Annotated in this window: 60 protein-coding genes, 1 tRNA gene, 2 rRNA genes and 2 pseudogenes (2 of these 65 only partly in view); 29 read left to right on the top strand and 36 right to left on the bottom strand. The window is 37.2% G+C overall.

Annotated features, from left to right (window positions below; genetic code table 11):
• The 5 genes from AsFPU1_RS15230 to crtE form a co-directional block, all read right to left on the bottom strand.
• A 23S ribosomal RNA gene (locus AsFPU1_RS15230) occupies nt 1–465 on the bottom strand; it reaches 2,493 nt to the left of the window's first position.
• 151 nt (nt 466–616) lie between these two features.
• Nucleotides 617–690 (bottom strand) — tRNA-Ile (locus tag AsFPU1_RS15235).
• Nucleotides 691–894: 204 nt separating this feature from the next.
• A 16S ribosomal RNA gene (locus AsFPU1_RS15240) occupies nt 895–2,385 on the bottom strand.
• Together the 16S and 23S rRNA genes with 1 tRNA gene alongside form the textbook arrangement of a ribosomal RNA operon.
• A 304-nt stretch (nt 2,386–2,689) precedes the next feature.
• On the bottom strand, nt 2,690–3,145 hold the full coding sequence (locus AsFPU1_RS15245) for a divergent PAP2 family protein (RefSeq protein WP_124972660.1): 456 nt from the start codon (nt 3,143–3,145) through the stop codon (nt 2,690–2,692).
• A 20-nt stretch (nt 3,146–3,165) separates the two neighbouring features.
• Nucleotides 3,166–4,095, bottom strand: coding sequence for a geranylgeranyl diphosphate synthase CrtE (crtE, locus tag AsFPU1_RS15250; protein ID WP_124972658.1), 930 nt, complete (start codon nt 4,093–4,095; stop codon nt 3,166–3,168).
• 280 nt (nt 4,096–4,375) lie between these two features.
• Between crtE and AsFPU1_RS15255 the strand changes: the two genes are divergently transcribed.
• The 5 genes from AsFPU1_RS15255 (at nt 4,376) to AsFPU1_RS15275 (ending at nt 8,648) form a co-directional block, all read left to right on the top strand.
• Nucleotides 4,376–5,767, top strand: a complete 1,392-nt coding sequence (locus AsFPU1_RS15255; RefSeq protein ID WP_124972656.1) for a malic enzyme-like NAD(P)-binding protein — start codon at nt 4,376–4,378, stop codon at nt 5,765–5,767.
• 41 nt (nt 5,768–5,808) lie between these two features.
• Complete coding sequence (locus tag AsFPU1_RS15260; RefSeq protein ID WP_124972654.1) at nt 5,809–6,594, top strand: M15 family metallopeptidase; 786 nt, start codon at nt 5,809–5,811, stop codon at nt 6,592–6,594.
• A 36-nt stretch (nt 6,595–6,630) separates the two neighbouring features.
• The gene (locus tag AsFPU1_RS15265; protein ID WP_124972652.1) at nt 6,631–7,494 is read left to right on the top strand and encodes an SWIM zinc finger family protein; all 864 of its coding nucleotides are present in this window, start codon (nt 6,631–6,633) and stop codon (nt 7,492–7,494) included.
• Between the two features lie 117 nt (nt 7,495–7,611).
• Complete coding sequence (locus tag AsFPU1_RS15270; protein WP_124972650.1) at nt 7,612–8,109, top strand: DUF29 domain-containing protein; 498 nt, start codon at nt 7,612–7,614, stop codon at nt 8,107–8,109.
• Nucleotides 8,109–8,648 carry a hypothetical protein gene (locus AsFPU1_RS15275; protein ID WP_124972648.1) on the top strand — a complete coding sequence of 180 codons (540 nt, stop codon included), beginning with the start codon at nt 8,109–8,111 and terminating at the stop codon, nt 8,646–8,648. Before AsFPU1_RS15270 ends, AsFPU1_RS15275 begins: the two co-directional genes overlap by 1 nt.
• A gap of 200 nt (nt 8,649–8,848) precedes the next feature.
• On the opposite strand, the gene AsFPU1_RS15280 is transcribed toward AsFPU1_RS15275, so the two are convergent.
• Complete coding sequence (locus tag AsFPU1_RS15280) at nt 8,849–9,331, bottom strand: MEKHLA domain-containing protein (RefSeq protein ID WP_124972646.1); 483 nt, start codon at nt 9,329–9,331, stop codon at nt 8,849–8,851.
• 17 nt (nt 9,332–9,348) lie between these two features.
• Nucleotides 9,349–11,220, bottom strand: coding sequence for a phosphodiester glycosidase family protein (locus tag AsFPU1_RS15285; protein ID WP_124972644.1), 1,872 nt, complete (start codon nt 11,218–11,220; stop codon nt 9,349–9,351).
• A 214-nt stretch (nt 11,221–11,434) separates the two neighbouring features.
• On the opposite strand from AsFPU1_RS15285, the gene AsFPU1_RS15290 reads away from it, so the two are divergent.
• The 4 genes from AsFPU1_RS15290 (at nt 11,435) to AsFPU1_RS15305 (ending at nt 15,437) form a co-directional block, all read left to right on the top strand.
• Nucleotides 11,435–12,652 carry a glycosyltransferase family 4 protein gene (locus tag AsFPU1_RS15290; protein WP_124972642.1) on the top strand — a complete coding sequence of 406 codons (1,218 nt, stop codon included), beginning with the start codon at nt 11,435–11,437 and terminating at the stop codon, nt 12,650–12,652.
• 193 nt (nt 12,653–12,845) lie between these two features.
• Complete coding sequence (locus AsFPU1_RS15295) at nt 12,846–13,778, top strand: metal ABC transporter solute-binding protein, Zn/Mn family (protein ID WP_124972640.1); 933 nt, start codon at nt 12,846–12,848, stop codon at nt 13,776–13,778.
• A gap of 18 nt (nt 13,779–13,796) precedes the next feature.
• Nucleotides 13,797–14,603 (top strand): metal ABC transporter ATP-binding protein, encoded by an 807-nt coding sequence (locus tag AsFPU1_RS15300; protein ID WP_124972638.1) that lies wholly within the window; start codon nt 13,797–13,799, stop codon nt 14,601–14,603.
• Nucleotides 14,604–14,621: 18 nt separating this feature from the next.
• Nucleotides 14,622–15,437: a metal ABC transporter permease gene (locus AsFPU1_RS15305; RefSeq protein WP_124972636.1), complete on the top strand. Its 816-nt coding sequence runs from the start codon at nt 14,622–14,624 to the stop codon at nt 15,435–15,437.
• A 164-nt stretch (nt 15,438–15,601) separates the two neighbouring features.
• On the opposite strand, the gene AsFPU1_RS15310 is transcribed toward AsFPU1_RS15305, so the two are convergent.
• Both AsFPU1_RS15310 and AsFPU1_RS15315 read right to left on the bottom strand, forming a co-directional pair.
• The gene (locus AsFPU1_RS15310) at nt 15,602–15,820 is read right to left on the bottom strand and encodes a hypothetical protein (RefSeq protein ID WP_227873407.1); all 219 of its coding nucleotides are present in this window, start codon (nt 15,818–15,820) and stop codon (nt 15,602–15,604) included.
• Between the two features lie 48 nt (nt 15,821–15,868).
• A complete protein-coding gene (locus AsFPU1_RS15315; RefSeq protein ID WP_124972634.1) occupies nt 15,869–16,273 on the bottom strand; it encodes a transposase family protein in 405 nt (134 codons plus the stop codon).
• 366 nt (nt 16,274–16,639) lie between these two features.
• Here AsFPU1_RS15315 and AsFPU1_RS15320 point away from each other — a divergent pair, with 366 nt between their 5' ends.
• Complete coding sequence (locus tag AsFPU1_RS15320) at nt 16,640–18,838, top strand: phosphoketolase family protein (protein WP_124972632.1); 2,199 nt, start codon at nt 16,640–16,642, stop codon at nt 18,836–18,838.
• A gap of 120 nt (nt 18,839–18,958) precedes the next feature.
• Here the strand turns inward: AsFPU1_RS15320 and AsFPU1_RS15325 are convergent, their stop codons facing one another.
• Entirely contained in the window at nt 18,959–20,104 is a 1,146-nt protein-coding gene (locus tag AsFPU1_RS15325) for an IS4 family transposase (RefSeq protein WP_124969650.1), read from the bottom strand.
• Between the two features lie 677 nt (nt 20,105–20,781).
• On the opposite strand from AsFPU1_RS15325, the gene AsFPU1_RS15330 reads away from it, so the two are divergent.
• A complete protein-coding gene (locus AsFPU1_RS15330) occupies nt 20,782–21,183 on the top strand; it encodes a Fur family transcriptional regulator (RefSeq protein ID WP_124972630.1) in 402 nt (133 codons plus the stop codon).
• A 195-nt stretch (nt 21,184–21,378) separates the two neighbouring features.
• On the opposite strand, the gene AsFPU1_RS15335 is transcribed toward AsFPU1_RS15330, so the two are convergent.
• Nucleotides 21,379–22,584 carry an aspartate aminotransferase gene (locus AsFPU1_RS15335; RefSeq protein ID WP_124972628.1) on the bottom strand — a complete coding sequence of 402 codons (1,206 nt, stop codon included), beginning with the start codon at nt 22,582–22,584 and terminating at the stop codon, nt 21,379–21,381.
• Between the two features lie 216 nt (nt 22,585–22,800).
• Here AsFPU1_RS15335 and AsFPU1_RS15340 point away from each other — a divergent pair, with 216 nt between their 5' ends.
• From AsFPU1_RS15340 to AsFPU1_RS15350, 3 genes are read left to right on the top strand one after another with little or no spacing between them, the layout of a single operon-like run.
• On the top strand, nt 22,801–23,385 hold the full coding sequence (locus AsFPU1_RS15340) for a DUF3611 family protein (RefSeq protein WP_124972626.1): 585 nt from the start codon (nt 22,801–22,803) through the stop codon (nt 23,383–23,385).
• A gap of 20 nt (nt 23,386–23,405) precedes the next feature.
• On the top strand, nt 23,406–23,738 hold the full coding sequence (locus AsFPU1_RS15345) for a DUF565 domain-containing protein (RefSeq protein WP_124972624.1): 333 nt from the start codon (nt 23,406–23,408) through the stop codon (nt 23,736–23,738).
• Nucleotides 23,739–23,764: 26 nt separating this feature from the next.
• Nucleotides 23,765–24,454: a hypothetical protein gene (locus AsFPU1_RS15350; protein ID WP_124972622.1), complete on the top strand. Its 690-nt coding sequence runs from the start codon at nt 23,765–23,767 to the stop codon at nt 24,452–24,454.
• A 4-nt stretch (nt 24,455–24,458) separates the two neighbouring features.
• Here the strand turns inward: AsFPU1_RS15350 and AsFPU1_RS15355 are convergent, their stop codons facing one another.
• Nucleotides 24,459–25,604: an IS4 family transposase gene (locus AsFPU1_RS15355; protein ID WP_124969650.1), complete on the bottom strand. Its 1,146-nt coding sequence runs from the start codon at nt 25,602–25,604 to the stop codon at nt 24,459–24,461.
• Nucleotides 25,605–25,712: 108 nt separating this feature from the next.
• Here AsFPU1_RS15355 and AsFPU1_RS15360 point away from each other — a divergent pair.
• Nucleotides 25,713–26,132: pseudogene (locus AsFPU1_RS15360) on the top strand (glycerate kinase); the annotation flags it as partial.
• A gap of 47 nt (nt 26,133–26,179) precedes the next feature.
• Here AsFPU1_RS15360 and AsFPU1_RS23650 read toward each other — a convergent pair.
• The 6 genes and pseudogenes from AsFPU1_RS23650 to AsFPU1_RS15385 form a co-directional block, all read right to left on the bottom strand.
• The gene (locus tag AsFPU1_RS23650) at nt 26,180–26,368 is read right to left on the bottom strand and encodes a TLTLP motif-containing protein (RefSeq protein ID WP_124972620.1); all 189 of its coding nucleotides are present in this window, start codon (nt 26,366–26,368) and stop codon (nt 26,180–26,182) included.
• Between the two features lie 409 nt (nt 26,369–26,777).
• On the bottom strand, nt 26,778–27,074 hold the full coding sequence (locus AsFPU1_RS15370; protein WP_172957454.1) for a hypothetical protein: 297 nt from the start codon (nt 27,072–27,074) through the stop codon (nt 26,778–26,780).
• A 26-nt stretch (nt 27,075–27,100) separates the two neighbouring features.
• Nucleotides 27,101–27,304 carry a DUF6887 family protein gene (locus AsFPU1_RS15375; protein ID WP_124972618.1) on the bottom strand — a complete coding sequence of 68 codons (204 nt, stop codon included), beginning with the start codon at nt 27,302–27,304 and terminating at the stop codon, nt 27,101–27,103.
• Nucleotides 27,301–27,468, bottom strand: a pseudogene (locus AsFPU1_RS23580) (DUF6888 family protein); the annotation flags it as partial. The pseudogene AsFPU1_RS23580 and the gene AsFPU1_RS15375, both read right to left, overlap by 4 nt.
• Before the next feature lie 313 nt (nt 27,469–27,781).
• Nucleotides 27,782–28,159, bottom strand: a complete 378-nt coding sequence (crcB, locus tag AsFPU1_RS15380) for a fluoride efflux transporter CrcB (RefSeq protein WP_124972616.1) — start codon at nt 28,157–28,159, stop codon at nt 27,782–27,784.
• Between the two features lie 128 nt (nt 28,160–28,287).
• The gene (locus AsFPU1_RS15385) at nt 28,288–30,534 is read right to left on the bottom strand and encodes a RelA/SpoT family protein (RefSeq protein ID WP_124972613.1); all 2,247 of its coding nucleotides are present in this window, start codon (nt 30,532–30,534) and stop codon (nt 28,288–28,290) included.
• 246 nt (nt 30,535–30,780) lie between these two features.
• Between AsFPU1_RS15385 and patD the strand changes: the two genes are divergently transcribed.
• Entirely contained in the window at nt 30,781–31,140 is a 360-nt protein-coding gene (gene patD / locus AsFPU1_RS15390) for a heterocyst frequency control protein PatD (protein ID WP_124972611.1), read from the top strand.
• Nucleotides 31,141–31,156: 16 nt separating this feature from the next.
• Here patD and AsFPU1_RS15395 read toward each other — a convergent pair whose 3' ends face one another.
• From AsFPU1_RS15395 to petP, 9 genes are all read right to left on the bottom strand, one after another.
• A complete protein-coding gene (locus tag AsFPU1_RS15395; RefSeq protein ID WP_227873406.1) occupies nt 31,157–31,735 on the bottom strand; it encodes a thioesterase domain-containing protein in 579 nt (192 codons plus the stop codon).
• Nucleotides 31,736–31,765: 30 nt separating this feature from the next.
• On the bottom strand, nt 31,766–32,911 hold the full coding sequence (locus tag AsFPU1_RS15400; protein ID WP_124969650.1) for an IS4 family transposase: 1,146 nt from the start codon (nt 32,909–32,911) through the stop codon (nt 31,766–31,768).
• A gap of 144 nt (nt 32,912–33,055) precedes the next feature.
• A complete protein-coding gene (locus AsFPU1_RS15405; protein ID WP_227873405.1) occupies nt 33,056–33,364 on the bottom strand; it encodes a DUF6014 family protein in 309 nt (102 codons plus the stop codon).
• A gap of 48 nt (nt 33,365–33,412) precedes the next feature.
• Nucleotides 33,413–35,530, bottom strand: coding sequence for an ABC transporter ATP-binding protein/permease (locus AsFPU1_RS15410; protein ID WP_124972609.1), 2,118 nt, complete (start codon nt 35,528–35,530; stop codon nt 33,413–33,415).
• A 218-nt stretch (nt 35,531–35,748) separates the two neighbouring features.
• The gene (locus AsFPU1_RS15415; RefSeq protein WP_124972607.1) at nt 35,749–35,928 is read right to left on the bottom strand and encodes a hypothetical protein; all 180 of its coding nucleotides are present in this window, start codon (nt 35,926–35,928) and stop codon (nt 35,749–35,751) included.
• Nucleotides 35,912–36,187: a BrnT family toxin gene (locus AsFPU1_RS15420; protein WP_124972605.1), complete on the bottom strand. Its 276-nt coding sequence runs from the start codon at nt 36,185–36,187 to the stop codon at nt 35,912–35,914. The genes AsFPU1_RS15415 and AsFPU1_RS15420 overlap by 17 nt, the downstream gene beginning before the upstream one ends.
• A 276-nt stretch (nt 36,188–36,463) precedes the next feature.
• Nucleotides 36,464–37,444, bottom strand: coding sequence for a chlorophyll synthase ChlG (chlG, locus tag AsFPU1_RS15425; RefSeq protein ID WP_124972603.1), 981 nt, complete (start codon nt 37,442–37,444; stop codon nt 36,464–36,466).
• A 13-nt stretch (nt 37,445–37,457) separates the two neighbouring features.
• Entirely contained in the window at nt 37,458–38,546 is a 1,089-nt protein-coding gene (locus AsFPU1_RS15430; RefSeq protein ID WP_124972601.1) for a Get3/ArsA fold putative tail anchor-mediating ATPase NosAFP, read from the bottom strand.
• A 31-nt stretch (nt 38,547–38,577) separates the two neighbouring features.
• Nucleotides 38,578–38,769, bottom strand: coding sequence for a cytochrome b6f subunit PetP (gene petP / locus AsFPU1_RS15435; protein ID WP_124972599.1), 192 nt, complete (start codon nt 38,767–38,769; stop codon nt 38,578–38,580).
• 404 nt (nt 38,770–39,173) lie between these two features.
• On the opposite strand from petP, the gene AsFPU1_RS15440 reads away from it, so the two are divergent.
• From AsFPU1_RS15440 to AsFPU1_RS15455, 4 genes are all read left to right on the top strand, one after another.
• Complete coding sequence (locus AsFPU1_RS15440; protein WP_124972597.1) at nt 39,174–39,980, top strand: ABC transporter permease; 807 nt, start codon at nt 39,174–39,176, stop codon at nt 39,978–39,980.
• Between the two features lie 7 nt (nt 39,981–39,987).
• Entirely contained in the window at nt 39,988–40,755 is a 768-nt protein-coding gene (locus AsFPU1_RS15445; RefSeq protein WP_124972595.1) for an ABC transporter ATP-binding protein, read from the top strand.
• Between the two features lies 1 nt (nt 40,756).
• Complete coding sequence (locus AsFPU1_RS15450) at nt 40,757–41,689, top strand: NAD-dependent epimerase/dehydratase family protein (RefSeq protein ID WP_124972593.1); 933 nt, start codon at nt 40,757–40,759, stop codon at nt 41,687–41,689.
• 249 nt (nt 41,690–41,938) lie between these two features.
• Nucleotides 41,939–42,775, top strand: a complete 837-nt coding sequence (locus AsFPU1_RS15455; RefSeq protein ID WP_124972666.1) for a DUF4114 domain-containing protein — start codon at nt 41,939–41,941, stop codon at nt 42,773–42,775.
• Between the two features lie 244 nt (nt 42,776–43,019).
• On the opposite strand, the gene AsFPU1_RS15460 is transcribed toward AsFPU1_RS15455, so the two are convergent.
• The 3 genes from AsFPU1_RS15460 to AsFPU1_RS15470 form a co-directional block, all read right to left on the bottom strand.
• On the bottom strand, nt 43,020–43,931 hold the full coding sequence (locus AsFPU1_RS15460) for a DNA adenine methylase (protein WP_124972591.1): 912 nt from the start codon (nt 43,929–43,931) through the stop codon (nt 43,020–43,022).
• 104 nt (nt 43,932–44,035) lie between these two features.
• A complete protein-coding gene (gene psaC / locus AsFPU1_RS15465; protein WP_124972588.1) occupies nt 44,036–44,281 on the bottom strand; it encodes a photosystem I iron-sulfur center protein PsaC in 246 nt (81 codons plus the stop codon).
• A gap of 335 nt (nt 44,282–44,616) precedes the next feature.
• A complete protein-coding gene (locus AsFPU1_RS15470; RefSeq protein ID WP_124972586.1) occupies nt 44,617–44,997 on the bottom strand; it encodes a hypothetical protein in 381 nt (126 codons plus the stop codon).
• Between the two features lie 186 nt (nt 44,998–45,183).
• Between AsFPU1_RS15470 and AsFPU1_RS15475 the strand changes: the two genes are divergently transcribed.
• The 4 genes from AsFPU1_RS15475 (at nt 45,184) to AsFPU1_RS15490 (ending at nt 47,272) form a co-directional block, all read left to right on the top strand.
• A complete protein-coding gene (locus AsFPU1_RS15475) occupies nt 45,184–45,858 on the top strand; it encodes a ParA family protein (protein ID WP_124972584.1) in 675 nt (224 codons plus the stop codon).
• Nucleotides 45,855–46,448, top strand: coding sequence for a hypothetical protein (locus AsFPU1_RS15480; protein WP_124972582.1), 594 nt, complete (start codon nt 45,855–45,857; stop codon nt 46,446–46,448). The genes AsFPU1_RS15475 and AsFPU1_RS15480 overlap by 4 nt, the downstream gene beginning before the upstream one ends.
• Before the next feature lie 277 nt (nt 46,449–46,725).
• Entirely contained in the window at nt 46,726–47,010 is a 285-nt protein-coding gene (locus AsFPU1_RS15485; protein WP_124972580.1) for a type II toxin-antitoxin system prevent-host-death family antitoxin, read from the top strand.
• The gene (locus tag AsFPU1_RS15490) at nt 47,003–47,272 is read left to right on the top strand and encodes a type II toxin-antitoxin system RelE family toxin (RefSeq protein WP_124972578.1); all 270 of its coding nucleotides are present in this window, start codon (nt 47,003–47,005) and stop codon (nt 47,270–47,272) included. Before AsFPU1_RS15485 ends, AsFPU1_RS15490 begins: the two co-directional genes overlap by 8 nt.
• 27 nt (nt 47,273–47,299) lie before the next feature.
• On the opposite strand, the gene AsFPU1_RS15495 is transcribed toward AsFPU1_RS15490, so the two are convergent.
• From AsFPU1_RS15495 to rpsN, 3 genes are all read right to left on the bottom strand, one after another.
• Entirely contained in the window at nt 47,300–47,605 is a 306-nt protein-coding gene (locus tag AsFPU1_RS15495) for a YciI family protein (protein ID WP_124972576.1), read from the bottom strand.
• 27 nt (nt 47,606–47,632) lie between these two features.
• On the bottom strand, nt 47,633–48,700 hold the full coding sequence (locus AsFPU1_RS15500; protein ID WP_172957453.1) for a glycosyltransferase family 4 protein: 1,068 nt from the start codon (nt 48,698–48,700) through the stop codon (nt 47,633–47,635).
• A 129-nt stretch (nt 48,701–48,829) separates the two neighbouring features.
• Nucleotides 48,830–49,132, bottom strand: a complete 303-nt coding sequence (gene rpsN, locus AsFPU1_RS15505; protein WP_124972572.1) for a 30S ribosomal protein S14 — start codon at nt 49,130–49,132, stop codon at nt 48,830–48,832.
• A 280-nt stretch (nt 49,133–49,412) separates the two neighbouring features.
• Here rpsN and AsFPU1_RS15510 point away from each other — a divergent pair, with 280 nt between their 5' ends.
• Complete coding sequence (locus AsFPU1_RS15510) at nt 49,413–50,750, top strand: sensor histidine kinase (RefSeq protein ID WP_125061135.1); 1,338 nt, start codon at nt 49,413–49,415, stop codon at nt 50,748–50,750.
• Nucleotides 50,751–50,763: 13 nt separating this feature from the next.
• Entirely contained in the window at nt 50,764–52,047 is a 1,284-nt protein-coding gene (locus AsFPU1_RS15515; RefSeq protein ID WP_124972570.1) for a glutamate ligase domain-containing protein, read from the top strand.
• A gap of 185 nt (nt 52,048–52,232) precedes the next feature.
• On the opposite strand, the gene AsFPU1_RS15520 is transcribed toward AsFPU1_RS15515, so the two are convergent.
• On the bottom strand, nt 52,233–52,466 hold the full coding sequence (locus AsFPU1_RS15520; RefSeq protein ID WP_124972568.1) for a hypothetical protein: 234 nt from the start codon (nt 52,464–52,466) through the stop codon (nt 52,233–52,235).
• Nucleotides 52,463–52,657, bottom strand: a complete 195-nt coding sequence (locus AsFPU1_RS15525; protein WP_124972566.1) for a hypothetical protein — start codon at nt 52,655–52,657, stop codon at nt 52,463–52,465. Before AsFPU1_RS15525 ends, AsFPU1_RS15520 begins: the two co-directional genes overlap by 4 nt.
• 151 nt (nt 52,658–52,808) lie before the next feature.
• Between AsFPU1_RS15525 and AsFPU1_RS15530 the strand changes: the two genes are divergently transcribed.
• The 3 genes from AsFPU1_RS15530 (at nt 52,809) to AsFPU1_RS15540 (ending at nt 56,280) form a co-directional block, all read left to right on the top strand.
• The gene (locus AsFPU1_RS15530) at nt 52,809–55,457 is read left to right on the top strand and encodes a chloride channel protein (protein WP_124972564.1); all 2,649 of its coding nucleotides are present in this window, start codon (nt 52,809–52,811) and stop codon (nt 55,455–55,457) included.
• A 131-nt stretch (nt 55,458–55,588) separates the two neighbouring features.
• On the top strand, nt 55,589–55,831 hold the full coding sequence (locus AsFPU1_RS15535; protein ID WP_124972562.1) for a DUF2281 domain-containing protein: 243 nt from the start codon (nt 55,589–55,591) through the stop codon (nt 55,829–55,831).
• Nucleotides 55,831–56,280 carry a type II toxin-antitoxin system VapC family toxin gene (locus AsFPU1_RS15540; protein WP_124972560.1) on the top strand — a complete coding sequence of 150 codons (450 nt, stop codon included), beginning with the start codon at nt 55,831–55,833 and terminating at the stop codon, nt 56,278–56,280. Before AsFPU1_RS15535 ends, AsFPU1_RS15540 begins: the two co-directional genes overlap by 1 nt.
• A 226-nt stretch (nt 56,281–56,506) precedes the next feature.
• On the opposite strand, the gene pyrG is transcribed toward AsFPU1_RS15540, so the two are convergent.
• Nucleotides 56,507–56,869, bottom strand: the final stretch of a protein-coding gene (pyrG, locus tag AsFPU1_RS15545; RefSeq protein WP_124972558.1) for a CTP synthase. The gene runs 1,248 nt beyond the window's last position; the window shows 363 of its 1,611 coding nt (coding positions 1,249–1,611); its start codon lies beyond the right edge, outside the window; it ends in the stop codon at nt 56,507–56,509.

Here is a 56,869-nt window from a genome sequence, read left to right on the forward strand (position 1 = left end):
GGTCACACAGGAGTATTTAGCCTTACGAAGTGGTCTTCGCTGATTCACACGGGATTTCTCGTGACCCATGCTACTCGGGATACAGTTAAGCTGTTCAAGTTTTCAACTACAGGACTTTCACCTTCTGTGGTGCAGTATTCAGCTGCTTCGTTTAACCATCCTAGTCTACGTTACTGTCCCACAACCCCATCAACCGAAGTCAATGGTTTAGGCTGGTCCCTTTTCGCTCGCCGCTACTGGGGGAATCGCTTTTGCTTTCTTTTCCTCGGGCTACTAAGATGTTTCAGTTCGCCCGGTTGGCTCGCGTCATCCTATATATTCAGATGACCGTACTAGGGGTTGCCCCATTCGGATATCTCCGGATCATTGCTTGCTTCCAGCTCCCCGGAGCGTTTCGTCGGTAACTACGTCCTTCATCGCCTCTGTGTACCTAGGTATCCACCGTTAGCCCTTTGTAGCTTGACCAATAGGTCATCTTCAATTGACTTTTTTCTTGACTCGTTATTCTGCAGTTTTCAAGGTGCTGTACTGGACTACTAATAGGGCCCAGCAGTCTGTCTCACTCATGAAGGTAAGACTCGGTGCTGAACAAATAGGGTCAGTCGAAACAATTAGGTGGGCCATCCTGGACTCGAACCAGGGACCTCACCCTTATCAGGGGTGCGCTCTAACCAGCTGAGCTAATAGCCCTTAGAAGTTATCAGTTATCAGTTGTTTGACTGACTGCTGTTGGCTGATTGACCCGAACAGACTTCCTAGTTTGAAAGCTTTAATACGATTTTCTTCCCCTTGCACGACCTTGGGATGTCTTAAATTATGAATTATAAATTATAAATTCTGAATTATTTGTCATAATTCGTCATTTTGCATTCATAATGAAAGAAGGTCTCCCTAAAAGGAGGTGATCCAGCCACACCTTCCGGTACGGCTACCTTGTTACGACTTCACCCCAGTCACTAGCCCCACCTTCGGCGTCCCCCTCCACAAGGGTTAGGGTAACGACTTCGGGTGTGGCCAGCTTCCATGGTGTGACGGGCGGTGTGTACAAGGCCCGGGAAACGAATTCACCGCAGTATGCTGACCTGCGATTACTAGCGATTCCTCCTTCATGCAGGCGAGTTGCAGCCTGCAATCTGAACTGAGGCTGGGTTTGATGAGATTCGCTTGCCCTCGCGGGGTCGCTACCCGTTGTCCCAACCATTGTAGTACGTGTGTAGCCCAGGGCGTAAGGGGCATGCTGACTTGACGTCATCCTCACCTTCCTCCGGTTTGTCACCGGCAGTCTCTCTAGAGTGCCCAACTTAATGATGGCAACTAAAAACGAGGGTTGCGCTCGTTGCGGGACTTAACCCAACATCTCACGACACGAGCTGACGACAGCCATGCACCACCTGTGTTCGCGTTCCCGAAGGCACTCTCCTATTTCTAAGAGATTCGCGACATGTCAAGCCCTGGTAAGGTTCTTCGCGTTGCATCGAATTAAACCACATACTCCACCGCTTGTGCGGGCCCCCGTCAATTCCTTTGAGTTTCACACTTGCGTGCGTACTCCCCAGGCGGGAAACTTAACGCGTTAGCTTCGGCACGGCTCGGGTCGATACAAGCCACACCTAGTTTCCATCGTTTACAGCTAGGACTACAGGGGTATCTAATCCCTTTCGCTCCCCTAGCTTTCGTCCTGTGAGTGTCAGTTTCGGCCCAGTAGCGCGCCTTCGCCACCGATGTTCTTCCCAATATCTACGCATTTCACCGCTACACTGGGAATTCCCGCTACCCCTACCGAACTCTAGTCTCCCAGTTTCCACTGCCTATCTGGGGTTAAGCCCCAGGCTTTGACAGCAGACTTGAAAAACCACCTACGGACGCTTTACGCCCAATGATTCCGGATAACGCTTGCATCCTCCGTATTACCGCGGCTGCTGGCACGGAGTTAGCCGATGCTTATTCCTCTGGTACCGTCATTTTTTTCTTCCCAGAGAAAAGAGGTTTACAACCCAAGAGCCTTCCTCCCTCACGCGGTATTGCTCCGTCAGGCTTTCGCCCATTGCGGAAAATTCCCCACTGCTGCCTCCCGTAGGAGTCTGGGCCGTGTCTCAGTCCCAGTGTGGCTGCTCATCCTCTCAGACCAGCTACTGATCGATGCCTTGGTAAGCCTTTACCTTACCAACTAGCTAATCAGACGCGAGCTCCTCCTCAGGCGATAAATCTTTCACCTTGCGGCACATCGGGTATTAGCAGTCGTTTCCAACTGTTGTCCCCATCCTGAGGGCAGATTCTCACGCGTTACTCACCCGTCCGCCACTATCACCTAAGTGACCGTTCGACTTGCATGTGTTAGGCATACCGCCAGCGTTCATCCTGAGCCAGGATCAAACTCTCCATAGTGTTTGAGCGCAAGCTCTCAAGAGTCTTTCGTGACTGACTCTTTTTTTTTCCTCTTTTATTCCCTAGACATCTAGGTTATAATGAGATATAATTGCTTCAAATAACAAGGGCTGTCTTTCGTAAGCTTTCAAACTATTGGTTTGTCTAGGTTCGGAGCGGCGTGAGTTGTTTGTCTCTTAACCGCGCATTTACAAATATAACCAAACTCCCAGGGAATGTCAAGGGTTTTCCCAAAGTTTTTTTGCCTTTTTTTGCAATCTACTCCCCGTAAGGGTTTGGCGGCTTTGTCCTTTAGTTTAGAATTTCACAAAGCGGGTAAGGCTAAAACAGAAACACTCACTCCCCAAGCTAACCCTACTAATACTTGAAAGGGAGTATGGCCAAGTAATTCTTTTAACCTTTCCTCATTTAGGTGATGACCATCTTGCAAAAACTCATCGAGGAGTTGGTTAAGGATTCTGGCCTGTTTTCCGGCAGCCTGACGTACTCCAGCCGCATCGTACATGACAATGACGGCAAACAGAGACGCGATGGCAAAGTCAGGACTAGACCAGCCTAAGGTCAATCCTACCCCTGTGGCTAAGGCTCCTACAAGGGCAGAATGTGCGCTCGGCATTCCTCCGGTACTCATTAAAAAGCGAAAATTGATCTTTCCGTGACGAATTAATTCAACGATCACTTTTAGTCCTTGAGCCGAAAAACAAGCAATTAAGGCAACCAACAGTATTTTATTGTGGAAAATGGATTCAAAATCCTGCATGATTAATGGTTTAGGAAAAATTAGTTTTTACGAGTCACGATAAAATTAGCGATCGCTTTTAAAGGGGTTGCTTTATCTCCATAGGGAATCAATTGGGTTATGGCTTCATTAACCAGTTGTTGAGCCTGTTTTTTTGATTCTTCTAGGCCCCAGAGACTCGGATAGGTGGCTTTTTTGTCCCGTAGATCTTTTCCGGCGGTTTTGCCTAATTCTTCTTGAGTAGAGGTAATATCTAAAATATCATCTACAATTTGAAAAGCTAAGCCAATATTTTGAGCGTAGCGAGATAATCGTTGTATGTCTTCTAGGGTGGCTCCTGCTAAAATAGCTCCTGATACCACTGAAGTTTCTAATAATGCCCCTGTTTTGTGGATATGAATAAATTTTAAGGTATCAACCGTAATACCCTCTTTCCCTTCAGATTCTAAATCGAGTACTTGACCCCCGACTAAGCCAGAGGCCCCTACTGTTCGACCTAAACGGGCGATCACATCCACTAAATTCTCTAAAGCTACATTACGAGTTTGGGTAGCCACATATTCAAAAGCATAGGATAATAGGGCATCGCCTGCCAAAATAGCGATATCTTCCCCATAAACCTTATGATTTGTTAATTTTCCTCGCCGATAATCATCATTATCCATGGCCGGTAAATCATCATGAATTAAAGACATGGTATGAATCATTTCCAAAGCGCAGGCAGTAGGCATCGCCATTTCTAGGGTTCCCCCCATGAGATCACAGGTGCTTAAACAAAGAATGGGACGTAACCGTTTGCCTCCTGCTAGGAGAGAATAACGCATCGCTTCGTAAATTGTTTCGGGACGAATAATGGGAAGAGATGAGTCTAATGCCTCATCTACTAGGTGTTTTTTTTCGTTGAGATAGGACGCGAGATCAAAATTTGATGTTTCTGGCTGCGCCACTGGATTTTTGCCTGTCATGACCATGGGTAAATTGCCTTCAACCAACCAACTGCTATGTATTATCAGTTTACAGGACTTTATCCCCTTCAAGTGCAAACAGCCAGTTTTACTCGTTTTTGATAAACATAGGGTCTTAAGTCTGTTGACTGACAAATCTTGAAACAAATGGGAAGTCTGACGTAATAAGGGTAAGGTTTCGGTTTAATGGTAATGGTGGCGACTTTGGTAATAACACTTGATACAAAGCCCAATTCTCAATAGTTAATAAGTATTGATTTCTCTTCATTTGAAGATCAGGAGTTAAATGGCAAATCTCAATCCCAATGCAAGTTATAGTCTAGCGTTAACCATTGAATTACCTAATATCGCAGGGACTCTCTCCTATGTGACTCAAGCGATCGCAGCAGCAGGGGGAAGTCTAGGACAAATTTCTCTGATTGAACATACTCTAAAAATTACCCGACGAGAAATCACGATTGATGCGTCAAGCGAAGAACAGGCCGAGAAAATTGTCTCAGCCGTGCGAGAAATCCCCAATGTCAAGGTTATTAAGGTTTCTGATCGGACTTTTGAGTTACATCGTAAGGGAAAAATTACCGTCAATAGTCGTCTTCCCCTAACTTCTCAATCTGATCTAGCGATGGCTTATACTCCAGGGGTCGGACGTATTTGTCAAGCGATCGCCCGTGAACCGTCTAAAGTCTATGAACTAACCATTAAAAATAACACCGTTGCGGTTGTCACTGATGGAAGTGCAGTGTTAGGGTTAGGCAACTTAGGCCCCGAAGCGGCTTTACCTGTCATGGAAGGAAAAGCCATGTTATTCAAAGAATTTGGGGGTATTGATGCTTTTCCTATCTGTTTAGCCACCCAAGACACAGAAGAAATTATTGAGACAGTCAAACGTATTGCCCCTGTTTTTGGTGGGGTCAACCTAGAAGATATTTCCGCCCCCCGTTGCTTTGAAATTGAAGAACGACTGCGTAAAGAACTTGATATTCCTGTCTTTCATGACGATCAACACGGTACAGCTATTGTCACCCTAGCCGCCTTATTTAATGCCCTCAAATTAGTCCAGAAGACCATAGAAGAAGTGCGAATTGTCATTAATGGGGCGGGGGCAGCCGGAGTAGCGATCGCCTCTTTATTACAGGCTGCTGGTGCAACAACTATCTGGCTATGTGACACTAAAGGCATTTTGTCTACCTCCCGTACTGACTTAAACCCGCAAAAACAAGCTTATGCGGTTAATGCTAGTGGTTCCCTCGCAGATGCTATGCAAGGGGCAGACATATTTTTAGGAGTGAGTGCGCCAGGGGTAGTGACACCGGAAATGGTACGTTCTATGGCCAAAGACCCCATTGTTTTTGCCATGGCTAACCCTATCCCTGAAATCCAGCCAGAATTAATCACAGATGACGTGGCAGTGATGGCCACCGGACGCAGTGACTATCCCAATCAAATTAACAATGTGTTAGCCTTTCCTGGGGTATTTCGTGGGGCTTTAGACTGTCGGGCTAAAACGATCACTGAACATATGTGTTTAGAAGCTGCCAAAGCGATCGCCTCTTTGGTAACATCAAATAATTTAGATCGAGAACATATTGTTCCCTCAGTATTTGATCAACGGGTTGCTCCTGCGGTAGCTAGTGCAGTACAGTTAGCCGCCCGTCAAGATGGGGTAGCCACCCAGTAGAATATTAAGAGGAGAAAACATGGAGAAGGACTTAGAAATCAATGGAAAATGAGCAAAACACCATCAAGCAACCAGACCCTATCGATGACATTCCTGAAGCTTTACGAGATGTGCCTACTTCTTCATCTTTGTCACTGAAAAAATTAGGGTTAATCTTAGCAGGAATTGTTGGGCTTAGTGTAGTGGTATTAGCAAGTTTTTTGGTTCTACGTTCCTTCTCTCAACTCTCACAAATTACTCCTTCTTCAGTAACTTCTTCTGGGTCAACTATTACAGAAAATCCTTCTCCCGAAGCGATAGAAAATATTCTGGGACATTTACCTTATCCAGAAGCCCCTCCATCCGAGTTAAAACCCATCACTCCTGATGGACGAATTAAAATGAGAATAAATGCTGCCAAAAGTTTTCGCAAAATGCAGCAAGATTCCAGAGCAAGTGGGATCATTTTAACCCCAATTTCGGGTTTTAGAACAATAGCTGAGCAAGAATATTTATTCTTTGAAGTGAAGCGTCAACGCAACCAAGAAACTCGTAAACGAGCAGAAGTAAGTGCGCCTCCTAAATATAGTGAACATCATACAGGATATGCTGTTGATATCGGAGATGGTAATGTTCCAGGTACTAATCTTAGCCCCAGTTTTGAACAAACGGCTGCTTTTCGTTGGCTAAAAAATAATGCCGCAAAATACAGTTTTGAAATTTCTTTTCCTAAGAATAACCCTCAAGGGGTTAGTTATGAACCTTGGCACTGGAGATATGTGGGTGATAGGGATAGTTTAGAAACCTTTTATAAAGCCAGAAATTTACAACCTAAATCTTCAAATTAATAATAAAACCATGAATTAAATTAGGAGATAATTGATATGACAAGAGCAGATTTATTGAAAAATGATCCTGATTTACCTCAACAAGAATGGTGGGTGCAACGTTGGTTAGAATTATTAGACTCTTATCGCTTCAAAAAACGGTTAGAACGAGCTAGAATTTATGCTAGAGAAGGAAATGTTTTAAGTATTGAATTTGCCGGGTCACAAGTATTAGCTAAAGTTCAAGGAAGTGAAGTAGAACCCTATCAAGTTTCTCTTTCTCTTGAATTATTTACGGATGAAGACTGGGATTATGTAATTAAAAGTTTATCAGAAAAAGCCATTTTTTCTGCCCAATTATTAGCGGGTAAAATGCCAGATAATATTGAAAGAGTTTTTATTGAAAATGGCTTAAATGTCTTTCCCTTTACTTTATCGGATGTTAATGGTCATTGTAGTTGTCCCGATAAAGCTAACCCCTGTAAACATATTGGGGCCATTTATTATCAGTTAGCTGATCGTTTTAGCGAAGATCCTTTTATTATTTTTCAATTAAGAGGTAGATCAAAAGCTCAAATATTAGAAGGTTTAAGGGCGTTACGTCGTCAGCAAGTTGAACAAGATAATAAAATTAAAGTAGAAGAAGCTGAAGCCAAAGAAACAACAATCAAGTCTTATAAACAATCTGATAAAATTCAATCTGAGGAGTTAAATTTACAAACATTTTGGCAATATAAAGAACCATTAGATAGTTCTTTAGTTGTGATTACTCCTCCTTCAAATAATAAAACAGTTCTTGATGTTTTAGGCAGAATTCCTTTAGCTTATGAAGAAGCAGAAATTGTGACAGAATATCTACAACAAGTCTATCAAACTATTAGTCAACAAGCCATGATAGATGCTTTAAACCGTGATTCCTGATAAATATTAATTACATACCGATTTCATAGGGGCGGGTTTTTGCCAAAATTGTCTGATTATCACCAAAAAACTAGATAAACCCGCCCTAATATCTGATATTAATTAGGAGAATACAAAATGATTGAATCCCAAGAATTAGAGAGACAAAAGAATACTAAAATATTGTATGAGCAAGATCTTCAATTATGGATTAATCATACCATTAATCAACTAGAAGAACGACAATTTGATCAGCTTGATATTGAACATTTAATTGAGGAGTTAAGAGACTTGGGAAAATCTGATAAAACCAGTCTTATTAGTAACTTAAAAATTTTAATTGCTCATTTACTAAAACTTAAAGTTCAATTTGATGCACCAGAAACTATGCAAAATAGTTGGTATAATTCAATTGATGAACATCGAGAGCGCATCATAGACTCTCTTAATGATAATCCATCTTTTAAAACTTTTCTACCGGAAGCCATAAAAAAAGCTTATCCTAATGCTCGTAAATTAGCAATTAAAGAAGGTAAACGAGCAAAAAAAGGCATTCGTATTCCTCAAGAAAATGAGTATATTATGAGTTGTCCTTTTACTATTGAACAGCTTTTAGATGAAAATTTTTATTCATAATGTATATGTATCTAATATGTCCTGGTATTCATGAGCAAAAACTAACAGATAAATTTATCGAAAATGCTTTAAATAACTTAGACTTTATCTTAGTATTTCCTACGGATAAATATCCTGCTTATTCCGGGTTTCATATCTTAAAATTTTTACAAGAAAAGTCTGTAGATAAATCTCAACAATTAGTTATAATTAGTTTTAGTGCAGGAGTAGTCGGTGCTATTAATGCAGCTTGGACATGGCAATTACAAGGAGGTATAATTAAAGGGTTTATTGCTTTTGATGGGTGGGGTGTTCCTTTAATGGGTAATTTTCCGATTTATCGCGTCAGTCACGATGAATTTACTTACTGGACTTCTGCTATACTGGGAACAGGAACCCTTAGTTTTTATGCTGATCCACCCGTTGAACATTTAGACTTATGGCGATCGCCTCAACTCGTTAAAGGTTGGATGGTAGAAATAAATAATTATGGGAAAAAGTCGTTTTCTCCTATATCTTTAAGTGATTTTTTAGCTTTAATTAAAATTATCAATACCTAAATGTTTTGGTTCTACCGGACAAGTTATGCTAAATTATTACCAATAAGAAACCTTAACTCGTTCATAGTTAAGCTATATAAACAAAGGTTGCCTACGCAACCTATAATTTAGTTCACGAAGGTGGATTTCGTTTTTATAGGATAAGGCTTTAGCCTTTTATTAATTGTTAGTTTAGCATAGTTTGTCCGGTAGAACCATAATTATAAAAAATAAAAATCTGAATATACGACAGCTTTTCCCTTATAATTTTGTTGTTCATCAATGACATTCCAAACAATTCCATTATTAATTTTAAAACGTTTTCCCGTGCTAGTAATACGAATTCCCGAAAAGTAACAAAACCCCTTAGCTGTGGTTTCAGCTAATAAGCGATCACGTTCTTCTTGTTCTACTAATTCTGCTGTTTTTCGTGATGGAATTTTGGTAAATTCTTCCCAACTTAATTCCCATGTTTCTAACGCTTTTTGATTACCATAATTCAAAATTGGATCGTTTTCTGTTCCATCAGAAGCAACAATAACAGGAACTTCAAATAATTGTTTTGCTATGTCTTCAGGTGAAGCTTTTATTTCTGGTAAACCTTTTTCTTGAAATAAAGAGTGACCTAACCAATATTCAAAACTACTCAAAATTAATTGAGTTCTTTGAATGACTTTTTCTTGTTGATACGGTAAATTATTCATAGGTAATTAAGATTTTTTTATGGATTAACAAAAACTCCGATACCATTATGAACCTTTGCTGCAGTAACAGGAGAACGATCAATTAATTGACCACTTAACGCTAAAGAAGTAGAACTTCCACCATCTAAATTTAACGCATTTACTGCCCCTAATTGTTGCATAATTTGAGCCATTTCATCTAAAGTTGCACCACTTCCTCCCACACGAGTATGAACCGCAACTAACATTATTGTACCCTTATTTGTCACTCCAATAGCACTACGAGAGGCTTTTTGTTGTTGAAACCCTTTACTAAAGTTTTCACCCTCCGCATTAACGACAATACGACGATTACTAATTAAGAGAGGCCCTGCCCCAACAATATGAGAAAATTGATTAAACTCAGGAGGCATAGTATTAGTTTCTATCTTAACACTCATTCCTACTGATAATAAAGAGGGAGCAACCGCATTTTTACGAATAATTAATAGATACCCATTTGAGGGAATAGGAAAAATATTTCCCCCTGCTTTTTCTGCTTGTTTTTGCTCAATAATTTGATTATTCTGAACAGAAATAATAGTTTCATTATCGCTTAAATTTGTATATTTTTCTCCCCAGTCTGCAGTATAACGAGCAATACCACCTTGAATATAGCCACTATTAAGAAATAGAATAGGAATAGTTTGTCTACTAGATGTAATCAGATTTTCTCGAAAACTTAAACGATTCATATTAACTTGTCCGCGATCATTCCAAGCAACTGCACCCCGTCCTAAAATGGGACTAGATAACCAATTATTATTTTGACGAATTGCTCCTAATGGTAACTGATTATTTCGGTTAAAAAATCCCCCATTAATAGCGGCTGAAGCTTGCCAATTTTGCGCTGTAGTAACTAAAGGTGCGATTCCCTGTTGTGTGTTAGGATTACTAATAATTGGTTTTAGGTAAATTTTCGGTGATCGCTGATCAATTTCTAACCAATTTACTGGAAAAATATCTTTACTTATTTTAACCAATTGTTGTCGCCAAATAATACCAGGAGTCCAAACAATTTCTTTGGGAACTATGACATCAGAACGGACATCGATAATAATCCGATTAGGATTAGATAAACTAAAGACATTTAAGCCCGAAGATGTCGGTAAACTAACATTAATTTTCGTTAATTTTTCCGTCTTTTCTAAAGAAAATAAACTAGAATTAGTCGCTTGAGAACCCTCACTACCTAAGTCATCCTCATCTGTATTATTTAAAAGATTAGAAGGAAAAGAAGGACCATTATTATCAGAAATTGAAGCCTGAGAAACTTGACCGGAAATTGTAATCAGACCTTGGCCTTTTGCTTGACTAACTTGCCAAACTGTGGGACGATTAACATCGAGAATAATTCTTTTACCCCAAGGTTGATTTACCTGACGAATATTACTAATTTGAGCCATAGGAAAATTCAATTCTAAAGTATTACCATTAACTTGTAATTGTCCTCCTGCTAATTGAATTAATTCTGTTACATCTAGATAACGATAGGGAGCAATAAATCGGGCTAAAATGGGTAAAGGTTGACCAGAATCTGTACCAAACCAACGAACAGGTTGTAAGCCAGGATCTTGGGTACCAAGAAGTTGTAATCCTAGCAAATTCATAGTCCCAATATCACTAATTCCTGTGCGAATATTATCCCCTTGTTGCCATTGACTCCAAGGTATTTGATACTTTTTCCCATTGAGAATAATTTCTTTTCCTTGTTGTACAGAATTAGAAGCTTCAACGGGTAAAATTGAATAAGTAATACTAACAGGTTGAGAAAAATCTGGAGATGAATTAGAAGTTAGATAATAAATTAGTAAAGTTAAAATAACAGAAACACAAAAAAGAATTAAAGATCGCCACTGAATTCGCTTCACAAAATTGTCCTCATATTATTGTATTAATTGATAATTATAATTCTATTTTATCATGCTGTGCTATTTTTTCAAACACTAAATAACTTTTATGAACTCAAATATGAACAATATGAACTTTTTGCTTTAAATAAAAAAGATTTACCTTCTTTTGATCCATAGACTCATCTGATATATTAAACTATAAACATAAGCTATCGAATTCTATCTAAACCTTTTGAATTTATCTATCACTCATCGTCAGCTTAATATTTCTCTCATCGTTAGTGACCTATCTAGTAAAGGTGCAGGACGTTGGGGTGGGGGTATTCGTCCATTTTTACTCGCTCAGGCTTTACAAAATTTAGGTCATCAAGTTAAACTATTTGGTATTGCTTATGACTCTGATGGGCCACTTATTAATCAGCAAAATTTAAAGATTATTACAGTTCCTTGTTCCTATTATTCAGGGTTAGGAGGTTCTTGGCGATCGCTGAGTCAATTATTACCTCAAATTGATGGAGATATTCTCTATGCAGTGAAGCTTAAACCTAGTAGTTATGGTATTGCTTTAATCAAAAAATATTTAAGTAACCGTCCTTTAATTGTAGATATAGATGACTGGGAAATGAGTTGGTTTGGGGGAGATTATTGGCAATATCATTTTAAAGTCAAAGGTTTTATTAAAGATATCATAAAATCAGATGGCCCCCTAAAACATCCCGATCATCCTCTCTATTTACGATGGATGGAAAAATTAATTAATAAAGCGGATGCAGTTACTATTCATACTCAATTTATCCAACAACGTTTTGGAGGCGTTTATATTCCTAATGGGAAGGATACTATTTTATTTAATCCTGATAATTATGATGCTGAATTTAGTCGGAATAAATATCAACTTAACGAATATAAAATATTAATGTTTCCTGGGGCCCCTCGACCCTATAAAGGGGTTGAAGATATTTTAATGGCCTTAGATAAACTTAATAATCCTGAGTTAAAATTAGTTATTGTAGGAGGAAGTCCCTATGATGAATATGATCAAACATTACAAAAAAAATGGGGTAAATGGTTAATTCAATTGCCTAAATCTCCCGTTCAACAAATGCCAGAAATTGTGGCCGCGGCCCATTTAATTGTTGTTCCTCAACAAGATACTCCCGCTACTAAAGCTCAATTTCCCTTAAAATTAACGGATGGAATGGCCATGGCTAAACCAATTTTAGCCACAAAAGTAGGGGATATTCCTAATATTTTAGGCGATACAGGATACTTAGTTGATCCTAACTCACCTGAACAATTAGCTGATAAAATTAAGTGGATTTTTGAACATTTAGAAGAAGCTAATAATAAAGGAAAACTGGCTAGAGAAAGATGTATTAAATATTATAGTATTGAGTCTATGTCAGAAATTTTGAACCAAGTTTTACAACCTTACTATTCTCAAAAGTAGTGTGGGCAATGTCTACACTACAATAAAATGAGAATGATTCTTAGGTATGGTATAATGAGAATCATAATCAAAACAGTGCCAACCTAACACTTCTATAAATTGTGTTTTTTATAGGGGCAATTCCTGAATTGCCTCTACAGATAGTGTCGGTACTTCAGTCCTGCAAAAATACAGTTTAACTCAGAGGTGAGTTGTGAGATATGGTTTAAAACCGACTCTAATCATATTATTGATCAGTTTTGGGGGAATAACAAGCTGCAGTCAATCTGCAAGTCTTAAAAGTTCTTCTCCTGAAGTTTTAGACATTACGGTTAGTGTAGTTCCCCAAGAATATTTTGTCAAAAAAATTGGAGGTGATCGGGTTAAAATTAATGTAATGGTTCCCCCTGGAACTGAACCCGATAATTATGAACCTAAACCTCAACAAATACAAGCATTAAGTCAAGCAGATGCTTATATTAAAATTGGGATTCCCTTTGAAAATACTTGGATCAGCAAAATAGCTAAAGAACAACCTAAAATGTTGATGATTGATTCTACTAAAGGGATTAAACGTCTTCCTATGATCCCCCATGAACATCACCAACATGAGGGAGAAAATCAACAAGAAGATACAATTAATTCTGATGAAAATACTCTTGATCCTCATATTTGGTTGTCTCCAAAATTAGTAAAAATTCAAGCAAAAACTATCTATGATGGATTGGTTAAACTCGATCCGAAAAATCAGCCAGAATACCAAGCTAATCTTAATAAATTTTTGCAAGAAATTGAGCAATTAGATACTCAAATAAAGCAAAATTTAGCCAATATTAAGCAGAGAAAATTTATTGTTTTTCATCCTGCTTGGGGTTACTTTGCTCAACAGTATAACTTAACTCAAATTCCCGTTGAAGTGGGAGGACAAGAACCGAGTGCTGCCGAATTAAGTCAATTAATTAAAGAAGCAAAAGAAGAACAAATAAAAGTTGTTTTTGCTCAACCTGAATTAAGTAGTCAAGCTGCTAAAACTATCGCCAAAGAAATTAACGGCGAAGTATTATTAATTAGTCCTATTGCTGGTGATTGGTATAACAATTTACTCAAAGTATCTCAAACCTTTTCTGACGCTCTCAAAAAGCAATAAATAATCATAAATCTTCCTATGGTAACTCAAGCAATTACTCTTAATCACGTATCCGTAAAATATCATCAAAATATCGTTTTAGAAGATATTAATCTAACAATTGATGAAGGTGATTTTGTGGGATTAATAGGCCCAAATGGTGGCGGAAAAACTACCTTATTTAAAGTATTATTAGGGTTAATTTCTCCCTATCAAGGAGAGGCTAAAATTTTAGGTTATAATATCCTTCAAGGAAGACGTTATATTGGTTATGTTCCCCAACTATTAGAATTAGATCGAGGGTTTCCCATAAAAGTAGCAGATGTGGTAAGGATGGGAAGATTAGGAAAACGTCCTCTCTTGCGACGCTACAACGCTAAAGACGAAGAAATTGTCACCCGAACTTTAGACCAAGTAGGAATGCTAAAATTAAGAAATCGTCCTATTGGGGAACTATCTGGAGGACAAAGACAACGGGTATATATTGCTCGCGCTTTAGCATCAGAACCCCGTATTCTTCTACTCGATGAACCCACTGCTAATATTGATTCTCAAGTACAAAAAAGCATTTATGAGTTACTTAGAGAAATAAATGAATTGATCACTATTGTGATTATTTCTCACGATATTGGTGCGATTTCTAGTTATGTTAAAACCATTGGTTGTCTCAACCGTCGCCTTTTTTATCACGGAGATAAACAAATTACGACTGAAACTATCGAAAAAACTTATCAATGTCCGGTAGATTTAATTGCTCATGGAGTTGCTCATAGAGTTCTTTCTGAACATAATTGTCCGTTACATCAATCGGAGTTTAAGCAAAGTAATCATAAGCAAAAAAAATAGTTATTTATAATAAAAAAAATGCTTGAATTATTTCAGTTTGAGTTCATGAGGAATGCTATCTTAGCGGGAATATTAGTTAGTATTGCTTGTGGAATTATTGGAACATTTGTTGTAATTAATCGTATTGTTTTTATTAGTGGTGGTATTGCTCATGCTGCTTATGGAGGTATTGGATTAGGCTATTTTTTTCAGTTTAATCCTGTTTTGGGTGCGGTTATTTTTGCCTTAATTTCTGCTTTAGGGATGGGATGGGTCGCCCGTAAAACTGAACAACGGGCTGATAGTATTATTGGGGTTATGTGGGCGGTAGGAATGGCTGTCGGGATTATTTTAATAGATTTAACTCCAGGTTATAAAGCTGATTTAATGAGTTATTTATTTGGGAGTATTCTAACTGTTTCTCAACAAAATTTGATGATTATGTTTATATTAGATATAATTATTATAGGGATAGTGATATTATTCTATAAGGAGTTTTTAGCAATTTCTTTTGATCCTGTCTTTGCCTTAACTCGCAATGTTCCCGTAGATAGTTTATATTTTTTGTTAGTGGGGGCTATCGCTTTAACTGTAGTCATGGTAATGCAGGTAGTGGGGTTAATTTTAGTGATTGCTTTGTTAACTATTCCTGCTGCCATTGCCGGACAATTTTTTAAAGATATTAAACAAATGATGGTAATTTCTATCGTTTTGGGAATAATATTTACAACTGTGGGATTAGGATTATCTTATTATGGTAATGTAAGTTCTGGTGCTACTATTACGTTAGTTTCTGGTACAGGTTATTTAATTAGTTTAGGGATTGAATCTTGGCAACATCAGAAAAAGTTTTAGTCTCTATAGAACCTGTTGAGTCTCTCTAATATCTTCGACGAAGATTATTTCAGGATTTTGTTGATTTTGAGGTGCGATTTAGATTAAAATAGATAGTAGATAATTAAGAAAAGCTGTTAAAAATGCCCAATATTATCTGGTCAGATACCCCATGATAAAACTTTTTAAGTGTATAGTATTGATAAAAGTACTGTTTCTACTCCGGCCGAATTGTAATCACTCATCAATTTTTGAAAACCATCCCATTCTTGCCTATTACGAATAACGATACATCCGGCCGAACCTGGGGCATTTGCATCAAAATGAACCCCAAACTCTCCCCTAGAAATTCCCTCGATGTTGACCGAATTGGGTAAAATGTGATAAAAATTCCCTTTAAACAAGAGTCTTTTTAATTCTTCTAAATCAATTGGTAAAATTTCTTGACTTATCTAATTAATCATAGATACGACTTGATCTTCAGTTAAATTATGCCTCTTAGCTACAGAGAGTAAGTCACTATTAACAACTTCTTGAGTCACGAATCTAGCATATCTTTTCGTATATTTTTGTTTTTTTTCGACAAAATTTAATTCTTCACTGAAAGGTTTTGAACAATAATCACATTTGAATTGTCGTCGATTAATCCTTAAAAAAACTTCTTTTTCACCCCAAGGCAGATCTTTAATTAAATGCCAATGATTTTGATGAAGACGATGACTGACTTTTTGACAACGCGGACAGAAAGCAGTTTTTGATTGGGATTCAACTTCTAACACTAGACTTTCTTCAATCTCTTTTTTTGCTTTTACTATAACTTCCGGTAAATTAAGAATTTTAGTAAGTTCTCGTTTCATTTTTGCTAACCTATTAGATTTTTTACTAATATTTTAGCATAATTTGTCCTGTAGAACCGGTTGAGAGTGTTGCTAGGGGGTATACTTAGAGAATTGGGTAAAATGATAAATAAGGTAATCTAGACCACATTATTCTTTAATTCTTGATCGTTCATAAGAGCATAGTCAATTTTTTTCATAGTTCAATTCTTCCATTAGGTAAAATTTCAAATTTTAGAGTTTGACTTAACAATAACCTATCATATCTATCCCACTCATAGAATAATTCCTATTGCTGAAACTTCAAATAATATCTAAAGTTGATCCCCTCAGACCTGTAAGATTGTTTTAATACTTACCGTTATGTAAATTAGGAATAGCTCACACATGACCATTGCAAGCACAATACCAGCGTTTTGTCAAGGGATTCAACATTTTGAGGATAATTTACCAAATTTTGAACAATACGCCGCAGAAGCAGCCATTAAACCCGGAAATACTGCAATTACTTCCCCTAGCGACTCTAACGCCGTCTTTCAAACCCTACTCGCTGCCGACGCACTACGTTACTTAACCCTACACACTGCTGCGAGCAAAGCATCAGGACACCCTGGCGGTTTTGCCAGTATTGCCGACTGTATCGCTGCCTTAATGATGTTAGGCTACAAAAACATTATTACCGAAGTGGGACACCATGCCCCAGGATTCTACAGTAATATGTTCTTAGACCGCTCCCTCGAAGATATGGGCATCACCACAGTCCAACAGATGGGTGAAAGGTTCAGGGAGATGCACGGGCTTTTAGGACACCTTTCCGGGCAAATACCAGGACTTTTAAACCCTGCTGGCCCTCTCGGACAAGGACAACATTTTGCTATGGCCGGGGCTAAATTACATCCGGGGGTACTCTTTCCCGTCACCATTGGGGATGGAGGGTTAGGAGAACCTTACATCATGAGTAGTTTTGGTCATTTTAACACGGCTTATCCTGAAGCAACTAATTTCTTGCCCATTTTGGTATGGAATGGTTATTCTCAGGAACATCACAGCATGGTATCAACAAAAACCAATGCAGAAATGATTGCATATTGGCAAGGAAATGGGTTCAAAGAAATTATTTTAGTCAATGCAAAAGATTATGATGATACTAACCAAACAGGAGAATATGTAGACAGTACCGCATTTTCTTTAGCCAAACGTTTAGCATTTACTCAAGCAATTTTAGAAGCAACAGATAAGGCGGCTAAATCTGCATTAGGTGGCACATTAACTGTTCTTATTGTTAAACAACTTAAAGGGGCAGGAGTTCATAAACGGGGCGCACAATCTCATAATTTATATCCTGGGGATACATTAGAAAAAGACTACATTATTAGTGCTTTAAAAGAACGGGCTTTATCTCCTGAAGCTTGGCAACTTGTACGGACTAATTTTGAACGTTCTGCTGGGGGCCCAGCTTCCCATCATGTAGTAACAGAAAAAGTCTTACCCTTACCAGAATTAGGTGAATTACCCTTAACTGAATATGAAATTCATGGGGATAAAAAAGTCGCTACTACTGCCATGGGTGAATTAGTAGTTCATGTAGGTAAAAAAGATCCCAATTTTGTCATAACCAATGCGGATGGAAATGCAGCTTCAGGAATTAATAATATCAACATTGGTTTAAGAATTATTCATCCTACGGTTGATGATATTTATTATCAAGGGCCCGTTGGACAAGTTTATGAACCCTTAAGTGAAGATGCTTGTGCAGGTTTAGCTGTTGGTTTAGCTTTATTTGGGGCCAGAACTTTATGGTGTTCTTATGAATCTTTTGCTATTAATGGTTTACCTATTTGGCAAACTGTAACTCAAGCAATGACAGAGTTACGCCGTCCCACTCCTTCTACTATTACTTTATTTACTGCGGGGGCCTTAGAACAAGGGCGCAATGGTTGGACACATCAACGACCAGAAATTGAAAATTATTTCGCTGCAATGATGCGTAATGGTAATGTTTTCCCTCTGTTTCCTTGTGATGCAAATAGTATTCAAGCTTGTTATGAATGGGCTTTACAAACGAAGAATAAAGGGATAACAATTACTGCTAGTAAGTCACCTTTAGCTGTGCGGACAACTTTAGAACAAACCCGTCAAGCTTTACAAGATGGGGGTGTCATCTTACATGATAGTGAAGGCAAGAAAAAAGTTGTTTTTGCTGTTATTGGAGATATGACATTAATTCCCGTATTTGATGCAGCTTTACATTTAGAAGATGAAGGAATAGGGGTGAAGATTGTATCAGTAATTAACCCCCGTCGTTTATATCGTCCTCATGATGTTGCATGGGAAACTTGCACCGAAAAAGATAGTCATTTCTTAGATGATGAAGGGTTTGAAAAAATGTTTAGTGGTGATGCTTTAATAGGGGTAACAGGGGGAACTTCTGCTATGTTAGAACCCTTAATGTTACGCAGTAATTGTAAACGGGATACTTTCGCCTGGAAGCGGGGAGAAACGACCGCAAGTGCAGGAGAAATTATGGCATTTAATGGTTTAACTGCTGAAGCTTTAAGTAAGCGGGCAGTTGAATTAGTAAGCTAACATATTGTCGGGTGGGCAATGCCCACCTTTTTGAAAATTATAATATGGAATATACATCACCGTTACTAACAAAGCTAACTCAATGGTTATGTTTCACCGCTGGCGTGGGGACATAAAAATCTATAAGCTAGACTTAATCAGGGATATAGCCCGTCGTCCTCGTCGATAATAGGCGCGTTTTTCGGGGCTTAATTGCATTAATGCCTGGGCTTCAACGGTAAATAAATCACAAGAGTCAACCCAATCTTTTCCATGAAGACCGATATAAAAGTTACTGTGTCTCCGTCGCATTTTCTTGTTTTTTCTGACTCTCCCCACATATTTTGCCAATCCTTTCTCTTTAATAATTTTTCCAGAAAATGTTGCCATTGAATAAGCTAGAGTAATCAATATAATTAAGGAAGTAAGGCGATGTCCTGTTAATTTCGTTCTTTCTAAATCATAACCACCTTTCTTAAAATCCCGAAACATTTCCTCAATACAAAATCTCTTTTTATAAGCGTCAATCGTCTCATCAATACTGGTTAAATTTGTGATAATAAACCAAGCTTCTTTTGTCTCTATTCCTCTATACTTCTTTTTCCATTTCGCCACTATATTACTGCCTATAAATCCTTTTGTTTTCGTAACTTTAACTCCTTGATAAAATAAAGACATTCCTGAAGATAATCCTAAATCTTTTAGTCGCGTCCACATTTCCTTTTCTACTTCAATATAGTTGCTTTTCTTCAATCTGAGTGCATAATAAACTCTTTTTTGTCCATGTAACCATTTTGCTAGTTCAACTGAGCAGAATTCTCTATCCCCTAAGACAACTATTTTATATTCTTTTAGAAAGAGTAATATTCGGGCTAATATACTTTTCTGTGTGTCAAAGTTACTATTACCGATGTGATCTAGCAACTCAAAATATAAGGGAATTCCTCTATTATCAATTACCAGACTTACCATCAAAATATTAATCAACCCCCATTGGGTTCTATCTATGGCAATATGTAAGACATCTCCTGTACTAAATGATTGCTTTAACCACTGTTTTATGATAGGTATCCATACTCCTTCAATTGTCAAACAAGGAATCTCGAAAAACCGTTTTAACTTTTTTCTCTTACTTTCAAATAAAATGGGACTGGGAAAATAACTAGCTAACTCATAAAACCTAATTTTCCTATATACTTGCACTAATTCTATCATGATTAACAGTATTAAATATTCCGATTTTTTCAGATACTTTGTTAAATGGTTGTTATAAATTTCTGGTAACATTTTGGGTTTAGACGGCGATCGCTAAAAAAAGAACATTTTCTTTTTACCATGTTTTGCTCTTTTCGTCATCTGGTAAGGCTTTCAGGGTTTCATGTCCCCACGCCAGGTTTCACCGTTATAATTTCATTATTACCATTAGGATTTAGTGCTTTTAAATTTAGCAGACAAGGACAAATAAAAACGAACATAGAGATTTTTAGAAATGTTTTAAGTAAAGGTGATATATTGATAGTAGGTGTAGTAATTAAAGGGGATGGCATAGGCGAAATTATTGCAACCAGTAAGTTAACATATCCTCAAGGATATGGCTACACAAACAAAGCCCGTCTTCACGGGCTAAAATATTGATATTCTTAAGCTGCGAAGGCAGCTTTTGTTTTTATAACTTCAGGTTTCAACCTGTAAGTTAACATATCCTAAAGGATATGGTTACACAAACAAAGCCCGTCTTCACGGGCTAAAATATTGATATTCTTAAGCTGCGAAGGCAGCTTTTGTTTTTATAACTTTAGGTTTCAACCTGTAAGTTAATAAATCAAAGTTAACCAATTATTGTTATTAGGGTATTTTCACCAGAAGGTCAATGAATTTTAACAATGCAGGGAAACTTTACCCAATTATACATTAGATGCTAGACTATTTATTATATAGGTCGAAGGATAGGTGGAGGAAATTAGATGAAAGGTCAACGCACCCGTTCTCAATCGCGAATTGTTCGTGTCCTCAAATCCTTAAATCGTCCGATTTCTGCTCAGGATTTATATTTAGAACTCAAAAATCTGGAAATTCCTTTAGGACTAGCGACAGTTTATCGTGCTTTAGAATCTCTAAAATTAGAAGGGGCAATTCAAGCGCGAACTTTATCTAATGGAGAATCTCTTTATAGTTTAATCCATCAAGATCAACATCACCTCACTTGTGTCAACTGTGGACAATCTTTTACCATTGATGAGTGTCCTATACACGATTTTGAAGAAAGACTTAAAGGATCTTATCAGTTCAAGGTATATTATCATACCTTAGAATTTTTTGGCTTATGTCGATTATGTGAATTAGGCAATCAGAAAATGTCCGTATAGGGGCAATTCATGAATTAAGCTGTTGTGCATTTAAACCGCTTATTTTGAACTTTGGTACAGACGTTAAAACCCCCTCTCCGGCGCTCCCTTTGCTCCGGCGCTCCCATGCAGTCACAACAGGTCAATTAAATGCGTGACAGCTTACCCCTACAATTAAATCTGACAGCCTTAATGATATTAAGCCCTTACTAACCATTAAAGATAACTAACCATTTCTGGTTGATAACGAATTCCGGCATTTTTTAGACGATTTAAAGCTTCTGCTAAGCGATCGCAATCTGTAATTAAACTGACTCGAACATAACCTTCCCCACCCTCTCCAAAGGCATTCCCAGGTGTTACGACAATACCTGTTTTTTCTAAGACATCTAAAGCAAAATCTGTTGAACCCATCCCCACCGGACAAGGAACCCAAAGATACATTGTTGCTTTTGAGGGCGTAATTTTCCAGCCTAATTCTGCTAAACCATTAATCAAAAAATCTCGCCTTTTTTGATAACGTTCCTGTACATTTTTGATATAAATATCCGGTAATTGTAAAGCGGTTTCTGCGGCAGTTTGTACGGCAGAAAAAATGCCATAATCTAGATTAGTTTTTAGGGTTCGTAATCCTTGAATAATCTCTGAATTTCCTACCACAAAACCCACTCGCCAACCAGCCATATTATAGGTTTTAGATAAGGTATGAAATTCAACTCCAATTTCTTTGGCCCCCGGAATTTCTAATAAACTTGTCGGTTGATAACCATCAAACGCCAACTCAGCATAACATAAATCATGAACTAAAATAATTTCATAGTGACGGGCCCATTTAACAATTTCTTCAAAAAAATCTCTAGGGGCAGTCGCCGTAGTCGGATTATTAGGATAATTAAAATAAAGAATTTTTGCCTTTTGTGCAACGGTTTCGGGAATCGTATTAAGATCAATTAACCAGTCATTTTTGGCAGATAAAATAATCGGATAAATTTTACCTCCCGCAATTAAAGGACCGCGAAAATGGGCCGGATAAGAAGGACTAGGAACCAAGATCAAATCCCCAGGATTAATATAAGCTAATGCTAAATGACCTAAACCTTCTTTTGAACCAATTAACGGTAATGCTTCATTATTAGGATTAAGATCAACCCCATAACATCGTTGATACCAAGCGGTAATAGCTTGACGAAAACTAGCTGTTCCCTCAAAAGGTGGATAACCATGAGTTTGAGGCAGATTTAAAGCGGAGATCGCCGCTTCAATGACAGGTTGAGGGGCTAACCCGTCTGGATTGCCCATCCCTAAGTCAATTAAATCTAATCCTTGTTCTCTGGCCCTGGCTTTGAGTTCATCTAAGCGGGCGAAAACATAGGGAGGTAAAGCATTTAAGCGATCTGCACGGCTAATCCAGTCGAGACTCATGATGATGGCTACTTAGGAAAATCTAGACAAACCATAATCTTAGCAAAGTTTACCACATTTTCAACAGCACTATCTGTAAGGTTAATTCATTAATTGACCCCCTACTTAATTCCTAGAGATGTTGTATCATTACTAAATAAACCCAATTAACAATGATAGGTTTGTGTCATGATTAAAAAGTAATGTAGTTCTGAGCTATGGTCGCTCTCAATTATCATGAGCAAAAATTATGAACTGAGTCGTCCCCTTCCTCCTAATGTACAACGGGCTGCTGCTATTTTAAGATTTGCCGGTAATATAGGCTTTTGGATACAATTAGTCTTAGGAGTATTAGCTGCGGCTCTTTTATTTTTATCTATCGCTGGTTTAATTACTCAACAAAAGGCTTCTCAAGGAACAGGGTTTAGTATTTTTTGTTCGACGGCTGGGGTTTTATGCCTAGTTATTAGTATTTTAATTTGTTTTCGCTACAAAAAAATTGCTGACTTGATGCAGTCTGGTAACGTCGAACAACGACCTAAAAAGACAACGACTATACAAACTGTTAGGTTAGGACTTTCATCTAATTTAATTGGTATTTTTTTCTCTATTATTGGGGCTGAAGGTTTTATTGGAATTCTCTGGAGTAAGTTTTCTAATATTCCTCAAGGTGCGGCAGTTTATGATACCAGTAAGCTACCAACACCTAATGAAATCTTACTGTTACTAGCTAATACTCATACTATTCTTTGTCATTTTGCCGGAATTGTTGTTTCTTTGTGGTTGTTAGATCGCCTTAACCATATTAATCGACAAGTTTAATTTTTACTTAGATATAAACGATGCAACGAACACGCTTAAATACCCTGGTTACTATCAGTCAAAATCGCCTTAATCAATTATTTACTAATCCTTGGCGACGTATTTCTTTGAGCTTAATTAGTTTCTTACTGGGTTTTTTTGTTGCTCAAGCTATTTCAACAACTGCTGGACAAAAAGGTTACTGGGATATTTTTACAGCTTCTTTTTTGCTATTTTTTACTGAAAGTGCTAGTATTATTGTCTATGGTCGTCGTCAGCAAAAAATCCGTCCTCTTGGTCTTGATTCGTTAAATCTTTTTAAAGCTGGTATGATTTATGGTTTATTTTTACAAGCATTAATAGTTGGTTCTTAATTTTCTTAATTTATGTCTTAATTTATATGATATATTTAAAAATATTACAACAATTAAGTCAAGGAAAATTATTGACTTCTCAGGAATTAGAGTTACTCTTAAAACAAGAATTAGCTAATCCTTATCAAGCTGAAGCTTTTAACATTACTCCTAAGAATGGACTGGAAAAAATAAGCCTGCGCTCGCAATTATTTCAAGATGTTTATAGTAAAGTTAAAGATTTATGTCATGTTTTAAAATTCCAAGATGCTCAGCAAATTTTAAACAATCTCTGGAAACTTTGGCTACCTTTAGCAATACAATTAATAGAAGAAAAACATCAACAAAAAAGACCATTAATTCAAGGAATTTTAGGAGGACAAGGTACAGGAAAAACAACTCTATCTACAATTGTTTGCTTAATTTTAGAGGATCTTGATTATCTAACTATTAGTATTTCTATTGATGATTTATATAAAACTTACCAAGAACGTCAACAACTAAAAGCAATTGATCCTCGTTTAATTTGGCGTGGGCCTCCAGGAACTCATGATATTAATTTAGGAATTGAAGTTTTAGATAAGTTAAAAAATATAGACTCAAATCAACCTATTTTGATTCCTCGTTTTGATAAATCTTTAGAGAATGGAGAAGGAGATCGCATTCAACCAGGACTTATAAATAGGGCTGATATCGTATTATTTGAAGGTTGGTTTGTGGCTGGCGTGGGGACATAAAAATCTATAAGCTAGACTTAATCAGGGATATAGCCCGTCGTCCTCGTCGATAATAGGCGCGTTTTTCGGGGCTTAATTGCATTAATGCCTGGGCTTCAACGGTAAATAAATCACAAGAGTCAACCCAATCTTTTCCATGAAGACCGATATAAAAGTTACTGTGTCTCCGTCGCATTTTCTTGTTTTTTCTGACTCTCCCCACATATTTTGCCAATCCTTTCTCTTTAATAATTTTTCCAGAAAATGTTGCCATTGAATAAGCTAGAGTAATCAATATAATTAAGGAAGTAAGGCGATGTCCTGTTAATTTCGTTCTTTCTAAATCATAACCACCTTTCTTAAAATCCCGAAACATTTCCTCAATACAAAATCTCTTTTTATAAGCGTCAATCGTCTCATCAATACTGGTTAAATTTGTGATAATAAACCAAGCTTCTTTTGTCTCTATTCCTCTATACTTCTTTTTCCATTTCGCCACTATATTACTGCCTATAAATCCTTTTGTTTTCGTAACTTTAACTCCTTGATAAAATAAAGACATTCCTGAAGATAATCCTAAATCTTTTAGTCGCGTCCACATTTCCTTTTCTACTTCAATATAGTTGCTTTTCTTCAATCTGAGTGCATAATAAACTCTTTTTTGTCCATGTAACCATTTTGCTAGTTCAACTGAGCAGAATTCTCTATCCCCTAAGACAACTATTTTATATTCTTTTAGAAAGAGTAATATTCGGGCTAATATACTTTTCTGTGTGTCAAAGTTACTATTACCGATGTGATCTAGCAACTCAAAATATAAGGGAATTCCTCTATTATCAATTACCAGACTTACCATCAAAATATTAATCAACCCCCATTGGGTTCTATCTATGGCAATATGTAAGACATCTCCTGTACTAAATGATTGCTTTAACCACTGTTTTATGATAGGTATCCATACTCCTTCAATTGTCAAACAAGGAATCTCGAAAAACCGTTTTAACTTTTTTCTCTTACTTTCAAATAAAATGGGACTGGGAAAATAACTAGCTAACTCATAAAACCTAATTTTCCTATATACTTGCACTAATTCTATCATGATTAACAGTATTAAATATTCCGATTTTTTCAGATACTTTGTTAAATGGTTGTTATAAATTTCTGGTAACATTTTGGGTTTAGACGGCGATCGCTAAAAAAAGAACATTTTCTTTTTACCATGTTTTGCTCTTTTCGTCATCTGGTAAGGCTTTCAGGGTTTCATGTCCCCACGCCAGGGTTTGTGGGGGTCAGACCCATAGATGAAAGTTTATTTAAAGACCCTCCATTTCCCATTATTACCCCAGAAGATAAACAGTTTGCTAAGGATATTAATGAACAATTAAAAGCCTATTTACCTTTATGGGAAAGATTAGATCGTTTGATGGTTCTTGATCCTGTTGACTATCATTTGAGTAAACAATGGCGCAAGGAAGCTGAACATAAAATGATCGCTTTGGGTAAAATGGGGATGAGTGATGAAGAAATTGACCAATTTGTCGATTATTTTTGGCGATCGCTACATCCAGAATTATTTATTACTCCCTTGGTCAAAAATCCTAATTTAGTAGATTTAGTAATTGAAATAAACAGGGATCATAGTTATGGTAATATTTACAAGAGAAAGCAGAAGGAGCAGAATAGCTCACTTCGACTCTAGCCGGAAATTTTGGCGATATTTGTCTTAAAAATCGGTTTTTAAAAACATCAATTTCTAGTTTGGTTGAGAGAATAAGGAGTAGGCAGTGAAGGATCGCCCTTATTATATGAGGAGTAATAGGCAATGACCAATAGAGGTAAGGTCAGTGTTATGATAGCAATGGTTATTCCCACGAGATGGGCCCACCTATGAGCCGGAGGCTCTGAAATCTTCCCTGACGGGCTACTAGATTCCATAAATATGATTGTTTGATCTCAACTCGATAAAGTAAACAGAGGACTAATTTAGTCTCCTATTTTTTATTGTACTTATTTTTTGGGGAGATTGACAAATTTGTTAAGATTTAGATACAAAAATTCACCGACACGGCAATTTTTAATTTATGGTGGAAATACATTGATTTTTGCTGCCGTGTCCCTACATAATTAATGATCACCAAAAATCTGTAGGGGCATGGCATTAGAAATTTATTCTGCCTTCCTAAATATTAATACTCGCCATGCCCAATATTAATATTATATACATTTCTTGGTTAATATACAAAAATTCACCGACAAGGCAATTTTTAATTTATGATTGAAATACATTGATTTTTCCTGCCGTGTCCCTACATAATTTATAACTGATTTTTCAATTATTATAACTTTAAATGTCATCTTCTGGAAGATCACTAATTCCTGTAATTGAATCAAGAATGACTTCTAATTTTGCTGTCATTCGATTAAATTGATGTTCTAAACGATCTAATCTAGATTCAAGTCGATCAAAACGATTATCTACTTGATCAAAACGATTATCTATATGCTTTTCTAACACAGAAAAAGCTTCACTGATTCTTCCATCTGGTTCAATATCTAATTCCAAGGTTTTAATGCGTTCAACTGCATTTACTAATTGTCTTTTTAGTTGATTAATGCGTTTATTTTGTTCTTGTTGACTCATGTAAGTTAGACTCCTACCTACCATGATTAATAATGGTTTGTTTCTGTTTGAGAATTTTTCTGAGAAAGAATAGTTTCTATTTCTTTTCCAGAGGTTCCATAAGCTACATTAATAGCGTTTGGATCGATTTCTATTTGTTTCATTCTAACCCGAATTGCCTCCTCATTTGTGGGGTTTTTACGAATATATTCTCTTAATTCTTTGGGGGTCATTTGTTCAAACTGGTTCATGATACAAATCTCCAATTTCCATTTGAGTAAACAAGGATTTCTATTGTTTCTGCTTCTCCTGCTAAGATGTACACAGTTTTAAAAGTAGCATCGTAACGAAAAACATAAACTGGTTGTAACAAGTTTGAGAGTCGGTGACAAATTTCTAAACAAGTAATGGCTTGTTTTGCTGTGGGCCTTCTACTATTATAGCTTTTGTCGAAGGATTAATAAAACATAACATATCATTGAAGCTTATTTTATAATTCATCACTGATTTTTCAATTACTTTTTTGGTGAATATACAAAGATTCACCAAAAAAGTAATTTTTAATTTATGGTGGAAATACAAAGATTTCTCGTGCCGTGTCCCTACATAATTAATGATTACAAAAAATCTGTAGGGGCATGGCATTAGAAATTTATTGTGCCTTCCTAAATATTAATACTAGCCATGCCCAATATTAATATTATATACATTTCTTGGTTAAATTTATTTCAAAATTTTCTAACCATAAACATAGCCAAAAAAGTTGCAGCAAACCCCCAAAATACACTAATCAAAATATAAACTAATGCAAGGAAATATTCACTATTTTTAACCAATAAATTATTCTCATAAGAAAAGGAGGAAAACGTCGTAAACCCCCCACAGAAACCCGTTGCGAATAACAGTGTCCAATAAGGATTTAATTGATATCGTTCAATAATACCAATAACGATACCAATAATAAAACATCCCAAAATATTAACCGTCAAAGTTCCCCAGGGGAAAGGAGTTACCAGGTTACTACTAATAACCAGACTCAAAAAAAAACGGGAAACACTCCCTAAACCTCCCCCGACAAAAACTAGGATTAATTGTAACAGTTGCATAACTCTGATTATTAGGATTTAAGATAATTGATAATTGATTAATTAAAGGTTTTGAACCTTGCTTTTTAAGGATAAAAAAGGGAAAAAACCTCCCTATCCTCTCTATTAAAGGGCAAGGTTATTATCAATTATCCATTATCAACATCATGAACCCGATGAATATTAAGAATATCACTCATATTTCTAATTTGACCTATGAGACATTCCAACTGTTGACGATCGCGGATATCAATGCGTAAACTAATTCTGGCAGGTTTATTACGACCCGTTTTAACCCCCGCATTACGCACATTGATATTGAGATCCATTAACCGTGATAGAATGTCTCTGAGAACCCCCAGCCTGTCAATAGCTTCAATTTGAAGGTCAACCGGATAAGTAGGAGTATGACAATTACTGTCAAGAGTATTCCAACGCACGGGAATTAACCTATCTCCTGGTATTTGGTCTACATTACAACATCCTTGACAGTGAATAGAAATACCTCTAGCCCCCCTAGTCACCACCCCAATAATAGATTCACCAGGTAAAGGATGACAACAACCCGCAATATGATAGACTAACCCCTCAACCCCAAGAATAGGGGATACATTGGGTTTAGTTGGACAGGCAGGAGAAGGAGAAGCAGTTGGTAGAGTAATAGCAGATATACTCTGTTGTTGGCCCTTAACCATGGTTTCCCGTAAACGGTTCACTATTTGATTAAGAGTTATTTCCCCATATCCTAAAGCTGCTAACAAGTCGTCTACAGCTTGATAATTACATCGTTCCGTGACTGTTTGCATTCGTTCAGACTTAAGTAAAGCGTCTAACCCACTCTTACCTAACTCCTTTTCTAACATATCCCGACCTCTGGCCACATTTTCCTCACGGCGCGAGCGTTTATACCATTGACGAATGCGGTTACGCGCGCTAGGTGTTACTACAAAATTTAACCAATCTAAACTAGGATGGGCGTTTTTCTGGGTAATAATCTCGACCATATCCCCATTATTTAAGGAAGCATCGACCACCGACCATTTCCCATTAATTCTAGCCCCTTTCATGTGGTTTCCTACTTCCGTATGAATGCGATAGGCAAAATCTACGGCCGTGGCCCCTCTAGCTAAAGCGACCACATCTCCATGAGGAGTAAAAACATAAACATCATCATCAAAGAGATTATCTTTGAGATTATCTACATATTCTTGGGCATCTTTGAGGTCATTTTGCCATTCTAAAAGTTGCCTTAACCAGGTAAACTTTTCATCATCTTGGGAGAGTTTCGTCTGATGAGAACCTCCCGTTTCTTTGTATTTCCAATGGGCCGCGATACCATATTCAGCAATATGGTGCATTTCTAAGGTACGAATTTGTACTTCAATGGGACGACCAGTTGTCCCCACTACCGAAGTATGAAGAGATTGATAACGGTTCGGTTTAGGCAGTCCAATATAATCCTTAAAACGGCCAGGAATGGGTTTAAACTCATCGTGAACAACCGCTAAGGCCCGATAACATTCCTCATTATTTTCTACAATAATCCGTACTGCCGCAATATCATAAATTTCATGAAACCCCTTTTGTTGCCGTTCCATTTTCTGATAAATACCATACAGATGTTTAGGTCGTCCTTGCAGTTCTAAGACTTTGACCCCAATTTCTTGTAATCTTTGTAGTAGAAGACTTTTAACACTTTCAATACGGGTTTCACGGTCAATACGTTTTTCAGCTACTAAAGACTGTATATCTCGATAAGCATCAGTTTCGAGATATTTAAAGGAAAGATCTTCTAATTCCCATTTTAATCGCCATATTCCTAACCTATTAGCTAAAGGGGCAAAAATTTCCCTAGTTTCTAGGGCAATACGTCTTTGTTTATCCGGTCTAAGCGCGTCTAGGGTTCGCATATTGTGGAGACGATCGGCTAATTTGACCACAATCACCCGAATATCCTTGGCCATCGCCAAAAACATCCGCCGAAAATTCTCCGCTTGTTGTTCAGTGGTACTAGAGAAATTCAATTTAGATAGTTTTGTTACCCCTTCGACTAAGTGTCGAACTTCTTCCCCAAACTGTTTTTCGATGTCTTCTAGGGTTATTTCCGTGTCTTCTACCACATCATGGAGAAATCCTGCCGCAATCATCGCTTTATCTCCCCCTAAATCCCGCAATAACCCCGCTACTGCCACAGGATGCGCAATATAAGGTTCTCCTGACTTACGATACTGTCCTTCATGAAGTTGATTGGCAAAATTAAAGGCACGACAAATCAAGTTAAGATCATCGTTACTACCATTAGTTTGATAGGTAATTAGACATTGATTGAGCCAATCAGGTAGGATTAATTCATAGGGTTCAGCAGATTTGAGATCAGGTAGAGTAACGGTGTTCATAAGGGGGATCTAGCAATAAAGGAACAGAAGTTGACAAGATTAGGAATAAAAGAGTAATTAACTGAATTTAGCGATAACTATCTCAAATATACTGCCGCTTAATTTTTTTGTAGCACCACAACAGGCGAAAACTTGAGAAAGAAATATATGTTTTAATAATTTCAGTTTAAGACGAGATTCAGATTAGTTAAAATCCCGGAGAAAGATTAACATTAGTTTACATATCTTAGCGCAATATGGTGATCTATGTTACCGAAATTTGACTCAGAATCCTCTAGTGTTTTTGTCCAAGCTTTGTCTAAGTTCCAAGATCAAGTTATGGCCAAGGATCTAGATATCATGGCCTTACAGAAAACTTTTGCAGAAGTACAGAGTATTTACCAAGATCAAATGTTTGCTGTTCCCCCGGAAGCTTTAGATCCAGGGTTATTATCTACTTGGCAGTCTACCCAGACAGAAATTTATCGAACCTTGCGGTTATTGGGAACCGATTTACTGTTTTTACAGTCTTCTCGACAAAGGGGAACATTAGAGCAACGATTAGGAATTGTACGCGATCGCCTAGATCAATTAATAGGCTATAGTCAGGCTATAGGAATAAAATAAATTTGCCATGTGTTTTTTATGAATTCTTGATCAACACTTTTATTACACTACCTAAATCCCGCACATGGGGTTCTATCATAAGGTTTACGTGATTACCTAGCACAAAATGAATATCTACTGGTTCCGTAGAAAACTCACTCCATCCTAGAGATGAATCCTCTGAATCCTCAGTAATTAACTCATAATTGGGATCATCAACCATATCCTCATTAGCGCGTATAATCGTAATTTTACCGGGATACATCTGTTTAGGGAAATAATCAACTAGACATAAACAGCTAGTTTTATAGGCTTGTACGATATTTTCAAGCTGTGTAGTTTCTGCATTGGGAGGCAAAATATTAGCCATTTTAAAAAATTTTAAAACATATTTTAATTGCTCATCCACTGTTAAAGATTGAAGTATTTCATGGAAAATATCTACAGTTTTATCTACATAAATTTCTATCCCTTTGCTTACTTCAGCCAGCCAGCGTGCATGATCCCAATTAATATAATCAAGCAACATTTGCTTATCTTTATAAGTTGGTGCTGAGGAATCAATTATTGCTAGTAATGCTACTTTTTGACCTTGTTGATGTAACTGTTGTGCCATCTCAAAAGCCTGGCGTGGGGACATAAAAATCTATAAGCTAGACTTAATCAGGGATATAGCCCGTCGTCCTCGTCGATAATAGGCGCGTTTTTCGGGGCTTAATTGCATTAATGCCTGGGCTTCAACGGTAAATAAATCACAAGAGTCAACCCAATCTTTTCCATGAAGACCGATATAAAAGTTACTGTGTCTCCGTCGCATTTTCTTGTTTTTTCTGACTCTCCCCACATATTTTGCCAATCCTTTCTCTTTAATAATTTTTCCAGAAAATGTTGCCATTGAATAAGCTAGAGTAATCAATATAATTAAGGAAGTAAGGCGATGTCCTGTTAATTTCGTTCTTTCTAAATCATAACCACCTTTCTTAAAATCCCGAAACATTTCCTCAATACAAAATCTCTTTTTATAAGCGTCAATCGTCTCATCAATACTGGTTAAATTTGTGATAATAAACCAAGCTTCTTTTGTCTCTATTCCTCTATACTTCTTTTTCCATTTCGCCACTATATTACTGCCTATAAATCCTTTTGTTTTCGTAACTTTAACTCCTTGATAAAATAAAGACATTCCTGAAGATAATCCTAAATCTTTTAGTCGCGTCCACATTTCCTTTTCTACTTCAATATAGTTGCTTTTCTTCAATCTGAGTGCATAATAAACTCTTTTTTGTCCATGTAACCATTTTGCTAGTTCAACTGAGCAGAATTCTCTATCCCCTAAGACAACTATTTTATATTCTTTTAGAAAGAGTAATATTCGGGCTAATATACTTTTCTGTGTGTCAAAGTTACTATTACCGATGTGATCTAGCAACTCAAAATATAAGGGAATTCCTCTATTATCAATTACCAGACTTACCATCAAAATATTAATCAACCCCCATTGGGTTCTATCTATGGCAATATGTAAGACATCTCCTGTACTAAATGATTGCTTTAACCACTGTTTTATGATAGGTATCCATACTCCTTCAATTGTCAAACAAGGAATCTCGAAAAACCGTTTTAACTTTTTTCTCTTACTTTCAAATAAAATGGGACTGGGAAAATAACTAGCTAACTCATAAAACCTAATTTTCCTATATACTTGCACTAATTCTATCATGATTAACAGTATTAAATATTCCGATTTTTTCAGATACTTTGTTAAATGGTTGTTATAAATTTCTGGTAACATTTTGGGTTTAGACGGCGATCGCTAAAAAAAGAACATTTTCTTTTTACCATGTTTTGCTCTTTTCGTCATCTGGTAAGGCTTTCAGGGTTTCATGTCCCCACGCCAGGATGAATACACTTTTGATCAGGATATGGTGTATCAGTATTATTCCATTCTACAAATAGCACTTAAGATTTCTTGGCGTTGCCCCTGTCGATTGATTCGATAGGGAGCAATCATCAGAAAATAACCATTTTTGCTGATAAAACTCAGATTGATAAAGTCTTCAGACAAGATACTCCAATCGTTTGTTTCTAAAGCTTCGGCTGTTTTGAGGAGCCAGGAGGCAGAAAGTTCACAGGGATTTTCTGCTTGTTGGCGCAGTTTTTGGGCTGCAATGCTAATTTTATTCCCCCCGATCGCTTGAACAATGTCTTTGACGATTTCTTTCTCGTTTACCAAGGTTATGGTCATTTCCCTCCTGAATTTGAGAGCAAAATTTTTCACCTCGAATATTGTCCCTTAAACTCTAAACCATTTCAAGACATTTTTGTCTTTGTTGTAATAATAAGTACATCCGTCTGTTGCTTTGATAGATTTACCCAAACTTGCTCTACTTCTAATGGTACTTAGGGAATAATTAGTCAATGCCTTCATTTGTGTATGAGAAAGTCCTACGATGGTTTTATTAGAAACGATATCGGCTATTTCTTCAGGCTGAGGTTCAGTGGGAGATTGCTCATCAGATGGAATATCAATGGTAATTTGAGGATGGTCAAGGGGGACAATTTCAGGTTTTAGTGGAGACTGCTCATTAGAGGAAATATCAATGGTAATTTGAGAATTATCAGCAGAAATATCCATCATTTCTTTAGCTTTTTGTCGTCGATAATCCTGTACGGTTAGGAGTTGCCAATGGGAATCCTGAGATAATTCTAAAACCCATTGATGATAGTCAAAGATACTTTCCCGATGTCCCACACTGATAAAGGTTGTTTGGCTGGCTTGTAATTGTTGATATAAATTATTTTCATTGTTTAAGTCTAAGGCACTCGTAGCCTCATCGAGAATGGTAAATCTGGGACGGGTAACTAATACTCTGGCAAAAGCTAAACGTTGTTGCTCACCAAGAGAAAGCATATTTTCCCAAGGCATTTCCGTATCAAAACCATCGACTCGACTGAGTAAATTTTGTAGATTTACTGTCTGCAAAAGTGCTATCAATTCTGTGTCAGTTTTTTCTAGATGCTCATTGGGATAAAGTAACTGTTCTCGCAAAGTTCCTAATATTATGTAGGGACGTTGGGGCAAAAATAAGACTTCTTCTAAGGGGGGACGAAGTAGAATCCCAGTTCCTGCACTCCATAGACCAGCGATCGCTCGTAATAGAGAACTTTTTCCTCGTCCACTAGGTCCAACAATCAATAAACCTGCACCTGGTGTTACAGTTAGGGAAAGATTTTCGACAATTACCTGTTCATAGTTAGGTGTTTGTAATGTTACATTTTCAAAGGCCAAATGGTTATCTTCTAAAATTTTTATGGTGCTAAGATTGTCTGAGTTTTTGGTGACTTCTTCTAAGGCTTCGGAGAATTCAGATAGGCGTTCAACATAACTCGAAAAACGTCCTGATGTCCCAAATTGACGGATTAATTCCCCTAGGGCGTTGGCAAATAAATTAGCGGCTAAACAGGCTTGGCCCACTTGTCCAAAAGTGAGATCATCGCTATTAAAATACAACGGGCCAAGAATGATAAAAGTAAATACTTGGATCGCAGCCTGATAGCCGCGATTAAAAATTTCTGTGCTTCTTTCCCAATCAATTTTGCGTTTGGCACTGTTGAGAACTGAATTAAATCGACGATCAATAATGTTTATTTCTTGGCTTTCTCCCTTAAAAAATGCGATTGATTCGGCATGATTACGAACATGGGTTATGGCGTAATTGTAGTTAGCTTTAAGTTCGAGTTCCTCTTGATTAATTTTATTTAATTCTTGGGTTAGATAAATGCCAATTAAATTACCGACAATTGTCCAACCGACTAAAATCAAGGCAACCAGTTGGGAAATTGACCAGAGAATAACTATAAATGTCCCCATCTCCAGGACTTTTTCCAAAGAAGTGGCTAAAAAATTAAGGGCATTACTGGTAATCGGTTCAATTTCTTGGGATAGACGTTGATCAGGATTATCGAGATCGGATTTAAAATTAATTCTATAATAGGCACGCTCGCTAAAATACTTTTCGAGAATCCAATCATTTAGCCATTCGTACCAATCAAGAGCAATTCTTTTTGTCAGAAATTTAACAAATCCCACTAAAAGTGTCACCAATAACAACCCAAGGGCAAAAACAGCTAAAGTTTCGACAAATTTGGTAAAATCTTCTTTTTCAATAATGACATCCACTAAATAATTACTAACAAAACTATTGAAGGCATTTAAGCCCACAACTGCCATAATTAACACAATTAGGAGAGTCATCATTCCCCAAGCTCGAATTACATCGGAAAAAGCTCTTCCTCCTGGCTTAGTGGGATACCAATAGGGTTCTGTGATCGCTTTGATATTCTGCCAAAATTTAGCAAAAGTCGAAGTTGCATTGAGTATAGATTGATCTTGAATAACTTGTTTGGCCATATTTTCGATGTGATCGTCCTTCTTCTTTCTAGAAATTAAACGCTATTGCCATGAATGTTTAATTGATTTAGATCTTCAGTCTTGAACGATCAACACACTGTTATTTTTATTCCAAGGCGATTACAGTAGTCAAATTGTAATACTTCTAAATTAATATAAGCTTGTAATCTAGTTTCATCCATAACCATTTTTTGGGGGTTGGTAAACCAAGGAGAAGATTATATTTTTTCTGGATTTGTTAATTTTCTTTCGACTCGCTTGACTTTTTGGAAAAATGCTTCATCTAGCGGTGGAATATCTGAGTAATCAATATCTTCATCAGACATTGTTTCTAACTCTTTTGCCCGTTTTGCACTCATGGATGGAATTTTGTCAAGATTTTTATGTACGGTAGTCATAATGCAGTTCTTGTTCTTTTGTGTTGGCTCGTCGTGCCGAGATAAGTCTCAGCCGCCCTTCTGTTTCAGTATACACCACTGTCATGATCGTCAACTGGCTATTGCTACCAATAGCAATATATCTTATCTCCCCATAATCAATTCTGGTATCAACTATTTCATAAGTTGGATAGGGAAATATTTCAGCCGCTTCTTCAAAGCTTATTTTGTGCTTTTTTTGATTAGCTTTGTTCTTGTCAATATCCCATTCAAATTCCATTATTTTCTTTATTTTAGAAACTCTAGGGATATTATATGATGGTTGTGCATAATGGCATCGGGCTTAATAGTATTAAGCCCCTACATAAAAATTGTACCCGATTTAACCCTATAGGGGCATGGCATTAACAATCTCTGATATTTACCATAAGATTAATGTTGCCATGCCCCATATTCATGTCAATTATTTTGATTTGGGCATGGCCTTTTGAAAATTTTGGTTTTATCAACAGGTTATCATTGTCATGCCCCTACATTTATTCTTTGATTGCCAAAATTAAACCCCAGCATGACCTAAAGCTAATCCAGCCACCAACATTCCTAAAACTAGAAAAGGTTGTGCGCTGGCTTGATATTTCACATCATTTTCTAAGGGATTTCTCAAGAAATACATATCTTGAAACGTGATTTGAGGAATGACTAACAATAACAAAATAGTTGCATAAAGATTCTGGTGAATATAGATTAAGTAAGCCCCTATTCCCGCTTGAAATAGATCAATCATAATCACACAAATCCAAGCAGCAGTAGTTACCCCAAACATAACCGGAAGGGATTTTAAACCTAATTGACGATCGCCTTCCACACTTTTAAAATCATTAACAATGGCAATACCTAAACCAGCCATACTGTAAATTAGAGTCAAAACTACAATTGTCCAATTTAACTGACCAAATAAAGCATGACCGGCCCACCAAGGTAAAGCAATATAACTTGACCCTAAAGCATAATTTCCTAACCAACCATTTTGTTTTAACTTTAACGGAGGGGCTGAATAAATATAAGCCAGAAATGCACCCCCAAGAGTCAAACATAACATCACAGGAAAGTCATGACCGGCCCAAACATCAAGTCCATATCCTAAACTTAATCCGGCCCCCAATAACAGCAAAATCTGAGCCTTTACTTGAGGAACAGAAATGGCCCCCGAAGGAATAGGACGATAGGGTTCATTAATCGCGTCTATTTCCCTGTCATAAAAATCATTGAGGGTTTGGGTATATCCGGCCATCAAAGGCCCCGACATCAGCATACAAGCTGCCACCATGAGGACATTTTCTAGACTCCAAACATACCCCCCCGAAGAAGCGGCCCCACAGACTACCCCCCACATCAGAGGAATCCAAGTAATGGGTTTCATCAGTTGTAATCGGATTTTCCAGATGGATGTCTCTCCAGAGGTGGCCCCTTTCATCCCTAACAGTTGGCGAGTTTTGCCACCACGCTCATTCGGATTAGATGTAGATGAGTCAGACATAAGCGATTAATGGTTAAAAGGAAACAATGAGATAATGATTTTGGAATTTTGCCCCTTTGACTGATTGACCGGCCAAGGGAGGAGGTAACTCAATATTGCGTCGTTGATCTCCGGCTTCAATGGTCAATTCTGGGCCATATTGGGTTAATTTGACTTGTTTTTTGTCAAAACCTGGTAAAAATATCTGTATCTGACGGGCCGCTACGTCAATAGTGAGAGGTAATGGTGCTTGAGTATCAGCTAATAAGTCCGGTAAAGCATCTAATAAGGGTTGCCAGTCATCTCCTGTACGTTGAGGAATGGCACTCACCCCTAAAGGGGCAAATTCTTGCGTTAAAGTGTCCGTTGCTTGGGTTTTGTTGAGTAAGACCCCTTTAACCGTCAATCCGATTTGTTGGGCCCCTCCCCAAATATATTTTGCTTGCGCGATCGCCACTTTATCGTCAGTTGTTACCAGATAAGCGGCCAGTCGTTTAGGATTAGCGATCGCGGCTTTTCCCTGACTTAAAATATCATTGGTGGTTCCTTGAGATAAATCGTCAGCACTCCAAGACACATTAAGAATGGTACTGGTAATGGGTTGAATAAAGGGAGATAAAGCTTTAACTACATCAGATTCCCCTAATACTTGGCTAAACCGTCGAGCGTACCAACTGCTGATCTCAGGAATACCGAGCATTCGCAGGGTGGTTAAACTACTGTCACCATCATAGATAATGACCTCGTATTTGCCACTTTTATCGTATTCTCGGATAGCATTGAGGGCTAAACCACTATCCATCCCTGGTAAGATGCCTAACTCTTGTCCATAGACATTTTTAAGAGTCGGCGATCGCAAATATTTGGATTCTAATTCCTTGACATCTTCCCAACCTTGTGCTATGAGAGCCGTCGAATTTAAGTTAACGACCTTGAGATTAGGGGCGATATCAGTGGGAGAAGAATCGACCGGAGTACCGAGTAACATAGAAAAAGCAGGACTAGGATCTTGACCTATAAGAAGGACTTGAGATCCCAGACCAGCCAATTTTTTAGCAGCCGCGATCGCCAAAGTAGTGCGACCCGTTCCGCCTTTGCCTAAAAAGGTCAAAATCAAAGCCATGAGACTGCCTGTGGTTTGTTATTACTTTAGTTTAGACGAGAGCGAGTTCATCCTCAAAAAACCAGGTAGCGGTTTTGTCTTTAAATTCAACCACAACCCCGACCCCACTACCATCAGTCATTTTATAGTCTGTGACAATGCCTTGTGCGCCTAGTTTTTTGACGATATCCTGAGATACCCGATCTCTAAGACGAATGACTTTAACTTTTTGACCGATTTCCATTCCTAATTCTACTGATTATATTAAATTGACCATTCTCAAGTGTAACTGAATCTGGCACTTACTTTTGATGGGAAGTTCTAAATTATGAATTATAAATTATGAATTATAAATTATGAATTCAAAGATACCTCAATCTGGTGATGGGGTGATTGTAAATTATGAATTATGAATTATGAATTATAAATTATGAATTCAAAGATACCTCAATCTGGTGATGGGGCGGGTTTATTTAATATATTGGTTAAAATCGTCAGAATTTCCTGAAAAATCCGCCCCTACGTCTACTTGGCGACCAGGGAAACTCTAAGTTAAGATAACTCGTCTGGTGTGAATAACTCGACAAAAGCACCTGACATTGAATACAATACGCCTTTAAATCCCAACTTATTATCTTGATCCCTATTATGACCTTATCGGTAAAAGGGAGTCTTGCAGGATCATCTTTCGGGAGATACCTGGAATTACTCCAAATTTTAGTAGAAAGAAACTTAAAAGGACGCTATCGCGGCTCATTGTTAGGGATATATTGGTCGCTACTTAATCCCTTAATTATGACGGGACTCTATGCAGCGATTTTCGGCACAGCCTTTGCTACTTACTTTGATAATTCCATCTTAAACTATGTCCTAGCTGCTTTTACCGGACTGATTGTCATTAACTTTTTTTCGGCCGCTACTAGCCAAGCTTTAAGCAGTGTGGTCGGTAATGGGGCATTACTCAATAAAATTCAACTTCCGGTAACGATTTTCCCAGTCTCAATGATTGTAGCGAATATCTTTCAGTTTGTGATGGGGCCCCTACCTTTGCTTGCCATCGTGACATTATTGAATTCAAAAAATCCCCTAAATGTCCTAGCTTTATTATTGCCTCTGATTGGTCTAAGTTTAGTCTGTGGGGGAATAGGATTTTTAGTAGCTGCTTTGTATGTATTCTTTCGGGATTTGCCCTATTTTTATGAGTTAGTGTGTTTTGTCCTCTGGATTAGTTCTCCTGTCTTTTATCCTTCAGAAATCATTCCACCGGCCGTTAAACCATTTTTACTATTCAATCCATTGATTCCTATTATTGAAAGTATTCGCCAGATTTCTTTATCCGGGGACTTACCCAATTTATTTTTAATTGGTCACTCCCTACTTAATGGACTGATTTTTTTAATGTTAGGCTGGATTTGTTTCAAAGCTTGGCAAAATCAATTTATGGACTTATTATAAACGTTACATGACGGAACTAATTAGACTCGATCAAGTTTCTCTATGGCGCAGAACCCAAGAAGAGTTTTCTTATGACCTCAAGAAAACTGTTTTGTCCTTTTTGGAAGGAAAATATCGCCAACCATCGAGAAAATTAATTCTCGACCAGATCAATTTAACCGTTAAAACGGGAGAAAAAGTCGGGATTATCGGGGCTAATGGTTCCGGAAAATCCACTTTACTCAAAGTGATCGCGGGAATTTTACAACCTTCTTCTGGCCAAGTAAGAGTTAAGGGAGAAATCGCTCCTCTAATCGAATTAGGGGCCGGATTTGATGGAGAATTATCTGTTACTGATAATATCATTCTTTATGGAGTGATGTTAGGCTTTTCTCGTCAAGAAATGAAGGAAAGAGTAGCTTCTATTTTGGATTTCGCTGATTTAGAAGAATACGCTTTTGCACCTGTTAAAGCACTTTCATCAGGTATGGGGGCCCGTTTGGGATTTGCGATCGCCACTGATGTTGAACCCGATATCTTAATTCTTGATGAAGTCTTATCAGTAGGAGATGAAAGCTTTAAAAATAAATGTCAAAAACGGATGGATAAATTATGGGGTCACAATACAACAATTTTGGTGGTTTCTCATGGTTTAGAATATATTCGACAATCTTGCGATCGCGCTATTTGGCTAAATCGCGGTAAAATTCGTTTTGCTGGCAGTACCGATGAAGCTATTCATCATTATCTAACAGCTGTTCAACAAGATCTAGATGTAGGATTACACACTCATTAACATGAAAATACTAATCACTGGAGGGGCCGGTTACATTGGCTCTATTTTAACCCCAACTTTACTGGCAAAAGGCTACGAAGTAACTGTCTTAGATAGTTTTATGTTTGGCCAAAATAGTTTGGCTGATTGTTGTCAATACGATACTTTTAATGTGGTTCGTGGCGACTGTCGTAATGAATCTTTGGTCAAAGAATTACTCAAAGATGCTGATGTTATTATCCCATTAGCAGCATTAGTAGGTGCGCCTTTATGTAGTCGAGATCAAATTGGTACCAAAACTATTAACTATGAAGCGGTTAAAATGTTGTGTGATTTGGCGAGTCCAGAACAACGAATTTTAATGCCTGTGACTAATAGTGGTTATGGTATCGGTGAAGCGGGTAAATTTTGTACGGAGGAGTCTCCTTTACGTCCGATTTCTCTTTATGGTACGACAAAAGTTGATGCAGAAAAGGCAGTTTTAGAAAGAGAAAATAGTATCACTTTCCGACTGGCTACAGTCTTTGGAATGTCACCTCGGATGCGGGTTGATTTATTGGTTAATGATTTTGTTTACCGTGCTTTTTATGATCGGGCTGTAGTAATTTTTGAAGGGCATTTTAAACGCAATTATATCCATATTCGAGATGTGGCTAAGGTCTTTATTCATGGAATCGAAAATTTTGAAGCTATGAAGGGTAAACCTTACAATGTGGGCTTAGAAGATGCTAATTTATCTAAGTTAGAATTGTGTGCTGAAATTAAGAAATATTTACCCAGTTTTGTTTATTTAGAAGCACCTATTGGGGAAGATCCTGATAAACGGGATTATATTGTTTCTAATGCCCGTATTCTTAAGACAGGTTTTGAACCAGAATGGCCGTTAGGACGAGGTATTCGGGAATTAATAAAAGGTTACACTATTTTACGCAATACGGTGTATTCCAATGTTTAATGACTTGGGTTTGATAACTTAAATAATATTCAGAGAAAGGGATTTTAAGCACCTTTCTCTTTTTTTATCCCAAATTTAACTTAATTTATTAAATTAGATATAGAACAATTATTCTAGCTACAAATACATAGGTTTTCATTATAATTTGAGCTAAAGATATACGTATAAATTATGTATAACAGTAAGTATACAATAGAAATGTTATACATGAAAAGTTAAATATAATATCGTTGTAGCGAGCTTAACAAAATGAATGGATTGTTTAAAAAAATAGGATTAGTTAGTTTAGTTAGTACAAGTTTAATTGTAATTGGAGCAGAAAGTTCTTGGGCTGCCATTGTCAACAACCGTCCCCTTGGTGCTAATGATTTCAACTCTAGTTCTCTCCAGACTATTATGAATGGGATTAACTCTGGCATTAATGTTAAAACTGATCAATCATCAGTGGCTTTGTGGAATGTGACAAAATCTAAAAACTCTGCTGCAACGATGATTATCGAGCTTGCTGGATTAGCTCGTGTTAACACCTTTGGACTCTACGATCCTACTAATAAAAGCTTAATTCAAATCTTTGAAGGAGACGATGTAGGAAATGCCACACGAAAGGAATCTGCCACAATTGCTTTTACCAGAGTTAAGAATCAGTACATTGTGACCATTACTGAAGTCCAAAAGAATAAAAATGATGATAAAGATGGATTAGTAACAACGGGTACTCTCAATTCTAATTTCTTTGGTTTTTATCTGATGAACCCCCAAGGGATTTTCTACACTGAAGATTCAGCCAATCAAAACGGTAAACCTCAAACCATTGTTTTTGATGGAAATGGAAACACCCTAAACTTAAAAGGGGCTGAAATTAATGATACAACCTTCGATAAAGGCGATGACTTTATCCTCGCTTTTGAAGACATTCCCTTCGACAGAAGTGACAAAGACTTCAACGATATGGTTCTTAAAGTTGGTGGTATTGGAGCAGTGACCCCTGAGGATACTCAGACTATTCCTGAACCCCTCACCATACTCGGTACATTTGGGGCGGCTGGTTTTGGAGCTTTCTTCAAACGAAAACTAGCTAAAAAATAAATGTTCTGATAGCTCAATATCGTATTTTTGTGGCGATAGACTTTAACTCTTTAGAGTTAAGCTATACAAACAAAGGTTGCCCACTTTCGTATAACTTAGTCCGCGAAGGCGGACTTCGTTTTTATAGGATGAGGCTTTAGCCTTTTATTAAATTATTAGTTTAGTAATTAAGTAATTAAATACTTTCTCACAAGTTTCACAATTAAGTTTTTCAAAAAAAACAGAGTTATCTTTCATATATATTTTAATAATTAAAAACCAATATTTCTCTAATTAAACCGCGACTATTACCTTTAGAATTAATCATCCTTGAAGCAGAAATACGAGTTATATTAAACTCCTGATATAATTTATCAAAAAAAGTATCATCAACATAATTTGTCGGATCAGAATTACTTAGCATTTGTAACGCTCCCTGATTTGATGCTGTCACAAAAACATCTCTTAACCGTCTTTGTTCATTATCATCAAAATCTGATGAACTATAAGCATTAAAACTAGCGGTTTTACTAATAGGACGATAGGGCGGATCATAATAAATAAATGTAGATTCATCCGCATATTTTAGAGCTTCAGAAAAATCTTTGTGTTGAATTTCAGCAATTTTAAATGCTTGATTAACAGCCCTAAGATTTCCCTCATTGAGTATTTTAGGATTTTTATAACTACCCATCGGAACATTAAAATGCCCCTTACTATTAACCCGATATAAACCATTGAAACAAGTTCTATTGAGAAAAACAGTAAAAGCGGCCCTTTCTAGCCAATCTTTATCATAAGTATTAGTATCAATTTTTTTATCAAACTCATTGTAAATATCTCTAGATTGATAATAAAAAGTGTTTCGGTTATCAGGGGTTAAACTCAGATAATTTTCTTCTAAAATAGATAATTTATTAATAAGAGAATTAACATCATTTTGAATAACTTTATAAAGAATAATTAATTCTATATTTTTGTCAAAAAGATAAGCTTTTTTAATCGGAAAACGAGAGTAAATATCAAAAAATACGGCTCCCCCACCCAAAAAAGGCTCTATATAGGTCTTTATTTCTCCGGTGTGCAGTTTTTTAGGATATTTTGGGTTAATTTCGGGTAATAACTGGGTTTTTCCTCCTGCCCATTTCAAAACTGGAGATATTATTATGTGTACCATAAGATTTAAAAAACAATAAAAGAGGGAACAAATTGTTCCCTCTAATTAAAAAATTATAGGCGATTGAAAGTATGTTAATGATGACCAGCTTAATGACAGGTTTGTTAGTAAGCAAGACCCATACTACGGGTAGTTTCTGCGCCTAGATAAACACGGATGCTCAAGAAGTCAGTAGGACAAGCGGTTTCGCATCGTTTGCAACCAACACAATCTTCTGTCCGGGGGGAAGCAGCAATCTGAGCAGCTTTACAGCCATCCCAGGGAACCATTTCCAGAACGTCTAGGGGACAAGCGCGAACGCATTGGGTACAGCCAATACAGGTATCGTAGATGTTAACTTTATGTGACATTTAGTATTCGGCTCCTTAACCTTGGTGTTCTCCTAAATTAAACAGTCGGGGTTGACGATTCCCACATACAACGCTTACGCTTTGTACGGGGATTTTTCGCGCAGATCTGTTAAGGGATAGTTTACCGCAGAGACTGAATTTCCTTATCTAAAAAGGGTCAGAACTTTAAATTATGTAACAGTTCAAAGATCTGATTTAAACTCAGGCATCATAATTGTACACTTAAACGTCATAAATTCTAATTTAGTGATATTTCCCGTTATTAAACCAACTTTAAAATCAGTAATCTCTTTTTTCTGTCTATATTCTTGATTTTTTATCCTTTTAGCTTTTTTCTAATCTTCTAATTGTTTAACGGAAACTTCCACCGCTTCTACATCAATAGTTCCAGGAGGTGTAATTCTCTGAAAATGTCCCCCTTGAATTTGGAGTGGTTCTCCACAACTAGGACAATTACACTCTATAGAATTAAAGGCGGTAAACTCATAATTACACACAGGACATTGATCTTCGACTAAATTTCGTCTCATCCACCAACGCAACCCCCAAAAGCTGATGATGGGTAGCAAAATGATCGCCCCCAACAAAATCAAAAAGCTATTGACAACCCAACCTAAGCCAATAGACCCTAATAACAGTCCTAACAATAAGAAAGTTAACAAACAGCCTAAACCTGAATTGTTCATCCATACTAATTTTGGGTACTGATTATTCACGACGATCTCCGATTGCTAATCCCTAGCACTGTTGTTTTTCTATCTTAAATGCAAAAAGAGGACTCCCGCTACACCGAAAGGTTAGCGGTGAGATGAATTTTTGCCATTACTTCGATATGAATAACGGTTAATGGTCATGATTTGGTGAGATAATTAATTCATCTATAGATGTGTTAATAATGCAACATGGCTAAGGAAAAAGATTCCTTAACATCATCTTCGCCAAAAACAACGGTCTTAGCTGTTGTCAATGGCAAAGGGGGCGTAGGTAAAACAACGACTGCGATTAATTTAGCGGCTATTTTAGGGGAAAAACAAGCGGTTTTATTGGTTGACGCTGATCCCCAAGGTTCGGCCACTTGGTGGGCCGAACGAAACCAAGCGGGGATGAATTTTGATTTGACTGAGGAAACTGATCCGAAATTCTTAGGTAAACTTCGTCAAATTAACGAATATGCTCTAATTGTCGTGGATACACCCCCTGCATTGCGTTCAGAAGCTCTGCAAGCGGTTATTACTTGCGCTGACTATCTGGTATTGCCTACACCACCGGCCGCGATGGATTTAACGGCACTCATTGAAACGGTACGCACCGCCGTTATGCCCCTTAAAACTCCTCATCGGGTACTATTGACCAAGGTAGATGCTCGCAGTTTAAAGGAAACCTTGGAGGCGCAAAATACCCTGTTAGAGTTGGGAATTCCGGCTTGTCATGCCTTTGTACGTCAATATAAGGCTCATGAACGGGCTGTTTTAGAAGGGGTTCCTATTACGGAATGGCGGGGGAAAAATTCTAAGGAAGCTCAAGCAGATTATCGTCGTGTTACAGAAGAACTACAAAGAGATTGGGGGAAATTATGAGAAAACCACGAATATCGGATTTAATACGGGAAGAAGTGAATCAATCTATTGATGTTGAAGCGACTGTTTTGGAAACTTCAGATACTGTTTTAACTACTTCAAATAATGACATCACTAACACTGAAATTGATGCTCAAGTTAATGAATTAACTGCAGCTTTAGAAAAAGCTCATGAACAAGTTAATACTTTAGAAACTCAGATTAATTCTTTGGAAACTGAAGTCAAAAATCAAAAAAAATTAGTTAAAAGTTTAGAGACTAGGTTAAAAGAAAACAGTAAAAATCAAACGGAATTAGATGATCAAAAACAGTTAGTTGAGAAACTTTACGCGCAACTTCAACAAAAAGAAGAAATTGTCAGCGAATTAGAGAAAAAAAATCAACTAATTGAATTACTTCAAACTGAACTTAATAATATTCCTAAACCTGCCCTAATTCCTGCGCCAGCTAAAGACATTATTGTACAGAAAGAAGTGCAAAAAGAGACAGCTTTTGCCAGACAAGGGCGAGAGTTAGAAGCATATATCTCTCCTGCTGTTACCAGTAAACAAAAACAATTAACTAATCAAGATATTGGTTGGTTTGATTAATAATTATTCTAGGGGTTTAATACGGTTAAATTCTATAGGATGCGTTGGGAACGCATCCTACTAGGTTGTTTTATTTCAAAATGAGAATTGCTGAAAAAAACTTGTCAAACTTAACTTGACATGATATTATATAGATAATGAAAAATGTGCGCGCCTGTAACCTCTTTCCTAATAAAAAAAATGTAGGGACACGCCACTAACAATCTTTGTACAAAACCATAATCTACAAATTGCCTTGTCCTGGTTAATTAATAATTAAATCCGCGATCATATAATATTGGGCAAAGTCAACGGAACTGTTAACGCTGATGAGTTATTAGATTTAGTTAAAAAAGCTGAAATTGAAGGAGAAAGAATTATTATAGAAAAAGAAGGGAAAGGCCAAGTCGCTATTATTAATTATGCAGATTTACAATATTTAGAAGCTTTAGAAGATGCGAGAGATTCTGAGTTATTACGTCAAGCAGTAGCAGAAAGTAATGGAGAATTTTACACTCTTGAAGAAATGTTAGCAGAAAAAGGATTAACTTTAGAAGATATAGCAAGGGAAGACTATGAATAAAACCTATTTTCTGCAAATAGATAAAGTCGCAATTAAAGCATTGGATAACTTGCTTTTGAAAATATATAAACAAGTGACAATGAAACTATTTTTATTGCAAAAAAATAGTTTTCCTCAAGATTGTAAAAAACTACAAGGATATGAAAGAGGTTATAGAGTTGATCAAGGTGAATATAGAATTTTATACATGGTTGAGGATGATAAAATTAGAGTGTTTAAAATCGGTAAACGTAATGATGATGAAGTTTACCGTAATTTATAATATAAAAAACACTAAAAGAGTTAATTCCTAAGTCAATCTTTCCCGTCCGATATGTACTTCCCATTCTACAACTCTAGCAGATTCTGCTAACATACCGTCTCGAACACGAGGACTTGTATTGACAATTTCGAGGGCAGCCTCAGCATTCTCCGCTTTTATTATCCATAGTCCTGTACCATCATGAGGAAAAAACGGGCCACAGCAAATTAAAACACCTTTTTGGGCTTGTTCACGGAACCAGGAAAGTTGATCAAGATCATGTTCAGGATGGTCGTTTTTGTATTGATAATAGTCTGGGACAGTGGCAACAACAACAGCAAAAAGTTTAGTCATACTCTTATTAGTAAAATCTAATAAATTTTAATTTCTCACTTTGCGAATATTACGCCAAGCTTGCCATCCAACATATCCTAAAAGAAAAGTCGCTCCGATGGCAAATCCCCAACCACTGGGAATATTAGAAAATCCTAAGGCTAAACTACCAACCCAAAGAGTTAAAGCATAAATAAATAACACCGTCAGACGATGAGAAATACCTGCTTCAATCAAGCGATGATGTAAATGACGTTTATCAGCAGTAAAAGGTGATTTACCTTGAGTCAGACGAGAAATAATCACAGCCGACATATCCACAATGGGAACAGCTAATACCAGAATAGGCAAAAGAACCGCCGTAACCGCTACTGTCGTCACTGCAGCCGTTTTTACCAATCCAATGACCCCAACTCCTGCTAAAGTAAAGCCCATAAAATAAGCCCCCCCATCCCCCATAAAAATCTGGGCCGGGTTAAAATTGTACCGTAGAAACCCTAATGCCCCCCCGGCCAAAGCTGCTGCAATCAAAGCTGCGGCCGGTTGTTCCATAAATAAGGTTAAAACCATCATCACTACCGCAGAGATGCCACAGCCACCCGCCGCTAAGCCATCTAAACCATCAATCCAGTTAACTGCATTGGCCATCCCTACCAGCCAAATAACGGTTAGGGGGAGACTTAACCAACCAATTTGGACTAAATCCGCAAAAGGAATGGAGAGGAAATCAATACGCACTCCCACACCCCAAGCTGCACTAGCTACAATCGTTTGTACAATTAACCGAGACATGGGGCTAAGATTAAACAAATCATCGGTTAATCCAATCAGGAAGAAGGCAATACCCCCTAAAATAACCCCCCAAATTTCCCATTCTTTATTGGGAGGAAGCAAACCAAAGCCCCCCAAAACCCAAACGATGAGAAGGGCGATTATGGTTCCGGCAAAAATAGAGACTCCCCCTAAGCGTACCATTGGACGTTGGTGCATTTTTCGTGGATTAGGTTTATCCACAAAACCCGTTTTATGACCAATTTGATTGATGATGGGGGTACTCCACCAAACAACCATCAGTGAAATGAAAAAGGCGGAAAGATGGAACAGTTCTCCTGGCATGGTCATAGGCCTGGTTAGTTGGGTGAGTCGTTTACCACAAGGTTTACCTTAAGTTACTCTATTTTGGTATGGTCAACCTAAAGCCTATTATTGAGTTTAGCTTTTAGATTGACCAAGAATCTCAAATCATTACCAACTAGATTTAACTACACCGGGTAAAAGTCCTTGGTGGGCCCATTCGCGCAGTACGTTACGAGATAAGCCAAAATCCCGATAATATCCTCTAGAACGTCCTGTGACCCAGCATCGGTTACGACGACGGTTAGGGGAACTATTACGGGGGAGTTGCTGAAGTTGACGCTGTAAGTTCATTTTATCTTCATAGTCTTCGGCTACGCGAAATTCTTCTTTAAGGGTCGCGCGTTTCTCTGCATACTTATCTACTAGACGACTGCGCTTTTTTTCGCGCTCAATCATGGATCTTTTAGCCATAAGTCTTAGGGTTAGATTTTTCCAATAAAGACACCATTCTCTATTATAACCCAAATTTTTGGTCGTTGGACATAAAATAAATAACTGTGTGTTAAAAAAACGGGTTCTCCAAATTTTGTCAGAAATGCAGGTACTGATATATTGAATGAAATACGGCTATAACTCCGAACTCCGATTGTTGGGTTTCCTTCGTCAACCCAACCTACATTGTTTAATCACCTCTGTATTGATGATTTGTTGTTGTGTTTGTATGTTTCCTGATTTGTATTAAACTATTATTATGTTCCAAACTACGCGCCGTCGTTTAGCTATTTGGTATACTAGCGTTACTGCTATCTTATTATTATTATTTGCAACGGTTGTTTTTTTCTATGTTCGGAGTACCTTAGTAGAAAGAATTGATGATACTCTTAAGCACGTTGTTGAAGTAGTTAATCGTTCCTTAGTTATTGAATCAGTTTCTTTGGAAGAAGGACGATATAACGTTAATGTTGAAGCAAGTTTTAGGGATAATAGAGAAGCAGTAGAAGACGATCACATTGAGATAGAATGGTTTAATTCTCAAGGTGAATTATTATGGTCTACTTTTACTGCAACCCCTAAGATTAATGTTAACCCTTATCGACGGGCCGAAACTGTTTATCTTGCAGATAATCGTGTTCTTAGACAAGTCACACAACGAGTTAATATAGATCATTATATTTTAGGTTATTTAAGAGTCAGTCATCCTTGGTTTGAAGTGACAAAACCTATTCGTCAATTAACCATTGATTTAATATTAGGAGGATTGTTTACTATTATTATTGTTGGATGTATTGGCTGGTTTTTATCAGGTTTAGCCATTAAACCTATTCGAGATTCTTATCAAAGTTTAAAGCAATTTACGGCTGATGCTTCCCACGAATTAAGAAATCCTATTGCCACTATTCAAACTAATGTACAAATGGCTTTAGCTTATCCAGAAGCCGATCCACAATTGCAACAAAGACAGTTAAAAGTAGTAGAAAGATTGACAAAACGCTTAGGAAATTTAGTCAATGATTTATTATTTTTAGCTCGTTCTGATAGTGGAATTATACAAACTAATTATCAACCTGTTCCTTTAGATGCGTTATTAATTGAAGTCATAGAAGAACAAAGAACTCTAGCAGAACAAAAAGAAATTTTTCTCTCTTTACACATTCTTGATCCTGAGCCAAAATTATTAGACCCATCTCAAGATAATTTTACCTTACAAGGAGATTGGGATCAATTAGCTCGTTTATTCACTAATTTAATTAGCAATGCTTTAGAACATAGTTTTATAGATGAAGATTTAATTAAAAAAAAAGCAAAGATACCGTCAATTGAAGTAGAATTAAAAAAAATTAAACGAGATCGCTTTACTCACTTACAAGTTAAAATAAAAGATAATGGTAAAGGAGTATCTGAAACAGTATTAACTCATTTATTTGATCGATTTTATCGAATCGATACGTCTCGAATGTATAAAAAATCAGGAGGAACAGGATTAGGATTATCCATTGCTAAAGCTATCGTTGAAAATCATCACGGACAAATTAAAGTAGAAAGTATCCTAGGAAAAGAAACAACTTTTACCGTTAGTTTACCTTTGTAAAATAATCAGAAATATGAATCAATCTCTAGACCAATTTAATCCTAATTATTTAGTAGCTTTAGATGAAATTTATCATAGTAATTGGGTAGCCAAGAAAAAAAGACAAAACATTTTTTTTCGTCAAATTATTAATCATCTTTGGCCCAATGGTCATCCAACAAAATTAATACAAATTACAGGAACAAATGGTAAAGGTTCAGTCTCTTATTATCTAGAACAAGGATTACAAATAACAGGTAAAACCAGTGGTTCTTGGACAGGTCCTCATATTTTTGATTATGCAGAACGTTTTCATATTAATGGTCAACAAGTAAGTCATAATGATATTATTTTAGCCTATCAAAATATTCAACAATCTTCTGATAACTTTTTAAGTAATTACCCTAGTAATTTGTCTTTAACTTTTCCTGAAATTGGCATTTTAATGACCTTACATTTATTTGAAAAATATGAAGTAGATTGGGGTATTATGGAAGTAGGTTGTGGCGGTCGTTATACAGATTTAATGGCTCTAGATATGGTAGCTTGTGTTCTTACAAATGTCGGTAATGATCATCCGAAAACTTTGGGAAGTGAACTATGGCAAAGGGCTTTAGATAAAGCAGGAATTGCTCGTCCAGGTGTACCTTTTTTTACCTCAGAAATGGATGCTGCTAAATATTATGTCATGAAAACTGCCGAAGCACAAGGCGCAAAAGTTTTGACAATTGAAGAAAAAGAAGTAGAGGAAGTTGAAAAAATTATCGGTATTACTCCTCAATTTAAGTTACGGAATCTGACCCTAGCTTGTCAAGTAATTCGTTATTTTTATCCTGAGTTGAATTTAAAAGATTTACTCGAATCTATGAAAAAAAATTTACCAGGACGTTTCGCTAATATTGCACCTAATGTGATAGTAGATGTGGCTCATAATTCTGACAAAATTGCTCGTTTAGCTGACCAATTAAGTTATACTTTTCCTGGTAAAAAATTCACCTTTTTAATTGGTCTAACCCGTGAACGCAACATAAGAGAAGTATTTGCTCCTATTCTACCATTAGCTAAGCGTATTGTAATTACTGGGGCTTCTTATGCAGGTCAAAATCCCGAATTATTAGCCCAACAATTACACCTTGATTTTGCTAATATTGAGGTAGAACTTGAACCTAAAAAAGCTTATGAACAGGAATTAAAAATTTTACAAGAAGGAGAAATATTAATATTAACTGGATCAGCTTATATGATTGACCAAGCTATTAATCCTAATCCTTATTTACGTCATCTTAATGCTACTTATGGTTGGCGTAATCAAAAATAAAATTATGCTAAATTAATAATTAATGACAGACCTTATGTCTGATCCTATAAAAACTAAGTCCGCCTGCGCGGACAGCCATTCTAGGTTGCGTAGGCAACCTTTGTTTGTATAGCTTAACTATGAACGAGTTAAAGTCCTTTATTTGTAATAATTTAGCATAACTTGTCCGGTAGAACCAAATTTAATCAATCAGGTCTATCTTCAGTAAATTGATCAATCGCTTCTACCATTCCCTCTGAATAAGGTTCAAGCACAGTAGAACAAACATGAAGATCAGCAATAGCTTGAGAAAATTCTTCAGAATTAGGATCGGTATTTTTAATAATTTGAATAGCGTTAAGTGCTTTTTCTAGCTGAGGTTGATATTCATTAAGAAATACTTCTAATCTCTCAAATGGATCTTTATAAATAGCTGTCATTTACTTAATCTCCTTTCTAGTTTTGCAATGTTTTGACGGCAATTTGCTACTGTTTTTTCCCAATGAGCAATTAAACCTTGATCTTGACCTTCTATTGGTTTAAGTTTCTCCTTGGCAATTTTTCCTAAATGTTCTTCTAATGCTTTATGCTGTCCTTCCAGTTTCTTACGATTTTCCTTATTTTTGCCCATACTCCTATGTTACTCCACCACATTCTAGCTATTCAATCTCAATTAATTGGCAATAATAGTATTTTAAGATCAATTTCAATTAAGGATTAAGCCTATAATTGAAAAGTAGACAAAAAACCTGGTACGAATGTTGGCGTGATTTTGGTAATCCATGCAAATCCATTTAATACCCAAACGCCTCGCTGAGTGGGTTAAATCGAGACACTTCGGTGTAAATGCGACCGATCATCGCTATGCCTTTGTAGAAGCTTGTTTAATTGGATTTTTGTCCGCTTTAGCCGCCTTAGTCCTGAAAAAAGGAATTGGTTTATTAGGAGGATGGCGCGTCAGTCTGGCTAATCAATTAGGGGCCATCTGGGTGCTTCCCTTAGCAGGCTTAAGTTTAGGAATGTTGGCCGGTTGGTTAATCGAACAAACATCTCCAACGGCAGCAGGAGGCGGTATTACCCAAGTTAAAGCCGCTTTAGCCCGTTATCCTGTTCCTCTTTCGGGACGGGTAGCTATTGTCAAATTAATTGGCAGTATATTGGTTTTAGGAGGAGGGTTAACCCTCGGTCGTCGCGCCCCAACTGTCCATATTGGGGCAGCTTTAGCCGCTCAACTGAGTAGTTGGGTTCCCACCTCTCCAGAACATCGACGACAAATGATTGCAGCAGGTGCGGCCGCAGGACTCGCGGCCGGATTTAGTACCCCTATTGCGGGGGTATTATTCGTTGTAGAAGAATTAATGCGGGATTTATCGGGTTTAACCTTACAAACCGCTATAGTCGCCTCTTTTACGGGAGCGGTTGTTTCTTTACTGTTCCAATCCAATGATCTCAAATTTCATCATAGTTTACTTAATCTTCCTGGGATTAGTTTTTCCACCCATGATATCCCCTTTTACTTGATATTAGGGTTTTTAGCAGGGATATTAGGAGCTTTATTCAATAGGGGACTATTTCTAAGTCTACAAATACAAAATTATTTTAATTTACCCTTGCACTGGCGTATCGGACTAATGGGTCTACTTTCAGGCTTGATTATCACCTGTTTACCGGCTGCTTTTCGTGATAATACAGGATTACAAGGATTGGTCGTCACGGGAGAATTAGACACTTTTAAGCTCTTGGGAGCTTTTATTGCCCATTTTTTCCTGACTATGTTGGCTTATAGCTCAAATGCTCCAGGTGGTTTATTTGCTCCTGCTTTAGTATTAGGTTCAGCTTTAGGCTATTTGGTGGGGGACTTAGAAGACTGGATGACGGGAACTGCTTCTCAGTCTACCTTTGCTTTAGCAGGAATGGGGGGCTTTTTTACCTCTGTGGTTCGGGTTCCTGTTACTGCTATTGTCATTGTTTTTGAATTAAATACGGATTTTAGAATCGTTTTGCCTTTAATGGCAACTTGTGCGGTGTCCTATGTGGTGGCTGAAAGTTTTGCACGCGGATCATTATACGAAAGAATGCTCAAAGTCAGGGGTATTTACGTTGATGATAGTCCCACAGATAAAGATTTTCTCTCTAATTTAACCGCCGCGGCCGTGATGAAGTCCCAAGTGGAAACCTTACCGAGTGATCTCAGTTTAGAGGAAGTATTACAAGCGATGTCTGTATCGAGTCATCGAGGGTTTCCTGTTATGGAAGACGGAAAAATAGTGGGTATTGTGACTCAAACTGATTTGGCCAATACGACTAAATATTCTGGTCAAACTCCTCTCAAAGAGTTTATGACTCCCCGTCCCATCACTGTTCAAGCTGATGCTTCTTTAAGTGATGTTCTTTATCTCCTCAATCGTTATCAGTTGTCCCGTCTTCCTGTGGTGGAAGGCAACAAATTAGTGGGTATTATCACTCGTACTGATATTATTCGGGTAGAAGCTAATCAATTAGAGGGAACGGAGTCTAGTGCTAATGAAGCTACCCCAGAACCTTCTTATATTGCTTATTCTACCCGCGCTCCCCTTATTGGACAAGGGCGAATTTTATTACCTGTTATTAACCCTGAAACAGCAACGGTTTTATTTCAGCTTGGAGGCGCGATCGCCACGGAAGAAAATCTCGAAATTGAGTGTTTAAATGTCATTAAAGTCCCTAAACATAGTAATCCCTCCCAAACCCCTGTTATTACTCAATCAGGACGACAGTTACTCCATCGTCTCGAAAGATCAGGCCGTCGTCAAAAACTTCCGGTTCATACTCAAATTCGTATTGCCCATCATACGGCCCAAGCTATCTTAGAAACTATCCGCGATCGCCATATTAATCTCTTGATTTTGGAATGGAAAGGTTATACATCAACACCAGGGGCTGTTTTTGGCAGTATTATTGATATTCTCATTCGTAAGGCCCCCTGTGAAGTCATGATTGTTAAATGGGGAACTCGTCAGGGGTCTTATCCTCAACAATTAGATAAAGAGGGTACTTGGTTAGTACCAATGGCCGGAGGCCCCAATGCACAAAGGGCCATTAAATTATTACCTGGATTAAGTAGTATATATACAAATCCGCGATCGCCGATTATTTGGTTATGTAAAGTCTATGCACCTTCGAGTTCCCTTCCCGATTATCAAGGATTAGAACAGGTGGCCCAAAGCTTGAAACAACAACTAGATCGCCCTGTTATTCCTTTACCTATTCGGTCTGGTTCTGTTTCTGAGGCTATCATCCATTTAGCTAAGGCGGAAACCTGTGATGTAGTTATTTTAGGGGTGAGTAGGGAGGGTCTACTAGAACAGGTTCTTCACGGTAATATTCCTAAAATGATCGCCAAACAAGTAGAAAGCACTGTTATTTTAGTTAGAGGAGCCTTAGATGTTTGACACTAATTACACACTTATTCTCAAGAGTTGGAAAGAATAGATTACTCTTTAGGATTTCATGCCCCTTATAAACGAGGTTTAACCGAATTTTCTACTAATTAAAACTGATTATTTTCAGGAATAAAACAACCATGAACATCGAACAAACGGTCATTAAATACCTGCGAAAACTCCCCCCCGATAAACAACAAGAAGTCCTAGACTTTACCCAATTTCTCAATCAAAAAATGACCCTTCCTCAACCAGATACTACCCTTACTCCTGAAGAAAAAATAGCCAAATGGAATAAATTTATTGCTAAATTACCTCAAAATAGTGCTAATTTACCCGATGAAGCTTTACATCGTGACACCATGTACGAGGATGAATATTAATGAATCAATATTTACTAGATACTAATATCTTACTTCGTGCTGCTGATACTTCTTCAGTCAGCCATTCTCTGGCTAATAAAGCAATTAAAAAAATAGTAAAAGATGGCAATGAATGTGTCATTACTTCTCAAGTTTTAATTGAATTTTGGGTAGTAGCAACCCGCCCCATAGATGTTAATGGATTAGGTTGGAATACATCACAAACGAAAGATTATGTCAATGATTTGTTAGATAACTTTAGATTAATCCTCGAAACTTCAGAGGTTTTTACTAACTGGTTGCAACTGGTTATAGACTACAACATTAAAGGAAAACGTACCCATGATATCAGGCTGTTAGCCGTAATGAAATCCCATAATATTACTCATTTACTCACCTTTAATCCTAATGATTTTATTTCCCTTCCCAATATAACCATTATTCAACCTCAAACCCTGATTATTTCTTAAAGGAGAAAATCTTTAAATTCTTTCCTAACTGTTCACTGAAAAATGACCTACGAAGTAAACGAACTTATCTTAAATTCCCGCTTTGATGAATAAACATTATCGCTGTTATTAGGAGTAAAAACAATGGAAACCATAGATATTAATCATTATAAACTTTACACACTAGAATCTAGTCCGCGCTCGTCGGACTTCGTTTTTATAGCATAAGGCTTTAGCCTTTTATTAATTATACCCTTACTTCTAAATGCTCAACAGCAGCTTTAACAAACCCGAAAAATAAAGGATGAGCAACATTAGGACGAGAACAAAATTCAGGATGAAATTGAGTCGCTATAAAAAACGGATGGCCCGGTAATTCAATAATCTCCACTAACCGTCCATCAGGAGACGTTCCACTCACTACATATCCTGTCTCTAACAACAAATTCCGATAAGCATTATTAAACTCATAACGATGACGATGACGTTCATAAATTACTTCCTTTTGATACAGAGAAAAAGCTAAAGTATCAGCACTCAAACGACAAGGATACAACCCTAAACGCATGGTTCCCCCTAAGTCTACGACATCCTCTTGTTCTGGTAATAA

The sequence above is a fragment of the Aphanothece sacrum FPU1 genome, from assembly GCF_003864295.1.
Lineage (GTDB): Bacteria > Cyanobacteriota > Cyanobacteriia > Cyanobacteriales > Microcystaceae > Aphanothece_B > Aphanothece_B sacrum.

Bases quoted from the DNA above. Each gene is read 5' to 3' on its own strand.
- AsFPU1_RS15245 (WP_124972660.1), bottom strand. From the start codon at position 3,145: ATGCAGGATTTTGAATCCATTTTCCACAATAAAATACTGTTGGTTGCC.
- crtE (WP_124972658.1), bottom strand. From the start codon at position 4,095: ATGGTCATGACAGGCAAAAATCCAGTGGCGCAGCCAGAAACATCAAAT.
- AsFPU1_RS15255 (WP_124972656.1), top strand. From the start codon at position 4,376: ATGGCAAATCTCAATCCCAATGCAAGTTATAGTCTAGCGTTAACCATT.
- AsFPU1_RS15260 (WP_124972654.1), top strand. From the start codon at position 5,809: ATGGAAAATGAGCAAAACACCATCAAGCAACCAGACCCTATCGATGAC.
- AsFPU1_RS15265 (WP_124972652.1), top strand. From the start codon at position 6,631: ATGACAAGAGCAGATTTATTGAAAAATGATCCTGATTTACCTCAACAA.
- AsFPU1_RS15270 (WP_124972650.1), top strand. From the start codon at position 7,612: ATGATTGAATCCCAAGAATTAGAGAGACAAAAGAATACTAAAATATTG.
- AsFPU1_RS15275 (WP_124972648.1), top strand. From the start codon at position 8,109: ATGTATATGTATCTAATATGTCCTGGTATTCATGAGCAAAAACTAACA.
- AsFPU1_RS15280 (WP_124972646.1), bottom strand. From the start codon at position 9,331: ATGAATAATTTACCGTATCAACAAGAAAAAGTCATTCAAAGAACTCAA.
- AsFPU1_RS15300 (WP_124972638.1), top strand. From the start codon at position 13,797: ATGGTAACTCAAGCAATTACTCTTAATCACGTATCCGTAAAATATCAT.
- AsFPU1_RS15305 (WP_124972636.1), top strand. From the start codon at position 14,622: ATGCTTGAATTATTTCAGTTTGAGTTCATGAGGAATGCTATCTTAGCG.
- AsFPU1_RS15315 (WP_124972634.1), bottom strand. From the start codon at position 16,273: ATGAAACGAGAACTTACTAAAATTCTTAATTTACCGGAAGTTATAGTA.
- AsFPU1_RS15320 (WP_124972632.1), top strand. From the start codon at position 16,640: ATGACCATTGCAAGCACAATACCAGCGTTTTGTCAAGGGATTCAACAT.
- AsFPU1_RS15325 (WP_124969650.1), bottom strand. From the start codon at position 20,104: ATGTTACCAGAAATTTATAACAACCATTTAACAAAGTATCTGAAAAAA.
- AsFPU1_RS15330 (WP_124972630.1), top strand. From the start codon at position 20,782: ATGAAAGGTCAACGCACCCGTTCTCAATCGCGAATTGTTCGTGTCCTC.
- AsFPU1_RS15335 (WP_124972628.1), bottom strand. From the start codon at position 22,584: ATGAGTCTCGACTGGATTAGCCGTGCAGATCGCTTAAATGCTTTACCT.
- AsFPU1_RS15340 (WP_124972626.1), top strand. From the start codon at position 22,801: ATGAGCAAAAATTATGAACTGAGTCGTCCCCTTCCTCCTAATGTACAA.
- AsFPU1_RS15345 (WP_124972624.1), top strand. From the start codon at position 23,406: ATGCAACGAACACGCTTAAATACCCTGGTTACTATCAGTCAAAATCGC.
- AsFPU1_RS15350 (WP_124972622.1), top strand. From the start codon at position 23,765: ATGATATATTTAAAAATATTACAACAATTAAGTCAAGGAAAATTATTG.
- AsFPU1_RS15355 (WP_124969650.1), bottom strand. From the start codon at position 25,604: ATGTTACCAGAAATTTATAACAACCATTTAACAAAGTATCTGAAAAAA.
- AsFPU1_RS23650 (WP_124972620.1), bottom strand. From the start codon at position 26,368: ATGGAATCTAGTAGCCCGTCAGGGAAGATTTCAGAGCCTCCGGCTCAT.
- AsFPU1_RS15370 (WP_172957454.1), bottom strand. From the start codon at position 27,074: ATGAGTCAACAAGAACAAAATAAACGCATTAATCAACTAAAAAGACAA.
- AsFPU1_RS15375 (WP_124972618.1), bottom strand. From the start codon at position 27,304: ATGAACCAGTTTGAACAAATGACCCCCAAAGAATTAAGAGAATATATT.
- crcB (WP_124972616.1), bottom strand. From the start codon at position 28,159: ATGCAACTGTTACAATTAATCCTAGTTTTTGTCGGGGGAGGTTTAGGG.
- AsFPU1_RS15385 (WP_124972613.1), bottom strand. From the start codon at position 30,534: ATGAACACCGTTACTCTACCTGATCTCAAATCTGCTGAACCCTATGAA.
- patD (WP_124972611.1), top strand. From the start codon at position 30,781: ATGTTACCGAAATTTGACTCAGAATCCTCTAGTGTTTTTGTCCAAGCT.
- AsFPU1_RS15395 (WP_227873406.1), bottom strand. From the start codon at position 31,735: ATGGCACAACAGTTACATCAACAAGGTCAAAAAGTAGCATTACTAGCA.
- AsFPU1_RS15400 (WP_124969650.1), bottom strand. From the start codon at position 32,911: ATGTTACCAGAAATTTATAACAACCATTTAACAAAGTATCTGAAAAAA.
- AsFPU1_RS15405 (WP_227873405.1), bottom strand. From the start codon at position 33,364: ATGACCATAACCTTGGTAAACGAGAAAGAAATCGTCAAAGACATTGTT.
- AsFPU1_RS15410 (WP_124972609.1), bottom strand. From the start codon at position 35,530: ATGGCCAAACAAGTTATTCAAGATCAATCTATACTCAATGCAACTTCG.
- AsFPU1_RS15415 (WP_124972607.1), bottom strand. From the start codon at position 35,928: ATGACTACCGTACATAAAAATCTTGACAAAATTCCATCCATGAGTGCA.
- AsFPU1_RS15420 (WP_124972605.1), bottom strand. From the start codon at position 36,187: ATGGAATTTGAATGGGATATTGACAAGAACAAAGCTAATCAAAAAAAG.
- chlG (WP_124972603.1), bottom strand. From the start codon at position 37,444: ATGTCTGACTCATCTACATCTAATCCGAATGAGCGTGGTGGCAAAACT.
- AsFPU1_RS15430 (WP_124972601.1), bottom strand. From the start codon at position 38,546: ATGGCTTTGATTTTGACCTTTTTAGGCAAAGGCGGAACGGGTCGCACT.
- petP (WP_124972599.1), bottom strand. From the start codon at position 38,769: ATGGAAATCGGTCAAAAAGTTAAAGTCATTCGTCTTAGAGATCGGGTA.
- AsFPU1_RS15440 (WP_124972597.1), top strand. From the start codon at position 39,174: ATGACCTTATCGGTAAAAGGGAGTCTTGCAGGATCATCTTTCGGGAGA.
- AsFPU1_RS15445 (WP_124972595.1), top strand. From the start codon at position 39,988: ATGACGGAACTAATTAGACTCGATCAAGTTTCTCTATGGCGCAGAACC.
- AsFPU1_RS15450 (WP_124972593.1), top strand. From the start codon at position 40,757: ATGAAAATACTAATCACTGGAGGGGCCGGTTACATTGGCTCTATTTTA.
- AsFPU1_RS15455 (WP_124972666.1), top strand. From the start codon at position 41,939: ATGAATGGATTGTTTAAAAAAATAGGATTAGTTAGTTTAGTTAGTACA.
- AsFPU1_RS15460 (WP_124972591.1), bottom strand. From the start codon at position 43,931: ATGGTACACATAATAATATCTCCAGTTTTGAAATGGGCAGGAGGAAAA.
- psaC (WP_124972588.1), bottom strand. From the start codon at position 44,281: ATGTCACATAAAGTTAACATCTACGATACCTGTATTGGCTGTACCCAA.
- AsFPU1_RS15475 (WP_124972584.1), top strand. From the start codon at position 45,184: ATGGCTAAGGAAAAAGATTCCTTAACATCATCTTCGCCAAAAACAACG.
- AsFPU1_RS15480 (WP_124972582.1), top strand. From the start codon at position 45,855: ATGAGAAAACCACGAATATCGGATTTAATACGGGAAGAAGTGAATCAA.
- AsFPU1_RS15490 (WP_124972578.1), top strand. From the start codon at position 47,003: ATGAATAAAACCTATTTTCTGCAAATAGATAAAGTCGCAATTAAAGCA.
- AsFPU1_RS15495 (WP_124972576.1), bottom strand. From the start codon at position 47,605: ATGACTAAACTTTTTGCTGTTGTTGTTGCCACTGTCCCAGACTATTAT.
- AsFPU1_RS15500 (WP_172957453.1), bottom strand. From the start codon at position 48,700: ATGCCAGGAGAACTGTTCCATCTTTCCGCCTTTTTCATTTCACTGATG.
- rpsN (WP_124972572.1), bottom strand. From the start codon at position 49,132: ATGGCTAAAAGATCCATGATTGAGCGCGAAAAAAAGCGCAGTCGTCTA.
- AsFPU1_RS15510 (WP_125061135.1), top strand. From the start codon at position 49,413: ATGTTCCAAACTACGCGCCGTCGTTTAGCTATTTGGTATACTAGCGTT.
- AsFPU1_RS15515 (WP_124972570.1), top strand. From the start codon at position 50,764: ATGAATCAATCTCTAGACCAATTTAATCCTAATTATTTAGTAGCTTTA.
- AsFPU1_RS15520 (WP_124972568.1), bottom strand. From the start codon at position 52,466: ATGACAGCTATTTATAAAGATCCATTTGAGAGATTAGAAGTATTTCTT.
- AsFPU1_RS15525 (WP_124972566.1), bottom strand. From the start codon at position 52,657: ATGGGCAAAAATAAGGAAAATCGTAAGAAACTGGAAGGACAGCATAAA.
- AsFPU1_RS15530 (WP_124972564.1), top strand. From the start codon at position 52,809: ATGCAAATCCATTTAATACCCAAACGCCTCGCTGAGTGGGTTAAATCG.
- AsFPU1_RS15535 (WP_124972562.1), top strand. From the start codon at position 55,589: ATGAACATCGAACAAACGGTCATTAAATACCTGCGAAAACTCCCCCCC.
- AsFPU1_RS15540 (WP_124972560.1), top strand. From the start codon at position 55,831: ATGAATCAATATTTACTAGATACTAATATCTTACTTCGTGCTGCTGAT.